Source organism: Mesorhizobium loti (genome assembly GCF_003148495.1).
Taxonomy (GTDB): domain Bacteria; phylum Pseudomonadota; class Alphaproteobacteria; order Rhizobiales; family Rhizobiaceae; genus Mesorhizobium; species Mesorhizobium loti.
On sequence record NZ_QGGH01000022.1, the window covers coordinates 1 to 57,671 of the forward strand.

General features: G+C 60.6%; 49 protein-coding genes and 1 pseudogene (1 of these 50 running past the window's edge). 33 read left to right on the forward strand and 17 right to left on the reverse strand.

Annotation, left to right across the window (positions count from 1 at the left end; all coding sequences use genetic code 11):
* From C8D77_RS34700 to C8D77_RS34750, 11 genes and pseudogenes are all read left to right on the forward strand, one after another.
* A pseudogene (locus tag C8D77_RS34700) lies at positions 1-264 on the forward strand (LysR substrate-binding domain-containing protein); the annotation flags it as partial.
* 273 nt (positions 265-537) lie between these two features.
* Positions 538-762 (forward strand): alkylphosphonate utilization protein, encoded by a 225-nt coding sequence (locus C8D77_RS34705; protein ID WP_109672078.1) that lies wholly within the window; start codon positions 538-540, stop codon positions 760-762.
* Between the two features lie 99 nt (positions 763-861).
* Positions 862-1,260, forward strand: a complete 399-nt coding sequence (locus C8D77_RS34710; RefSeq protein ID WP_109672080.1) for a hypothetical protein — start codon at positions 862-864, stop codon at positions 1,258-1,260.
* A 440-nt stretch (positions 1,261-1,700) separates the two neighbouring features.
* On the forward strand, positions 1,701-2,723 hold the full coding sequence (locus C8D77_RS34715; protein WP_109672083.1) for a LacI family DNA-binding transcriptional regulator: 1,023 nt from the start codon (positions 1,701-1,703) through the stop codon (positions 2,721-2,723).
* 190 nt (positions 2,724-2,913) lie between these two features.
* Positions 2,914-3,927, forward strand: coding sequence for an SIS domain-containing protein (locus C8D77_RS34720; protein WP_109672086.1), 1,014 nt, complete (start codon positions 2,914-2,916; stop codon positions 3,925-3,927).
* Positions 3,928-3,956: 29 nt separating this feature from the next.
* The gene (locus C8D77_RS34725; RefSeq protein WP_109672089.1) at positions 3,957-5,279 is read left to right on the forward strand and encodes an ABC transporter substrate-binding protein; all 1,323 of its coding nucleotides are present in this window, start codon (positions 3,957-3,959) and stop codon (positions 5,277-5,279) included.
* Positions 5,280-5,287: 8 nt separating this feature from the next.
* Positions 5,288-6,250 carry a carbohydrate ABC transporter permease gene (locus C8D77_RS34730; RefSeq protein WP_109672092.1) on the forward strand — a complete coding sequence of 321 codons (963 nt, stop codon included), beginning with the start codon at positions 5,288-5,290 and terminating at the stop codon, positions 6,248-6,250.
* Between the two features lie 32 nt (positions 6,251-6,282).
* Positions 6,283-7,107, forward strand: a complete 825-nt coding sequence (locus C8D77_RS34735) for a carbohydrate ABC transporter permease (protein WP_245463031.1) — start codon at positions 6,283-6,285, stop codon at positions 7,105-7,107.
* A gap of 64 nt (positions 7,108-7,171) precedes the next feature.
* Positions 7,172-8,056 (forward strand): PfkB family carbohydrate kinase, encoded by an 885-nt coding sequence (locus tag C8D77_RS34740; protein WP_245468652.1) that lies wholly within the window; start codon positions 7,172-7,174, stop codon positions 8,054-8,056.
* Positions 8,057-8,058: 2 nt separating this feature from the next.
* Positions 8,059-9,477 carry an NAD(P)/FAD-dependent oxidoreductase gene (locus tag C8D77_RS34745; protein WP_109672100.1) on the forward strand — a complete coding sequence of 473 codons (1,419 nt, stop codon included), beginning with the start codon at positions 8,059-8,061 and terminating at the stop codon, positions 9,475-9,477.
* Positions 9,478-9,526: 49 nt separating this feature from the next.
* Positions 9,527-10,639, forward strand: coding sequence for an ABC transporter ATP-binding protein (locus C8D77_RS34750; RefSeq protein ID WP_109672102.1), 1,113 nt, complete (start codon positions 9,527-9,529; stop codon positions 10,637-10,639).
* Between the two features lie 175 nt (positions 10,640-10,814).
* Here C8D77_RS34750 and C8D77_RS34755 read toward each other — a convergent pair whose 3' ends face one another.
* From C8D77_RS34755 to C8D77_RS34770, 4 genes are read right to left on the reverse strand one after another with little or no spacing between them, the layout of a single operon-like run.
* On the reverse strand, positions 10,815-11,516 hold the full coding sequence (locus C8D77_RS34755; RefSeq protein WP_109672105.1) for an RraA family protein: 702 nt from the start codon (positions 11,514-11,516) through the stop codon (positions 10,815-10,817).
* Positions 11,513-12,631: a mannonate dehydratase gene (locus tag C8D77_RS34760; protein WP_109672107.1), complete on the reverse strand. Its 1,119-nt coding sequence runs from the start codon at positions 12,629-12,631 to the stop codon at positions 11,513-11,515. The genes C8D77_RS34755 and C8D77_RS34760 overlap by 4 nt, the downstream gene beginning before the upstream one ends.
* Positions 12,632-12,634: 3 nt before the next feature.
* The gene (locus C8D77_RS34765; RefSeq protein WP_109672110.1) at positions 12,635-13,420 is read right to left on the reverse strand and encodes an SDR family NAD(P)-dependent oxidoreductase; all 786 of its coding nucleotides are present in this window, start codon (positions 13,418-13,420) and stop codon (positions 12,635-12,637) included.
* The gene (locus C8D77_RS34770) at positions 13,413-14,195 is read right to left on the reverse strand and encodes a FadR/GntR family transcriptional regulator (RefSeq protein WP_109672112.1); all 783 of its coding nucleotides are present in this window, start codon (positions 14,193-14,195) and stop codon (positions 13,413-13,415) included. Before C8D77_RS34770 ends, C8D77_RS34765 begins: the two co-directional genes overlap by 8 nt.
* Positions 14,196-14,362: 167 nt before the next feature.
* Here C8D77_RS34770 and uxuA point away from each other — a divergent pair, with 167 nt between their 5' ends.
* The 13 genes from uxuA to C8D77_RS34835 all read left to right on the forward strand — a co-directional run bounded on the left by uxuA (position 14,363) and on the right by C8D77_RS34835 (position 28,870).
* On the forward strand, positions 14,363-15,547 hold the full coding sequence (uxuA, locus tag C8D77_RS34775) for a mannonate dehydratase (RefSeq protein ID WP_109672114.1): 1,185 nt from the start codon (positions 14,363-14,365) through the stop codon (positions 15,545-15,547).
* Positions 15,548-15,679: 132 nt separating this feature from the next.
* Entirely contained in the window at positions 15,680-16,831 is a 1,152-nt protein-coding gene (locus C8D77_RS34780) for an extracellular solute-binding protein (RefSeq protein WP_109672223.1), read from the forward strand.
* Positions 16,831-17,640, forward strand: coding sequence for an IclR family transcriptional regulator (locus C8D77_RS34785; protein WP_109672116.1), 810 nt, complete (start codon positions 16,831-16,833; stop codon positions 17,638-17,640). The genes C8D77_RS34780 and C8D77_RS34785 overlap by 1 nt, the downstream gene beginning before the upstream one ends.
* A gap of 68 nt (positions 17,641-17,708) precedes the next feature.
* Positions 17,709-18,740: a sugar ABC transporter substrate-binding protein gene (locus C8D77_RS34790; protein WP_109672119.1), complete on the forward strand. Its 1,032-nt coding sequence runs from the start codon at positions 17,709-17,711 to the stop codon at positions 18,738-18,740.
* Between the two features lie 120 nt (positions 18,741-18,860).
* On the forward strand, positions 18,861-19,844 hold the full coding sequence (locus tag C8D77_RS34795) for an ABC transporter permease (protein WP_109672121.1): 984 nt from the start codon (positions 18,861-18,863) through the stop codon (positions 19,842-19,844).
* The gene (locus tag C8D77_RS34800) at positions 19,834-21,366 is read left to right on the forward strand and encodes a sugar ABC transporter ATP-binding protein (RefSeq protein WP_109672123.1); all 1,533 of its coding nucleotides are present in this window, start codon (positions 19,834-19,836) and stop codon (positions 21,364-21,366) included. Before C8D77_RS34795 ends, C8D77_RS34800 begins: the two co-directional genes overlap by 11 nt.
* 63 nt (positions 21,367-21,429) lie before the next feature.
* Positions 21,430-22,425 carry an ABC transporter permease gene (locus C8D77_RS34805; RefSeq protein WP_109672125.1) on the forward strand — a complete coding sequence of 332 codons (996 nt, stop codon included), beginning with the start codon at positions 21,430-21,432 and terminating at the stop codon, positions 22,423-22,425.
* Between the two features lies 1 nt (position 22,426).
* Positions 22,427-23,212, forward strand: a complete 786-nt coding sequence (locus C8D77_RS34810; protein WP_109672127.1) for an SDR family NAD(P)-dependent oxidoreductase — start codon at positions 22,427-22,429, stop codon at positions 23,210-23,212.
* Positions 23,213-23,233: 21 nt separating this feature from the next.
* On the forward strand, positions 23,234-24,439 hold the full coding sequence (locus tag C8D77_RS34815; protein WP_109672129.1) for a CaiB/BaiF CoA transferase family protein: 1,206 nt from the start codon (positions 23,234-23,236) through the stop codon (positions 24,437-24,439).
* 2 nt (positions 24,440-24,441) lie between these two features.
* The gene (locus C8D77_RS34820) at positions 24,442-25,230 is read left to right on the forward strand and encodes an enoyl-CoA hydratase/isomerase family protein (RefSeq protein ID WP_109672131.1); all 789 of its coding nucleotides are present in this window, start codon (positions 24,442-24,444) and stop codon (positions 25,228-25,230) included.
* Positions 25,227-26,243 carry an aldose epimerase family protein gene (locus tag C8D77_RS34825; RefSeq protein WP_109672134.1) on the forward strand — a complete coding sequence of 339 codons (1,017 nt, stop codon included), beginning with the start codon at positions 25,227-25,229 and terminating at the stop codon, positions 26,241-26,243. Before C8D77_RS34820 ends, C8D77_RS34825 begins: the two co-directional genes overlap by 4 nt.
* A complete protein-coding gene (locus tag C8D77_RS34830) occupies positions 26,240-28,033 on the forward strand; it encodes a CoA-transferase (protein ID WP_109672137.1) in 1,794 nt (597 codons plus the stop codon). The genes C8D77_RS34825 and C8D77_RS34830 overlap by 4 nt, the downstream gene beginning before the upstream one ends.
* 3 nt (positions 28,034-28,036) lie before the next feature.
* Positions 28,037-28,870, forward strand: a complete 834-nt coding sequence (locus tag C8D77_RS34835) for an SMP-30/gluconolactonase/LRE family protein (RefSeq protein WP_109672139.1) — start codon at positions 28,037-28,039, stop codon at positions 28,868-28,870.
* Positions 28,871-29,779: 909 nt separating this feature from the next.
* Here C8D77_RS34835 and C8D77_RS37915 read toward each other — a convergent pair.
* Together C8D77_RS37915 and C8D77_RS37400 are read right to left on the reverse strand one after the other, a co-directional pair.
* A complete protein-coding gene (locus C8D77_RS37915) occupies positions 29,780-29,938 on the reverse strand; it encodes a hypothetical protein (protein WP_164548615.1) in 159 nt (52 codons plus the stop codon).
* A 161-nt stretch (positions 29,939-30,099) separates the two neighbouring features.
* The gene (locus tag C8D77_RS37400; protein ID WP_127263302.1) at positions 30,100-30,354 is read right to left on the reverse strand and encodes a hypothetical protein; all 255 of its coding nucleotides are present in this window, start codon (positions 30,352-30,354) and stop codon (positions 30,100-30,102) included.
* Between the two features lie 1,780 nt (positions 30,355-32,134).
* Here C8D77_RS37400 and C8D77_RS37920 point away from each other — a divergent pair.
* On the forward strand, positions 32,135-32,437 hold the full coding sequence (locus tag C8D77_RS37920) for a hypothetical protein (protein WP_206534618.1): 303 nt from the start codon (positions 32,135-32,137) through the stop codon (positions 32,435-32,437).
* A gap of 309 nt (positions 32,438-32,746) precedes the next feature.
* On the opposite strand, the gene C8D77_RS34855 is transcribed toward C8D77_RS37920, so the two are convergent.
* Both C8D77_RS34855 and C8D77_RS37925 read right to left on the reverse strand, forming a co-directional pair.
* Positions 32,747-34,753: a DUF4838 domain-containing protein gene (locus C8D77_RS34855; RefSeq protein ID WP_109672149.1), complete on the reverse strand. Its 2,007-nt coding sequence runs from the start codon at positions 34,751-34,753 to the stop codon at positions 32,747-32,749.
* Positions 34,754-35,619: 866 nt separating this feature from the next.
* Entirely contained in the window at positions 35,620-36,159 is a 540-nt protein-coding gene (locus C8D77_RS37925; RefSeq protein WP_170136908.1) for a hypothetical protein, read from the reverse strand.
* A gap of 565 nt (positions 36,160-36,724) precedes the next feature.
* On the opposite strand from C8D77_RS37925, the gene C8D77_RS34865 reads away from it, so the two are divergent.
* The 4 genes from C8D77_RS34865 (at position 36,725) to C8D77_RS34880 (ending at position 41,002) form a co-directional block, all read left to right on the forward strand.
* Positions 36,725-37,141 carry a Ros/MucR family transcriptional regulator gene (locus C8D77_RS34865; RefSeq protein ID WP_109672152.1) on the forward strand — a complete coding sequence of 139 codons (417 nt, stop codon included), beginning with the start codon at positions 36,725-36,727 and terminating at the stop codon, positions 37,139-37,141.
* A 375-nt stretch (positions 37,142-37,516) separates the two neighbouring features.
* A complete protein-coding gene (locus C8D77_RS34870) occupies positions 37,517-38,833 on the forward strand; it encodes a GMC oxidoreductase (protein WP_170136909.1) in 1,317 nt (438 codons plus the stop codon).
* A 502-nt stretch (positions 38,834-39,335) separates the two neighbouring features.
* Positions 39,336-40,109 carry a LuxR C-terminal-related transcriptional regulator gene (locus tag C8D77_RS34875; RefSeq protein WP_109672157.1) on the forward strand — a complete coding sequence of 258 codons (774 nt, stop codon included), beginning with the start codon at positions 39,336-39,338 and terminating at the stop codon, positions 40,107-40,109.
* Positions 40,110-40,237: 128 nt separating this feature from the next.
* Positions 40,238-41,002, forward strand: a complete 765-nt coding sequence (locus C8D77_RS34880; RefSeq protein ID WP_146211866.1) for a Crp/Fnr family transcriptional regulator — start codon at positions 40,238-40,240, stop codon at positions 41,000-41,002.
* A gap of 32 nt (positions 41,003-41,034) precedes the next feature.
* Here the strand turns inward: C8D77_RS34880 and C8D77_RS34885 are convergent, their stop codons facing one another.
* A complete protein-coding gene (locus C8D77_RS34885) occupies positions 41,035-42,219 on the reverse strand; it encodes an acyltransferase family protein (RefSeq protein ID WP_109672163.1) in 1,185 nt (394 codons plus the stop codon).
* Between the two features lie 462 nt (positions 42,220-42,681).
* Between C8D77_RS34885 and C8D77_RS34890 the strand changes: the two genes are divergently transcribed.
* The gene (locus C8D77_RS34890; protein WP_170136910.1) at positions 42,682-44,652 is read left to right on the forward strand and encodes an acyltransferase family protein; all 1,971 of its coding nucleotides are present in this window, start codon (positions 42,682-42,684) and stop codon (positions 44,650-44,652) included.
* Positions 44,653-44,666: 14 nt separating this feature from the next.
* On the opposite strand, the gene C8D77_RS34895 is transcribed toward C8D77_RS34890, so the two are convergent.
* The 7 genes from C8D77_RS34895 to C8D77_RS34925 are packed head-to-tail and all read right to left on the reverse strand — an operon-like array spanning position 44,667 to position 51,606.
* A complete protein-coding gene (locus C8D77_RS34895; RefSeq protein WP_109672168.1) occupies positions 44,667-45,770 on the reverse strand; it encodes a NeuD/PglB/VioB family sugar acetyltransferase in 1,104 nt (367 codons plus the stop codon).
* A 6-nt stretch (positions 45,771-45,776) separates the two neighbouring features.
* The gene (locus C8D77_RS34900; protein ID WP_109672171.1) at positions 45,777-46,709 is read right to left on the reverse strand and encodes an alpha-ketoacid dehydrogenase subunit beta; all 933 of its coding nucleotides are present in this window, start codon (positions 46,707-46,709) and stop codon (positions 45,777-45,779) included.
* A 3-nt stretch (positions 46,710-46,712) separates the two neighbouring features.
* The gene (locus C8D77_RS34905; protein ID WP_109672173.1) at positions 46,713-47,720 is read right to left on the reverse strand and encodes a thiamine pyrophosphate-dependent dehydrogenase E1 component subunit alpha; all 1,008 of its coding nucleotides are present in this window, start codon (positions 47,718-47,720) and stop codon (positions 46,713-46,715) included.
* Positions 47,720-48,895, reverse strand: coding sequence for a DegT/DnrJ/EryC1/StrS family aminotransferase (locus C8D77_RS34910; protein WP_109672176.1), 1,176 nt, complete (start codon positions 48,893-48,895; stop codon positions 47,720-47,722). The genes C8D77_RS34905 and C8D77_RS34910 overlap by 1 nt, the downstream gene beginning before the upstream one ends.
* Positions 48,896-48,914: 19 nt before the next feature.
* Positions 48,915-49,592: a PIG-L deacetylase family protein gene (locus C8D77_RS34915; RefSeq protein WP_109672179.1), complete on the reverse strand. Its 678-nt coding sequence runs from the start codon at positions 49,590-49,592 to the stop codon at positions 48,915-48,917.
* The gene (locus C8D77_RS34920; protein ID WP_109672181.1) at positions 49,589-50,251 is read right to left on the reverse strand and encodes a sugar transferase; all 663 of its coding nucleotides are present in this window, start codon (positions 50,249-50,251) and stop codon (positions 49,589-49,591) included. Before C8D77_RS34920 ends, C8D77_RS34915 begins: the two co-directional genes overlap by 4 nt.
* A complete protein-coding gene (locus C8D77_RS34925) occupies positions 50,248-51,606 on the reverse strand; it encodes a polysaccharide biosynthesis/export family protein (RefSeq protein WP_109672183.1) in 1,359 nt (452 codons plus the stop codon). The genes C8D77_RS34920 and C8D77_RS34925 overlap by 4 nt, the downstream gene beginning before the upstream one ends.
* A 219-nt stretch (positions 51,607-51,825) precedes the next feature.
* Between C8D77_RS34925 and C8D77_RS34930 the strand changes: the two genes are divergently transcribed.
* Together C8D77_RS34930 and C8D77_RS34935 are read left to right on the forward strand one after the other, a co-directional pair.
* A complete protein-coding gene (locus C8D77_RS34930; RefSeq protein ID WP_281277074.1) occupies positions 51,826-52,977 on the forward strand; it encodes a glycosyltransferase in 1,152 nt (383 codons plus the stop codon).
* 66 nt (positions 52,978-53,043) lie between these two features.
* Positions 53,044-54,174 carry a glycosyltransferase family 4 protein gene (locus C8D77_RS34935; RefSeq protein WP_109672188.1) on the forward strand — a complete coding sequence of 377 codons (1,131 nt, stop codon included), beginning with the start codon at positions 53,044-53,046 and terminating at the stop codon, positions 54,172-54,174.
* Between the two features lie 21 nt (positions 54,175-54,195).
* Here C8D77_RS34935 and C8D77_RS34940 read toward each other — a convergent pair whose 3' ends face one another.
* On the reverse strand, positions 54,196-56,487 hold the full coding sequence (locus C8D77_RS34940) for a GumC family protein (RefSeq protein WP_109672190.1): 2,292 nt from the start codon (positions 56,485-56,487) through the stop codon (positions 54,196-54,198).
* Between the two features lie 251 nt (positions 56,488-56,738).
* Here C8D77_RS34940 and C8D77_RS34945 point away from each other — a divergent pair, with 251 nt between their 5' ends.
* On the forward strand, positions 56,739-57,671 hold the 5' portion of the coding sequence (locus C8D77_RS34945) for an O-antigen ligase family protein (RefSeq protein ID WP_109672193.1). The gene runs 417 nt beyond the window's last position; only the first 933 of its 1,350 coding nucleotides appear in the window; it begins with the start codon at positions 56,739-56,741; its stop codon lies off the right edge, out of view.

Below are 57,671 nucleotides of genomic sequence, written 5' to 3' on the forward strand. Positions count from 1 at the left end.
TTCAGGACCACGGACGGCGAGGCGCAGATCGTTGCTGTACGGCAAGGGCTCGGGATGACGACACTGCCGTGCTTCATTGGCGATGCCGACCCCCTACTGGTGAGGGTGCCGGGCACCGAGCTGCACATGTACGGAACGCTCTGGCTTCTCACGCAGGGGGAGACACGCAAGACGAAGCGCGTGCGGCTCTTCACGGAGTTCGTATCCCGTAGGCTCGCCGCGCACGCGCCGCTTCTCGCGGGGCTGTCCATATCGCGCGACTGACGCCCGGCAGGTCGCAGGCGACGCTTGCCGTAATCCGGTCGGAAGCCGAGCTGCGATCGCTTGAAACGGCGTCGTTCAATCCGCGGATGTTGCGCCGTGCGCCAATGAGGAGAAATAGGCATCGCCTGAAAACTCCTCTGCAGGATACTCATGATCCGCAGGCGGCAACCACCGAATCCTCTTCATGGTGCTCCTGAAACGAAAAAGGCCACCTCGCTTTGGAATTCTTACGTCATCTGGTAGTGGTGCTCCCAAATCGCCGGGAGATGGGCAATGCCAGACAATGAAATCGTGCGCGACAGCAACGGCGCTCAATTGAATGACGGCGATTCCGTCACGTTGATCAAAGACCTGAAGGTCAAGGGCACCTCGGAGACGATCAAGCGCGGCACGATGGTCAAGGGTATCCGCCTCAATGGAAATCCCGGGGAGATCGAGGCCAACACCAAGCAGGTGAAGGGCCTCGTGCTTAAAACCGAGTTCGTGAAGAAGGCGTGACCCCCCAAGGGGCGGGCCATCTCCAAAGGTGGGCCGTTTTGTGTGGATAGTTATCCATGACCTATTGGTCCCGCACGGCCTGCCGGGCACTCTCACGGCATGCAGGCGGAGTATGTTGAGCTGGTCTTACTGGAGCAGTCGCTCGCCAACACAGACGGCATGTATCGGCCGTTTTCGGATCGATTGGGTGACATTGCGGAGAAAACTGGCGGATTTGTCTTGTTCGATGTTCGCGTAGAGAGCGACATTCGAATTCAGAGAATGGCGGCCATCGGGTTTGGTGTAGACGGCACCGTCGCAATCATGATGGATAAGAACGGACAGCTTATTTCCGCGCCGATAAACGGAGACAACGCCCCCCTGGTTGCCGAACTAACCGCCTGGACTTCGCTGCCGATGGCCGAGCAGGTTTGTGTTGGTTACGGCGGGGCGGCAGCGAAGCTGCTTGCGGCGCTTCGTAAATCGGGCCGACCCGACCTAGTGAACCATGCATGTTAATGAAAAGGCCGCCTCGATGGGCGGCCAGCGTTGGATTCGAGGTCCAAAGCGGCGACATAGCCTTTCACCAACCGGATGCAAACCGCTGTCGCCTTTCGCAAGCACCTCCTCGGCCCGTCGCGTGGCATCGTCTGACAAGCCGTGCTCGGCGGCCCGTCTCGCAGCCAGCGACGTCGCATTGAACATGAATTCACTGCCGTATGCTGCCGGTGCGAGGCCATTGACGGGCCGCACAAGATGTAAGTGCCTTCACGGATCAAGTTTCCACGCTAGCCAAACAGGCGCTTTTCTCAAGCAAGGTGGCAAGAAATTGCGCAAGCTGTGTTGGCAGTTTGAGAATCGGCCGATATGCCGCACAACAATGCCGGCAGGACGAGCCGAAAATCGAGCCGAGAATGATGATCTGACGCAATGTCCAGGTCGCAGAAGGACAGTTACCCGTGACGCAGAAAGGAATCACACTAAAAGACGTTGCCGCAGCGGCTAAGGTGTCGCGCGCCACGGCCGCGCGGGCGCTCAACAGCTATGGTTACGTTGGCGACGAGACAGCGCTCCGCGTGCTTGAGGCAGCCGAAAGGCTGGGCTATCGGGCCAACCTCGTCGCGCAGGCGCTGCGCAGCGGACAGCTGCCGATCGTAGGCTTCGTGCCTGGCGACATCCAGAATCCGTTCTTCGCCCGAATCGCGCACGACATAGAGGTCGAGCTGCGCAAGCACCGCCACAATCTTCTGATCGCCAGCAGCGAGGAGAACGTCGAGCAGGAAAAGGAGTTGCTGGAGAGCCTGCGCTCGCTGAGCATCCGCGGCTTCATTCTGGCGCCGACATCGGCGACCGACAACCAGCACATCGTGCAGCTGGCGCACGAAGGCGCACCGGTCGTGCTGATCGATCGCGTCGTCAAGGAACTGCAATGCGATAGCGTCGTCGTCGACAATGAAGGCGGCGCGCGCGAAGCGGTCGATTACCTCGTTTCCAATGGACACGACCGTATCGGCCTGTTGCGCGATGACTCACGCATCTTCACCGCGCAGGAACGCCTCGCAGGCTATCAGAATTCATTGCAGTCGCATGGCATAGCGCTCGACGAATCGCTGATCAGCGTCGCGCGTTCGACCGTCGAGCATGCTGTCGACGCTACCATCCGCCTGTTCAGCCGCCGCAACCGTCCGACCGCCCTGTTCACGGTGGACAGCCTGATGACCCAGGGCGCGCTTCTCGGCCTGCGCTCAATGGGGCTTTCGATCCCGCACGACGTGTCGCTGGTCGGCTTCGACGACTTCAATCTCGCCACCTTCACCGATCCGCAGATCACGGTCGTGGCCCAGCCTATCTCCGAGATCGGTCCGCTTGCCGCCAGGTTTCTGCTTGAACGGTTAGCCGGCAAGAAGATCGCGCCGCGTCATATCCGGTTCCCGACGCGCCTGATTGTCCGTGGCTCGGTTGCACATCTCCGCGGGCGCTGACCGGGACCAGAATCTTTCAGCTTCGACAAATTTCATCGCGAAGGGACTTGCCAATCGCGAAAGTTCGTGCCCATTATCGCGATGTGAGATCGATCTCACATCGCGATTGATCGAAGACTGGTTAGACGGCGCATCGACGCTTGCGCCCAGGCAGAGGCTCTGCCGTATCCGAAATGCAAGGAAGAATTACATGCTGAACTTTGACAAGGACCGCTTCATAAGGATCCAGAGCGGTGCCGTTTCCATCGCCGGCGAGGCACGTTCGCTCATGCGCGCGCTGCTTTCGGAAGGCGTCGAGCGGCTGTTTTTCATGGGCACCGGCGGTGTGCAGCTTCTGACCCTACCCGCGATCGATCTGGCGCAGCGCTACTCCACCTTTCCGGTGAGCGCTGCATATCCGGCCCAGGTCGTTCTCGATCCGCCGGCCGGTCTCGATAACAAGGCCGTGGTCGTGATTCCCTCGCTGTCGGGCACGACAAAGGAAGGCGTCGAGCTCATGGCTTTCCTGAAGAAGCGGGGCGTTCGCACGATCTCGCTCACCGGCCATTCGGACACGCCGATCGCGCAGGAAGCCGACCATAACTTCACGAACTTCGCCGAGGACGATACCTCCTCGGAGTCGTTCTACCTGCAGACGCTGCTGATCGTGCTGGCACTGCTGGCCGAGCGCGGCGAGTATGACGGGTTCGACGCGGCTGTCGCGGAACTCCAGCTTCTTCCCGGCTTGCTTGCCGATGCGAAAGCCGCCTTCGAGGACAAGGCCGCCGAGCTGGCCGCTACCATCAAGGACGAGACCTATCACATCTTCACCGGCGCCGGCTCGGTGTGGCCCGAGGCCAACTACTACGGCATGTGCATCTTGGAAGAGATGCAGTGGATCCGCACCCGCCCGGTGCATGCGGCAGACTTCTTCCACGGCACGCTCGAACTGGTCGAGCCGGGCGTCAGTGTCTTCGTGTTCAAGGGCGAAGATGCGCTTCGCCCGCTGGCCGACCGGGTCGAGAACTTCGCCAGGCGCTACACCGACTGCGTCCGCACACTGGATGCCGCCTCGGTCAAATTGCCGGGCATCTCGGCTCAGGTGCGTAGCATGATCTCGCCGGTGCTGCTCGCCACCTTGCTTGAGCGGCTGAGCGCGCATCTCGAGGTGCTGCGCAACCACCCGCTGACGACCCGTCGCTACTACAAACGCGTTGAATACTGATCCCCTCTCAACCTCTGAAGGAGCTGCTTATGAAACGTTCGCTGCAAGTCGTGGCGGTCACAGTGGCCGCGGTATCATCATTGGGGCTGTCGATGTACGGCAGTTCTGCTGCTTCGCCGGCTGTCGCGGCCGATCCCAACGCCAAGGTCGAATACAGCGGCACGCTGTCGATCCTGACCAAGTTCGGGCTGCAGCAGCTGTCGCCCTATTTCGTCAATCTGGCGCAGGAATACGAGAAGCTCCATCCGGGCGTTAAGGTCGAACTCATCCAGGAAAGTGACGACAGCGTAAAAGGTAAGACGAAGACGCTGGTCGCTTCGAACTCGCTGCCCGATGTCTACTTCTCCTGGACGGGCAGCTGGGCTGGCAACTTCGTCCGCGGCAATCGCGCCGTCGACCTGAGCAAGGTCATCGGCCCCGATACCGACTGGGGCAAGACGCTTTCTCCGGCGGCCGTCAAAGCGTTCCAGTACAATGGCAAGCTCTACGGCATCCCGCTTTATCAGGATGCCAAGTTCATGGGCTACAACAAGCAGATATTTGCCAAGCTCGGATTGAAGGCGCCAGCCAATTTCGAGGAACTGCTGACGAGCTGCGATGCCATTCGCAAATCCGGCGCGACGCCGATCTCGCTGGGCAACAAGGAAGCGTGGCCGGCAATCCACTTTGCGGGCCAATTGCTCGCCTACAATGTGCCGCAGCCAACGCTGGAACGCGACTTCGATCCGGCCACGGCCGAATACACCGATCCGGGCTATGTCGCGGCGCTCAAGCAGTTCAGCCAGCTTGTCGAACGCTGCACCGACGGCGCCGGCGTCAATGGCACGTCCTATGCCTCGGCTCTCCAGGCCTTCACCAACGCTCAGTCGGCCATGTACTATCAGGAGATCATTGAGTTCGATCAGGCTGCCACATCGGACTCGGCGCTGAAGCCTGCCGATTTCGGCTTTTTCAAACTGCCCGTGCCCGATGGCGCCAAGGGTGATCCCAAGTCGATCGAGGGCGCACCAGAGGGCTACATGATCAATGCGGCGTCGAAAAACATCCCGCTGGCGATCGATTTCATGAAGTTCGTGACCTCGAAGGAAAACGCGCAGATCCTGTCCGCGCCGCCCTATGGTCAACCGAGCGCCACCATCGGCGGCGCCTCGGAATCGAACATGAGTGTATCGGTGGTCGACGGCCTCAAGGAGATCAATGCGGCTTCGTTCCTGATGCCTTGGCTCGATACGGCCAATCCACCGCGCGTCGCTGCTGTCTGGCTGTCCAGCCTGCAGGCGCTGGCGGGTGGCTCGATGACGCCTGAGCAAGTGATGGACGAGGTGCGCAAGGCCGCCTCCGCAGCCAAATAAAGCAGACAATGGCCAGGACATCGGACACAATCGGAAGCGGCGCCGCGGTACGCGGCGCCGCCAGGCCGCAAAGGCCAAAAAGCTTACAGACCCGCTTCGGCAATCTGTTGTCGTTCCGATGGGCCGCGATCGCGCTGATCCTCATCGGCTGGTTCGTCTACTATCCGATCGTCGACAACTTCATCGTCAGCACCACCGACCAGGATATCTATACCGGCGAGGTCACCAATGTGGGCCTCGCCAATTACGACCGGCTTCTGCATGACCCGGTCGTGCTACTCGCGCTCTGGAACAACTGCCTGTACGCCATCATCTCCGTCGTCTTTCAGGTCTTCGGCGCGTTTCTGCTGGCGGCGATCATCGAGGACCTGAAGAGCGAACGCTGGCGCCGCTTATGGCGCGCCGTGTACTTCGTGCCCTCCGCCATCTCGATCACAGTGACCGGCCTGCTGTTCTATTTCATCTACCAGCCGCAGATCGGCTTGCTGGATGCGGCGCTCAGTCGCGTTGGTCTCAGCCAGCTCGTCCTGCCCTGGCTCGGCAACGAGCACACGGCCATCTATGCCATCATTGCCATGAGCCAATGGCAGGGTTTTGGCTACTCGACGCTGCTGTTTGCCATCGCCATTCAGAAAATCCCGCGCGACCTCTACGACGCCGCCACGATGGACGGCGCCGGTCCGCTTCGCCGCCTGTGGAGCATCACCTTTCCGCTGACGCGGGAAATGACTGGGCTGATGATCATCGTCACCATCACCGGCGCGTTCCAGGTGTTCAACGAGGTCATGGTCATGACCGCGGGCGGGCCTAACAACAGCAGCCAGGTCCTGGGCACGTGGCTCTACCAGAAGGCCTTCATCGAGGACAATTTCGGCTATGGCGCCGCGATTGCCGCCGTCATCTTCGTATTGACCATGCTCACCGGTGCAGCCCAGCTCTGGTACACGAAACGTCGCCGGGTGCAGCTATGAGCGCGGCTGCTGCAGTTGGGCGGGCTCGGCGCGTGAATGTTTGGTCGGTCATCGCCAGGACGTTCCTATATTCCTTCCTCGTCTGCCTCGGCGTCGTCGTCATCTATCCACTGATCTGGATGGCGCTCAGCGGCTTCAAGGACAATGCGCAGATCTTCGGCGATCCCTTCGCCCTGCCTGCCCATTGGTCGTGGAACAACTATGTCCAGGCGTGGAACCAGGGGGTTCGCGGCTATGTCACAGTCTCTGTCCTTGTGACCGTCGCCTCGGCCCTATGCACGGTGCTGATCAGCGCCTGGACCGCTTTCGGCTTGACCCGGACCAGGATGCCGGCAAAGCCGTTGGTTATCGCCATCGTGCTGGGCGGATTGATGCTCAGTCCCACCGTGGCGATCATTCCGCTGGTGAAGATGCTGCAGGCGCTCGGCCTCTACAACACCTACTGGGCGCTGATCATTCTCTACACGGCTTTCCGTGTGCCGTTCACCACCTTTCTGATCCGCGCCTACATGCTGGATCTGCCGGGCGATATCGATGAGGCGGCGACGATGGACGGCGCCAGCGAAGGCCAGATCTTCTGGCGCATCACCCTGCCGCTGTGCCGGCCGATCATCATCTCGTGCGTCATCCTGCACGTTCTGTTTGCCTGGAACGAATATCTGTTCGCCATGATCTTCACCAGCGGCAGCGACGTGCAGACGTTGCCCGTTGGCCTGACGTCCATCATGGCAACGCACGGGACCAACTATGCTGTGGTCTTCGCCGCCATGACGATCTCTGCCCTGCCCATCGTCATCGTGTTCTTTGCCGCGCAGCGCTACTTCATTCGTGGCCTGTCCGAAGGCATCGGCAAGTAGCAATTCCCTGAAAGGACCCCTTCATGCCGCAGCTTGCTTTCCATCAGCTGATCGGAGCCGACATTTGCCTTCTGACCTTCCGGGTGCCGGCATGACGCAGCCAAAGCTCGTCGCCGTCGGGGACAATTGCCTCGACACCTATCTCACCAGCGGCCTGCTCACCGTCGGTGGCAATGCGCTGAATGTTGCAGCGCAGTGGCGGCGCAACGGCTGGACGGCACGCTATTTCGGCGCCGTCGGCGAGGACCCCGAGGGTGACGTGGTGCTTGCCGAACTGGCAGGTGTCGGCCTGTCGCCGGACGATGTCGAACGGCGCCCCGGCGACACCGCCGTCACCTTGCTCCGCGACGAATCCGGGGATCGGAAGTTCCTGCACGAATCGTTCGGGGTCGGTGAAAACTACATGCCGGCGCCGGAGCATTATGCAGTTATCGCCGGAGCTGACTGGGTGCATCTCGGCACCAACGCCAACAAGGACCTTGTCCGACGATTGGTGGCAGACCATGTGCCGTTCAGCATCGACGTATCGACGACGCATCTGGCGCTGCCGCTCGACGGTGTGCCACTGCTGTTTGCCTCAGGGCCTGACGAGGTCGATAAGCCGGTCGAGCCGTTGCTCACCGCACTCAGGGCCGCCGGCGCCCGGCAGGTTGTCGTCACTTGCGGACGCCGCGGCTCCTATTTCGATGACGGCAAGGGTGTCGTGCATGCGCCGGCCACACTGGTCGACGTGGTCGACACATGCGGTGCCGGCGACAGTTTCATCGCGACATTCCTGACCGCGCTCCGCTTCGAAGGCCGGGGGCCAGCCGAAGCGCTGCACACAGCTTCAGTAGCGGCGGCGCAGACCTGTACGCATCTCGGCGGATTTCCCCAGAAGCCCCGTCCCATACCAGAATGGCTGCCGGCCAAATACGCCAGCTTCATCACCGACGCGCAGGGAGCCTGACCGTGACGACACTTCGTCTGCGACAGCCGGCAGCAGCGCTTCCGTCCGACCGGTCGTTCTGGCTGCAGGATATCGGCGCCGGCGCGGTGACTGATCCATTGCAGGGCAATGAGCGCGCCGATGTGGTGATCGTCGGCGGCGGCTACACCGGCCTGTGGACGGCGCTGCGTATCCGTGAGCTTGCTCCCGAAACGCGGGTCGTTGTCCTTGAAGCGGACCTTTGTGGTTCAGGCGCCTCGGGGCGCAATGGTGGTCAGGTCCACTCGTGGTTCGCCGAGCTCGACCAGATCAGCACGGTCGTCGGCCTCGAAGAGGCGCGACAACTCTGTGCCGACACGGTGGCGTCGATTGCGGAGTTGAAGGCGCTGCAGCAAAACGGCACGATCGACATGGATCTGCGGCTGGACGGATGGCTGTGGACAGCGAGCTCGATTGCCCAGGAAGGCGCGTGGGAGCACGCCGTTGCCATGACGGCGGCGGTGGGAGAGAACCGTTTCAAGCCGCTGACGGCCGAGGACATCGAACGCCGCACCGGTTCATCCGCATCCTATGCCGGTGTCGTCGAGACCAATGCCGGTACGGTCCATCCGGCCAAACTGGCGATCGGATTGCGCAACCTGGCATTGGCGCGCGGCGTGATCATCCATGAGCGCAGCCCGGTTCTCGACTTCGAGCCAGGCAGGACATGCAAGGTGCGCACGGCGCGGGGCATGGTGCAGGCCGAGAAGGTCGTGCTCGCAGCCAATGCATGGCTCTCGGCGCTGCCGGAGCTGCGCCGCCATCTCTACGTCGTCGACAGCCAGGTGATCGCTACTGCCGCGGTGCCGGAATTGCTCGACATGATCGGTTGGCGCGACGGTACCTCGATCTGCGATTCCCAGAGCCAGGTTCTGTACTATCAGCGTACCCGCAAGGGCAGGGTCGTGTTCGGCCGGGGAAGCGGCAACGTGGCCTTCAGCGGGAACTTCGGCGCCAGCTTCAACCGCAGCCCGGAGCATGGCCGCGACAATGTGCGGGAGCTGCGTCGGGTCTATCCGGCGCTGCGTGATGTGCCGGTCGAGTATGACTGGGCAGGCCCCATCGACTGCGTGCCCGAGCACGTCCCGGTCTTCGATCACCTGCGTGGCCATCCCAACATCTTCTATGGCATGGGCTTCAACGGAACCGGCATCGCGCAGACGCCGATTGGCGGGCGAATCCTGGCCAGTCTGGTGCTGGAGCGCAAGGATCGCTGGAGCGCCAGCGGCCTGGTTGGCATCGAACGCCGGATGTCATTGCCGCCCGAACCGTTCCGTTACCTCGGCGCCAAGCTCGTCCGCAGCGCAGTCCGCCGCAAGAACGACGTCGAAATCCGCAACCGGAGGGCGGACAAGATCACCAATCTGCTGGCTGGGCTGAAGCCAGGCCACCGCAAGAAGTAGGCATTATGCCGAGCACCTTGCCCACCGTCATGCAATCGAGGAGAGCACAATGGCCGATCTGACACTCAGGCAGATCAGGAAGTCCTACGGCAGTGTCGACATTCTCCATGGCGTCAACCTCGACATAAAATCTGGCGAGTTCATAGTTTTCGTCGGGCCTTCGGGTTGCGGCAAGTCGACCTTGCTGCGGTCGATCGCCGGGCTGGAGGAAATCACCTCCGGTGACCTGTGCATCGATGGCGAGATAGTCAACGACGTGCCGCCGTCGAAGCGGGGCATCGCCATGGTGTTCCAGTCCTACGCACTCTATCCGCACATGACGGTCTACGAGAACATGGCCTTCGGCATGCGGATCGCCAAGGTCGGCAAGGCCGAGATCGACCAGCGGGTGAAGCAAGCGGCTGAAATCCTGCAACTGACCAAGTATCTCGATCGTCTGCCCAAGGCGATGTCGGGCGGCCAGCGCCAGCGCGTCGCCATCGGCCGCGCCATCGTGCGCAATCCCAAGGTCTTCCTCTTCGACGAGCCGCTGTCGAATCTCGACGCGGCGTTGCGCGTCGCCACCCGCATCGAGATCGCCAAGCTCAAGGAATCGATGCCCAACACGACCATGATCTACGTCACCCACGACCAGGTCGAGGCGATGACCTTGGCCGACCGTATCGTGGTGCTGAAGGACGGTCACGTCGAACAGGTCGGCACGCCGATGGATCTCTACAAAAGGCCCGGCAATCTGTTCGTTGCCCAATTCATCGGCTCACCGGCCATGAACATCGTGCCGGCCAGGATAGAGACCGCCGGTGCGACAACGGCGATCAGCCATATAGGCGCAAACAAGGTGACCGTGCCCCTGGCGACGCCAGCGTCCTCCAAGGGAACTGAGGTCAGCTTCGGCGTGCGACCGGAAGACCTGTTCGTCGTCACCGGGCCTGATTTTCTGTTCGAGGGGACAGTGGACTATGTCGAGCAACTCGGCGAGGTCCAGCTTGTCTATATCGACATCGGCCGCGCCGATCTGCCGCTGGTGACCAAGCTGCCTGGCAATGCCGCAGTCACCCGCGGAAGCGCGGTGAGGCTGTCAGCGCACCCGCAGGATCTGCACCTTTTCGATGGCGACGGCCGCTCACTCCGGCATCAGGAAGTAGCTCTCCTACTGGATTGATGACGGTCTCCGCACCATGCATCGCCTGAATGCCTGTGCGCATCGCGCCCACATTCTCAACACGTCAGGAAGCCACCGAATTTTGGAGACCGTCTGGCAAGGGTCGCGAGATCCAGTTTGGTCAACGGGATACAAACGGCGTCGACCGTCTTGCGCAGGTCGATCAACCGACGTGTCACATAATGCCGAAGGTCTTGTAGGCTTCCACCGCGCTCATGCCCTCGCGGATCGCGTTGGCGACAAGCCTTTCGCCACGTACTTTTTCGAGGGCCAGCCGAACGACGTCTTCCTCCACTTGCCGTGGAATAACGAGGACCCCTTCCTTATCACCGAACAGGAGCGTGCCCGGCTCGATCCGCACACCACCGATCTCGAGTGCGCAGCGATAGTCTATGACCTTGCCGCGCACGCCCTGGTCTTGTGCATAGTAACCGGTGCAGAAGCACGGGAATTCCAGCGCCTTGATGCCGTCGGTGTCGCGAGCAAAGCCGTCGACCAGCGCGCCATGCGCGCCGAGGATCTTAGCGCGGGTCGACATAAGCTCGCCCCAAAGCGCATAGCGCGGCGAAGCGCCACTGGCGACGTAGATTTCGCCGGGCTTCAGATCATCCAGCGCTTCGAACATCAGCCCGAACGGTTTGGTCATCAGCGGATTGCGGGTCGGTTCGTTGGACAGAAAGATGTCGGATTCGAGCACCGGCATGGCCCGACCGAGCAAGCGCGTCTTCTCGTCGACCGGCTTGAACACGGGCGGAAGGAACTGATGCTGCAGCCCCAGCGTATCCATTACGTCTCCGACCACCGCGACGAAGAGCTCTTTTTCGAATAAACGATACATTTCAGCGTCGTCGGCATAGAGGCGCGTCGATCTTGTCATGAGCCTTGCCTTTGGGTGCTCGTGGAATTGGCGGTGCGGGAAGGTCCCAGCGCTGCGGCGTTCTGAACCAGCGCACGCATATAGCCCAGGGCAAAAGCCTTTCCGGCGTGCCACGGTGCGTCGCAGGACATTTCCGGCGTATGATCGGGGATGATCACGCCGTCATAGTTTTCATCGCGAAGGATGCGGACGATCTCGGCCATGTCGATATCGCCGTCATCGACGAAGGTCTCGTGGTAGTTCGGCACCTTGCCGCGCACGTTGCGGAAGTGGATGTAGCCGATGCGCTGGCGTCGGGCGAAGCGCCGGACGTGCTCGTAAATGTCATCGGTATCAGGCATTTCCTGCAGCGAACCGAGACAGAGTTCCAGTCCATTGGACGGCGAGTCGACCATATCCATCAGCCGGTCGTATTTTTCCGGCCGGTTGACGAGCCGCGCAGCACCGCGCAGCGCCTCGGCCGGCGGATCGTCGGGGTGCGCCGCCATCACGACGTCGGCCTCTTCGGCCACCGGTACGATCTCGCGCAGGAAGACACCGAGCCGCTGCCAAAGCTCATCGGTGCTGACCTTCACCGGCTCGGCATTCGGCCGGCCGGCGCGGTAGCGCATGTTCCAGACAACGCCGTCGGGAACGGGCAGATCTGGATCAATGGCGGCAAGGTCCAGTCCTACCGACATGGCCTCACCGCGCGCGAACGGGCCACGCGACCAGCCCCAGACACCGGCAATCGAGAAGTTGTAGCCGATACATGGAATGCCGGCGCGCCCGGCATCGCGAACAAGGCGCTTCAACCCTTCTATTTGCGCCGGGCGATCGGGCCCGCCGAGCAGCACGTCGGACCAGAAGCGGGGTGAAAAATTCTCGATCGCCGCGATCTCCAGTCCATTGTCGCGCACGGTCTTCACCAAGCCAGCGAAGTCCTCGTAGCTCCAGAGTTCATCGGTGGAGCAGTCGCCCCAGCCTTCCGTTTCGCTGCCGGCCGACAGAGATGGGTCGCGACCGCGAAAATAGTTGGTGAGGTGGGCAACGATGTGGGTGGCGCCAGCCTGACGGGCGAAACGGAAATTGCCTGGTGTCAGCGACTCCCGGTAAAGGCCAAGACCGATCTTCATGATCTATTTCACGCCAATGCCGGCGGTCAGGCCGCCATCGATCTTGTAGTCGGCGCCGGTGCAGAAGCCGGCTTTCGACGAGCACAGGAAAGCAATGAGCTCCGCCACTTCCTCGGGTTCGCCGATGCGGCCAAGCGGATGGGCCGCGCCGAAACGCCTGTAGGCCTCATCGACATCGGCGTCGCTGCCATTGTCGCCGCGCGCTGCCTTCTCGAGGATCGGCGTGCGGATCGAGCCCGGACTGACCGAATTGACCCGGATGCCGGCCGCCGCGTAGTCGAGCGCCAGCGAGCGCGTCAGCGTGTGGATGGCGCCTTTGGTCGTGGCATAGGCGGCGACGTTTTGCTGGCAGGCGAAACCCTGCACCGAGGCGACATTGACGATGGCGCCGCCGCCTCGCTTGATCATTTCCGGGATGCCGAAATGCGCGGTCAGATAGATCGAGCCGATATTGACCGTCATCGCCCGGTTCCAGGTTTCCCAGTCGGTCGTCGTCGCGGTCCCGTATGGATGGATAGCCGCGGAATTGACGATGATATCGATGCCGCCGAACGTCGCAACGCCGGCCTCAACTGCGGTGCGCACCTGATCGGAGCCGGAGACATCCACTGTCTGCACCAGCGCTTTTGCTCCGGCTTTGACCAGGCTTTCCTGCATGGCGGCATTGGCCGCCCGGTCGATGCCGCAGGCGACAATCGCGGCGCCGCCTTGCGCCAGGCGCCTTGCGGTGGCGAGCGCGATGCCGGTCGTGCCGGTGATCAGCGCAACCTTGTTCTCAAAGTCAGACATGATGCAAATCCTTGGAAGATGTCGGGTCCGGTAACGCCGGCGAAGTGCGGGCGTTTTCGAGGTCGTCGGGGACGAAGCGCAGGCCGAAATCGAGATGCCGGCTCATCAGGTAGCTGTAGGCGATGCGGTCGCGCGCCCGCAAAGCCGCGATGATCTCGCCATGGGCGTGGCGCGTTTCGCTCAGCACCGGCCGGATGGATTTCCCGACGGTCATGATGTGCTGGATAACCGGCGACAGGAATTGATAAGTCTGCACCAGCATGCGGTTGCCGGCGAGCTTCATCAGCGCCATGTGGAAATCGAAATCGCGCTGCGCCGCTTCCTGGACATCCTTGCTGGTTTCGATAAGGCCGTTGACCTCGTCCAGGGCGTCGAGTTCGGCGGCGCTGGCATTGAGAATGATGTGGTCGCCGATGCTCACTTCGATGATGCGGCGAAACCCCTGGATATCGTTGAAGGACGTCCTCGAGATGTCCATCTGCGCGGCAAAGAAGTTCTGGATCGCGACATTCTGGCGATCGGCCAGCACCGCACCGACACGCGGCTTGGGGTCGATCAGGCCATAGGTGCGGATGGTGCGCAGCGCTTCGCGTATCGTATTGCGGCTGGTGCCAAACAGTTCGCAGAGCTCCCTTTCTGTAGGCAGGACGTCGCCGACGGACATGGCGCGATTGCGAATAAGGTCGAGAATCTGTCGCACGGTCTGGTCGACGGCCGAACTGCTGGGCCTAGCGTCTTCTGCCGCTCCCGCCGGGTCGTGATCAGCCTGCTCCAAGTGATTGCCTCCTGGTATTTGTTGGACCAAGATTAAAGCCGAGCAAATAAGAAATCAACCGAAAGCGCCTAAAAAAGTTGGAATGGCCCGATGAAAATCCAATTTTTGCTTGTTGACAGGTTTGTGGTCCAACAAATAAGATTGCCTTCTGACGTTTAGGAGGCTTCATGGAACAGTGTTGGCGCTGGTATGGACCGGGTGATCCGGTGACGCTTGAGCATGTCAGGCAGGCAGGTGCGACAGGCGTGGTGACGGCCTTGCACGATATCTATGACGGACGTGCCTGGCCGCTCGAGAGCATTCTGGAGCGCAAGCGGATCATCGAGGCCGCTGGCCTGACATGGTCGGTTGTCGAGAGCATCCCGGTCCATAACTCCTTCAAGATCGGCGCACCGGAACGCGAGCGCTATGCCGGCTTCTACCGCGACAGCATCCGCGCGCTCGCCAAGGCCGGCATTGCGACGATCTGCTACAATTTCATGCCGGTGGTCGACTGGACGCGCACCGATCTGGCCTATCGGCTGCCGACGACGGGTTATGCACTGCGTTTCGATGCGATCGATTTCGCGGCCTACGACCTGTTCGTGCTGAAGCGCAGCAATGCCGGGGCCAGCTACAGCGCCGCCCGCATCACTGATGCGGAAGCGCGGCTGAAGGGGTTGAGCAGCGAGGCGATCGACAGGATCGAGCGCAACCTGATCGCCGGCCTGCCGGCGACCGAGCGCAGCTACAACAGGGAAAGTTTTCGCGCGGCCCTGGCGGAATACGATGCGATCGGACCAAAGGAGTTGCGCGACAACCTTGCCTGGTTCCTGCGCGAGATCATTCCGGTGGCCGAAGAGGAAGGGGTGCGCATGTGCATCCATCCCGACGACCCGCCCTTCTCGCTCTATGGCCTGCCACGCATCGTTTCGACCGCCGAGGATGCGCGTTTCATCCTCAACGCCGTCGATAGCCCCGCCAATGGCCTGACATTCTGCACTGGCTCCTACGGGACACGCGCCGACAACGACATCGTCGCCATGGTCAAGGAATTTGCCGACCGCATCCATTTCGCTCATCTGCGCAACATCACCATCGAGGATGACGGCTCGTTTTATGAGGCTGAGCATCTCGAGGGCGGCACCGACATGGCGCATGTCATCCTGGCTCTGATGCAGGAAGAGACGCGCCGTCGCAGGGAAGGCCGCGCCGACTGGCGCATTCCGATGCGACCAGACCATGGCCATCTGCTCGCCGACGACATCGGCAAGACCAGGATCAATCCTGGCTATTCGCTGATCGGCCGGCTGAAAGGCCTCGCCGAGCTGCGTGGCATCATGCGCGCCGTGGAACGTTTCGATCTGGCTTGAAGCGCTGCTTTGGATCGCTGGGAGGTCATTTGCGCAGTTTGTGTAAGTGAAAATAGTTTGCACCAATGAAAATTAGTGCTATGTCGACGGCAAGGCTGGCTGTTGTCCGGCCGCCGGGAGGATTTGAAGAGCATGACGAAGCTACGCGGATTGGCGTGGGATCATAGGCGTTGTTGGGGTCCGCTTGACGCCAGCGTCGGACCCTATTGCGCAAACCATCCCGGTCTCGAGATCGAATGGGATCGCCGCAGCCTCTACGAATTTGGCGAAGGGGCGATCGACCGGGTTCTCGGCCAGTATGATCTCGTCGTCTTCGATCACCCGTTCATTGGCGAGATCGCCAGTGGCCGGCTCATGGTTCCTTTCGATGAGCATCTGACCGGCGAGCAGCGCCAGGTCTTCGAACGGGATACGGTTGGCAAGTCGTGGCAATCCTACGCCAGGGAGGGGCGCCAATGGGCACTCCCGATCGATGCCGCCTGTCAGGTGGCGTCTTTTCGACCGGATTTGATGGCCGCCTATGGCGATGCCCCGCGCTCCCATGGCGATGTTGTCGATCTCGGCCGCCGTACCCGCAAGGATGGAAAATGGCTCGGCCTGCCTCTGGTCCCGACGGATGCCATGTGCCTGCTGCTGACGCTTGGCGATCCGCAGGAAGAGGCCGACGATTTCATCAGCCGCGACAAGGTCGAACGAGCCATCGGCCAGCTGCGCGAGCTGTCGGACCTGTCGCATCCGGGCTCACGGCAGTGGAACCCCATCCGCTGCTACGACCACATGATTGCCAATGACGACGTCGTCTATGTCCCGTTCGCTTTCGGCTATGTGAACTATGCGTCACGCAGCGAAACACCGAAGCTGCGCTTCGCCGACGCGCCGACACGGGGTTCGGCCGGCGCGCTGCTTGGTGGCGCGGGCATCGGTGTCAGCGCCCAGTCGGGCAACGTGCAGGCGGCGATCGACTATGCCTTGTTTCTCTGCTCGCCAGACAACCAGCGTGGCCAGTATGTCAGCGCCGGCGGGCAGCCCGGCTCGCTATCGGCCTGGCAGGACAAGGCGGTCAATGCCACCTCGGGTGACTTCTTTGCCGATACGCTGAAGACGATACAGTCGTCTTATCTGCGCCCTACCCATGCCGGCTTCATAACATTTTTCCGCGAGACCGCGCCGCGTGTCGGGGCTGCCATCGCCGGCGAGCTGTCGATCACGGAACTGGCTGCCTGGATAAACCGGCGTTACCGCGAGACGCGGCCCTCGACGAAGTCGGTACGGAGCGTCGCGTGATGGCCACTGTCACCAGGGCATTTGATGACGGCGAAAACGGGCGCGGCGAATATCGCGCGCCGGCAGCTGAGAAGGCACTCGATATCCTGGAATTCATGGCCGCGCAGGGCGAGGCGCTGACCCAGACCGAAATTGCCAACGGCCTTGACCGCTCCATCCACGAAATCTACCGCATCCTTCTTTTGCTGGAAAAACGCGGCTTCATCTTGCGCACGCGCGGCGACCGTTTCCGTCTGTCGCTCAAGCTCTTCGAACTGGCCCATATGCATCCTCCCGTTAACCGGCTGGTGGAGTGCGCATTGCCGGTCATGCGGGAGCTTGCGGCCAATGCGGATCAAAGCTGCCATCTGGTGGTGCGGGAGGGCCAGAATGTCCTGGTCGTCCTGCAGATCGATTCGCCCTTGCCGATGCGCTATTCGGTGGCGCTGGGCTCGCATTTCCCCATCATGGAGACGAGTTCGGGCGCCGTGCTCCTGGCACACCAGAGCCCGGCTGATCGCGATGCCATCGTCGAGCGCATCGTCGCTGCCGGTGAAGGGCAGGGGTCGCGTGCCGAAATCGAGGTGCGGCTCGCAGAGGCGTTGGATCGTGGCTTCGAGATGCGCTCCTCTCTGGCCGTCGATGGCTGCATCAACATTTCTATGCCGGTTCGAGACCACACCGGCGCCGTGATCGCGGCACTGACGGTTCCCTTCTTGCCGCAGAAGGCCGCCCGCTTCGATCGCGAGACAGTGTTTGAGCGTACCATGGCTGCCGCCAACAAGGTTTCCGCAGCTCTCGGTGCGGGTGACGCCGCGACCTCACTTTGACTGCAACCCGGGACGGCGGGCCTACCGTTCTAAGACTGAACCGTACTGATGAAAATTGGGAGAAGAGTATGAACTGGTCTAAAACAATGCTGTTTGCCTCGGCGGCAGCCGTCGCCTTCGCCGCCGCCTCCGCCCAAGCGCAAAACATGCCGAAGAAGATCGGCTACGTCACCAACTACGCCACCCATGAGTGGTACCAGAATGTCATCAAGGGCATGAAGGCTCACGGCAAGGAACTCGGCATCGAGGTCGAGGTGCAGGACGCCAATCTCGACATATCCAAGCAGGTCGCCGCGGCCGAAGACTTCATCGCCAAGGGCGTTGATGTGCTGATTATCACCCCCGTGAATGAAGAAGGTGTGGTGCCGCTGCTGCGTCAAGCCAAAGCTGCCAACATCCCGGTGGTGCTTGAAGGCAACCCGGTCAAGGGCATGACGACCATGGTTGCCATCTGCGACTATGACACCGGCTATTTCTCCGGCGTCGAGGCCGGCAAATATGCCAAGGAAAAGCTGGGCGGCGTTGCCAAGGTGATGAATGTCGGGCTGCCGCTGCTTTCCGCCACGGTATTGCGCTCGCACGGCTTCATGGACGGACTGAAGACGATCATCCCTGACGCGGTCATGGTCCACGACCTTGACGGCGGCGGCAATCCGGACCGCGCGCTCGAAGTGTCGTCGGCGGCACTGGCAAAGAACGCCGACATCAACATCATCTACGGCATCAACGATTCATCGTCGCTCGGCGGCCTGCAGGCCTGGAAAGCGGCCGGCAAATCGCAGGATGGCCTGTTGACGGTCGGCACCGGTGGTGAGGGGCTTGCCTTCATCAACGCGATGCAGAACGAGCCTTCCTACAGGATCGAAGCCGCGATGTTCCCCGAGAAGGAAGGTTTCACCGCCATCGATGCCGCGGTGAAACTCTTCAACAACGAGGAAGTGCCTGAGCACATCGTCAGCCCGACCGCACCGATGAACGGCGAGGACTGGAAGAAGTTCTACGATTACGACGGCACTACCCGCACCATCAAATGGGATGCCGTCAACGCACTGCAGCCACCGGCAAAGTGCATGAAGACTTCGGCCGACCTGAAGAAGTAAGGCTGGTCGACATTGCCCTTCCCGCGTCGCGGGAAGGGCGGGCAGTCAGGTGCCGCTGGCGGCATGGACAAGGCGACGGGTTCCGGCGCCTGATGCAAAACGGCTCGGGAATGGACTGATATGAGCGAGCTTACACACGCTTCCGCGCCCAGGCGTTTTATCGGCGGCCAGCTTCTGGGCAGCAGCCAGCTCGTGCTGGGCGTCATCCTGGCGGTGCTGTGCATCGCCATCTCGATCGCGGCGCCACAGTTTTATTCGGAGGCCAACATCATCGCCATCCTGCGCCAATGCGCGCTGGTGTTGATCGTTGCCTCGGGCATGACGATGCTCATCATCACCGCCGAGGTCGATCTGTCGGTCGGCGCGTCGCTCGCCTTTGTCGGTTGCATCGGCATGGCCGTGCTCAATTCGACGCACAGCCTCGCGCTCGGCATGCTGGCGGCACTTGCCTTTGCCGGAGGGGTTGGCCTGTTCAACGGGCTGGTCGTCACCAGGCTGAGGGTGAACTCGCTGATCGCCACCATCGGCACGATGATGATGCTGCAGGGCGGCGTCTATCTGTTCACACGCGAAGCGGTGCAGAACCACAACCAACTGACCAGCTTCACCGATCTCGGCGCCGGCTATGTCGGCGCGGTGCCGGTGCCCGTCATCCTGGCAGCACTGATTTTCGCGGTCGCCTATGTGACGCTGCGCTTCACCACGCTTGGCCGCTACCTCTATGCGGTCGGGGCCAACGAAAAGGCGGTGAGGCTGTCCGGCGTGCGTTCGGAACGCCTCAAGCTGTTTGCCTTCATCGTCACTGGCCTGTGTGTAGGCGTCGCCGGCATGATCCTGTCGTCGCTGATGAATGCCGGCCAACCGACCGCCGGGCGCGGCTTCGAACTGACGGTGATCGCCGCCGTCATTCTCGGCGGCACCAGCCTGCTCGGCGGTCGGGGCTCGCTGTTCGGCACATTGCTCGGCGTGCTGGTGCTTAAGGTGATCGACAACGGTATCATCATTCTCGGTTGGAACCAGGACCTGCAGATGGTGGTCCCTGGCGTCGTCATCATCCTGGCAACCTATCTCGACATCATCCGGAACAGAGCCAATGTCCGTTGATTTCCTCCACCCTGGCGAAGGCGCGGCCATCGACACGAACGTGCCGGCGCTGGAACTGCGCGGCATCGACAAGCGCTTTCCGGGCGTCGTGGCGCTGGACAATGTCGACTTCACCCTGGAGCCAGGCAAGATCCACGCCTTGATGGGCGAGAACGGCGCCGGCAAGTCGACGCTGATCAAGATCATGGCCGGCGTCTACGGCAAGGATGCCGGCACCATCCGCATGTGTGGCCGCGAGGTCGACATCAAGTCGCCGCGCGACAGCCTGAAGGAGGGTATCAAGGTCGTGTTCCAGGAGATCGCGCTGATCTCCGAATTCACCGTCGCCGAGAACATCTTCCTTGAAGGCTATCCGACCGGCAAAGGCGGCTCGATCGACTGGAAGAAGATCCGCGCCGATTCAGCAGCACTTTTCGATCGCATCGGCTTCAACGTCGATCCGGCGGCGCGGACGGGGTCGCTGCCGGTCAGCCAGCAGCAGATGGTCGAGATCGCCCGTGCGCTCGCCCACGAAGCCCGCGTGGTGGTGATGGACGAGCCGACGTCCTCGCTGACGCCTAACGAGGTTTCGCTGCTGTTCACCGTCATCCGCCGACTGGCCGCGCTCGGCATCGCGGTGGTCTATGTCAGCCACAAGCTGGACGAGGTCTTCGAGATCGCCGATATGGTGACGGTGCTGCGCGACGGACGCCACATCTCGACCAAGCCGATCGGCGAGCACACCAACGACACGCTGATCCACGACATGATCGGTCGGCGCATCGACAATCTGTTTCCCCGCAAGCGCGGTGAGCCGGGCAGCAAGGTCGCCCTGTTCGTGGAAAAGCTCAGCACGGCGAGGAAGCTCAACGACGTGTCCTTCGAGGCACGCGCCGGCGAGGTTCTCGGCTTCTTCGGATTGATGGGTGCGGGCCGAACCGAGCTTGCCAAGGCAATCGTCGGTTACGACCCGATCACCTCCGGCATGATCGTCGTCGACGGTAGCCGCCTCGTGCCGCACGACACGCGTACCGGCGTCAAGCTTGGCATCGGCCTGCTTACCGAGGACCGCAAGAGTGAAGGGCTGATGGGCGAGCTGCCTGTCTACCAGAATGCCAGCCTCGCTTCGCTCGGCGCCTTCGCCCGCATGGGCTTCATCGACAAGGCGAAAGAACACCGAGCGGTGCAGGATTATGTCGACCGCTTCCGCATCAAGACCCCCAGCCTGTTCCAGCAGGTGAAGAACCTGTCCGGCGGCAATCAGCAGAAGGTGCTGATCTCGCGCTGGCTGATGCGCGGCCTGAAGGTGATCGTCGTCGACGAGCCGACCCGCGGCATCGATGTTGGCGCCAAGTCGGAAATATTCGCGCTGATCGACCGGCTCGCCGGCGAGGGGCTGGCGGTCGTTATGATGACGTCCGAGATGCCAGAGTTGCTCGGTCTTTCCGACCGGGTCGCGGTGATGTGCGAAGGCCGTTTGACCGCGATCATGTCGCGCGAAGAGGCCACCCAGGAGAAAATCCTCAATGCGGCGATCGGCTAAGACCATGACGCTTCGTGACATCGTTTCCTGCGATCCGGCCCGCCTCTTCGAAGGGAGCAAGCGATGAGCCTTGCAAGCACCGCTTCCGTGAAAGCCCCGCCATCCCTGCTGGCGCGGCTCTTCGCCCGCCAGGAACTGGCGCTGCTCGTGTGCCTCATCCTGGTGATCGTGTTCTTTTCCGTCACGGCGGAGAATTTCTTCTCCATGCGCAACATGACCAATGTGCTCGGGCAGGCCTCACTGGCGCTCACCGCCGGCATTGGCTGCGCCATCGTCTTCATTTCCGGCGAGGTTGACATCTCGATCGGATCGCTGCTCGCGACCATTGCCCTGCCGCTGATCATCATCATGAACGACACCAACTCGCTGCTGCTCGGTGTCAGCGGCGCGCTGCTGTTCGGTCTGATCATTGGTGCGGTGAACGGCTATCTCACCGCCTATGCCGGCATCAATTCGCTGATCGTGACGCTGGGCACCATGTTCATCATGCGGGGCGGCGTCTATCTCTACACCGGCCAGCGCGCGATCCCGGACGATGCGTCCCTCGACAGCTTCATCGCGCTGTCGGATGGCCGCTTGTTCAACATCATCCCGTATTCGGCGGTCATCGCGATCGTGCTGCTCGCGGCCTTCGCCTACATGATGCGGCATCGCCCGTTCGGACGGCAGATCTATGCCGTCGGCGGCAATCCGGAAGTGGCGCGGCTGGCGGGCTACGATGTGCGGCGCGTCAAGTTCATCTGCTTCATCATCAGCTCCCTGCTGGCGACGGTTGCCGGCATCATCTTGGCCGCCCGCGTCGGCTCGGCGCAGCATACGGCGGGTCTGAATTTCGAGTTCCAGGTCGTTGCCGCCACGGTGCTTGGCGGTGTCAGCCTCGCCGGCGGCATTGGCAGCCTGAGCGGCATGGCGCTCGGCGTGCTGATCTTGCAGTTCCTGTCCAACGGACTGCGCGGGCTCGGGCTGCCGACCGAATGGCAACTGGTCATCACCGGCATGATCATCATTGCCGCGGTCGCTTTCGACGAAGCAAAGCGCCGGCGTGCGATTGGAGGCTGACATGGCTCGTCTTGAAGGAAAAATCGCCGTCATTACCGGCGCCGCCGACGGCATCGGCCACGCGATCGCCGAGGCGATGGCAAGAGAGGGCGCGCACGTCTTCCTCGGCGACATCGCCGACAGGGCGGGGGAAGCGTTCGCTGCGGCGCTGCGCGCGGCCGGTTACCGTGCCGACTATGTGCATTGCGATGTGTCGCAGGAGGCCGACATATCCGGCCTTATCGACAGCGCCGTCAAAAAGACCGGACGCCTCGACGTGCTGGTCAACAACGCCGCCATCGCCATTGGCGGCATGCCGGTGCACGAGATGACCGACGAGCAGTGGCACCGGCTGATCGCCGTCAACCTGACCAGCGTGTTTCGCGGCTGCAAATACGCGCTGCCGCACATGATTGCGCAAAAAACCGGCTCGATCATCAACATGGCCTCGGCGCAGGGCCATATCGGCCTCGACGGCTGGACCGCCTATGCTGGCGCCAAGGGCGCGGTGATGGCAATGACGCGTCAGATGGCGGTCGAGTTCGGTCCGATGAACATCCGGGTCAATTCGATCTCGCCAGGCACCATCAACACGCCGATGAACGACAGGCTGATCAAGGAGATCGGCGGCAACCTCGCCAAGGCCTGGGTCAAGATGCATCCGCTCGGCCGCATCGGCGAGCCTTCCGAAGTGGCCGAAGCCGCAATCTATCTCGCCTCCGACGCCGCTGGCTTCACCACCGGCACCGACCTGCGCGTCGACGGCGGGCTGACCGCAGCACCCCGCTACGTGCCCGAACTGCTTTGACAACACGAAACGAGACATGAAATGAACAAGGCCCTCGAAGGCGTCCGCATCCTCGATTTCAGCCATCTGCTGCAAGGGCCGTTCGCCACCCAACTGCTCGGCGACATGGGCGCCGACGTCATCAAGGTCGAGCGCGCCGGCGCCGGCGACATGTTCCGCGGCATGACCTTCTTTGCCAAATGGGTGGGCGGCTCCGAGAGCCCGAATTTCCTCGCCTGGAACCGCAACAAACGTTCGATCGCGCTTAACCTGAAGAGCCGCAAGGTTCACGCCATCCTCATGGAGATGGCCAAGAGCGCTGACGTGGTGGTGCAGAATTTCCGCCCCGGCGTGCTGGCCAAGCTCGGCTACGGCTACGAGGACTTCAAGGCTGTCAATCCGCGCATCATCTACTGCTCGGGCTCCGGCTATGGCGAGGAAGGTCCTTATGTCGAGCGCCCCGGCCAGGACATGCTGATCCAGGGACTTGCAGGGCTGATTGCCAACACCGGTCGCGGCGACCAGGCCCCGGTTCCCGCCGGCGCCGGTCTCGCCGACCAGATCGGCGCCATGAACATGGTCTACGGCATCCTGTCGGCGCTCTACTATCGCGAGAAGACCGGCAAGGGCCAGAAGATCGAGGTCAATCTGCTGGCCGGTCTGCTGGCGCATCTCAATCAAGAGTATGTTGCCGTGCTCAATCTCGGCGAAGATTTCGTCCGGCCCAATTCCGGCATTGGCCATCCCGGTATGCAGGCGCCGTTCGGCATCTACGAGGCGAAGGACGGCGGCTACATATCGATCGCCATGAGCCCGTTCAAGACGCTCTACGAGGTGCTGGAGGCGCCGCAGCTTGCCGTCTATGACGACCTGAAAACCCTGTTCGACAAGCGCGACGAGGTGTTCGACAAGGTCAATGCCGAGACCAAGAAGTTCGCCACGCAGGATCTGTTGGCGCGGCTGCTGGCAGTCGACATCTGGTGCGCCGAAGTGAAGGATATCCGCCGCGCGGCGGAGGACCCGCAGGTCAAGCATATGGGGATGATCACCAGCTATGATCATCCGCGCGGCGGCAAGGTGCGGGTGGTGGCACCCGCGGTCAAGATGAGCGAGACGCCCGCAACCATCGAGCGGCCGGCGCCGCTGGTCGGCCAGCATGGCCGCGAGATCCTGGCCGAGTTCGGCCTGTCCAAGGACGAGATTGCCGCATTGGAAGCGTCCGGTGACATGACCGTGGACGCGGCCTGACGATGCGAGCCTATCAGACACTTACGGTCGAAACTTCGGGCCGCGTCGCGATCGTCACCTTCCGGCGCGCCGACCAGCTCAACGCCATGAACCGGGTGATGCAAAGTGAGATCACCGAGGCCTTCGAGGCATTGTCGGACGACTCGGGCGTCGGCGCGATCGTGGTGACCGGCGAGGGGCGCGGTTTCATGGCCGGTGCCGACATCAAGGAATATGCCGCCCAGACAGCATCCGAGTTCGATACTTTCCAGGCTGCCGGCACGCGCATGTACGCGGCGATCGAGAACAACCGCAAGCCGGTGATCGCGGCGGTCAACGGCTTCGCGCTGGGTGGTGGCATGGAACTGGTCTTATGCTGCGATATCGTTATCGCCAACCAGTTCGCGAAACTCGGCCTGCCCGAGATCAAGCTCGGGCTGATCCCGGGCGGTGGCGGCACCCAACGCAGCGTCGCCAAGCTCGGCCGCAACCGCGCCAACCTTCTGCTGATGACCGGCGCCATTGTGCCGGCCTCCGAATTCGTCGCTGCCGGCCTGATCAACGAGATCGTCGATGTTGATCGGCTGCTGCCGCGCGCGCTGGAACTTGCCGAAATGATCGCTGCCGAGCCCGCCGCCGCGATCGAGGGCCTGAAGATGCTGACCGCGCATGCTGTGTCCGGCAATCTGGCTGATGGTCTCTCCATGGAGCGCGATAGACTGGGTGACCTCTACCGCGGCGAGATCGGCCAGCAACGTGTCAAGGAATTCGCCGACAGGAGCACTGCGCGGCTGAAGAAGGCCGGGTCGTGAATGCCGGCGACGACCATCGCGAGCTGGGCTGGGCGCATGGCGCGCTGACCGTCCAGCGGCTTGGCGCGATGCTGGCGCCTGTCACGTTCTTGCTGGCGGATGGCCGGCAGATCTCGCCAATGCATATCGCACCCTGGGCGAACGAGCCGGAGGCGGAAGCGCTGCCGGGCATTCTGCGCCGGTTGCGCGGCGAATGGCCCTGCGTGCCCTTCGGCTATTCGGTGCCTGCGGAGGGATGGCCCGAGAGTTGGGCGCGCGTGATGGGTCCGCCTGAGCCTGGCGAAGAAATCCATGGCCATAGCTCCAATCATGACTGGACCTGGCGCGACAGTAAGAGCGGGTCATTGTCGCTGGTGCTCGACTATCCCCAGGGAAGCTCGGTCGAGCGCGTCGAGCGGACGGTGATACCCGATCCGTTGGCGCCGGCCATCGATATTGAATTCAAGATCGTCGTTCGTCGTGCCTGCCGCCTGCCGATCGGCCTGCACCCGGTGTTCCGGCTGCCGTTCGAGACAGGCGCCGCCACGCTGGAACTCGGTGGCTTCGACGAAGGCCGCACCTACCCGCACGATGTCGAACCCGGCACGGCGCTGTTTGCCAGGAACAAGACGTTTGCCGAACTGACCAGCGTGCCGTCGCGCGCCGGCGGCGTGGTTGACGTCTCGCGGCTGCCTCTGGCTGCCGACACGGAGGAACTGCTGCAGATCGAAGGCCTCGACGGCACGGCCGCGCTCACCAACCACGAGGACGGCTACAGGGTAGAGCTCTCGTGGCAAAAGGAGCATTTTCCAAGCCTTCTGCTCTGGTACTCCAATCGCGGCCGCAAGGCGGCACCGTGGAATGGGCGTCATGTCGCCATCGGCATCGAGCCGATCTGCTCGCCCTTCGGGCTCGGCCCGGCGACCGCGCTGGCCGACAATCCGATCGCGCAATCCGGCATTGCGACCGCGCTCGAATTCTCACTCGAAAAGCCTTTCGTGACCCGCTATCGCATCGAGGCGTCCGCGCTGTGACAGATCGTACGGCAACGTCTCTGGTCAAACCAAACCGGCCACACTTCACCGATGTCGAGGGACTGCGCGCGATGGTCGGCCAAGGCGACTCGTTCGGCGTCGGCGGCCACCATTTTGCCCGCCTGCCGATCGCATTGCTGCGCGCGATCGCCCGGTCCGGCATCAAGGACTTGCGTTATGTTTGCTGGGCCGGCGGCTTGCCGCTCGAACTGCTGCTCGAAGCGAATGCGGTGGCGGAAATAGACCTCTGCTTTTCCAGCCTCGACATTTTTGGCCTTCCGCCACGGTTCCGCGCCGCTGCCGAGAGCGGTGTACTACCGGTTCGCGATTGGACGGCACTGGCCATGATCCAGGCCCTGCGAGCGGCGCAGCAGAACCTGCCGTCAATGCCGTTCCAGTTGCCGGATGGATCCGACATGCTGGCGCGCGTGCCGGGTGCGAGCGGCGAGCCCGATCCGATTTCAGGGACCGCTACCGGATTCATCCCGCCGCTGCGGCTCGACACATTCGTCGTCCACGCTCAGCGCGCCGATGAAAACGGCAACGTCCAGATCATCGGGCCGCGTGCACTGGACTTCGCCATGGCGGGTGCTGCGCGGCAGGTGCTGGTCACGGTCGAGGAAATCGTCCCAGTTGGGGCGCTGCGGCAGGACGGGCGCCAGAGCATCCTCACTCGCAATCAGGTTTCGGCCATTGCAATGGCGCCGGGCGGCGCCTATCCGGCGTCCTGCCTGCCATTTTATGTCACGGACTATCAGAGATTGTCGGAAGCATTCGCGGTCAGGGAAACGCCTCTGGCGCACAATCTCCGCCTGCCGTTCGAAGGCGTGCCGGCTCCCGTTCGAGAAGCTGCGAAAGTCCGTGCTGAAACGGTTATCGCCATGCCCGCGATGGCGCCTGAGAAAAAGAACGCATCCGTCGACGAGATCATTGCCGCCCGCATCGCTGCCGAACTCGATAATGAGAGCTTTGCCAGCGCAGGCGCGGTGTCGCCGCTAGCCAACGTCGCCTACCGGCTGGCCAAGGCGACGCACGCGCCGGATATGATCATCGCGACGATGAGTTGCGGCCATCTCGACATTGAGCCGAGCCCGATGATCCTGTCGCTGATCGAAAGCCTCGATTGCGAGACGGCGGTGGCGCATGCCGGCGGCGACGACACCTACTCGACTTATTATCAGGCGGGCGCGGTGACGCATGAGATCGTCGGTGCCGCGCAAGTCGACCGGCGCGGCCGCGTCAACACCATCGCGCTACGCAAACCAAGCGGAGGCCTGATCCGGTTGCCCGGGCAGGGTGGCATGGCCGATGTCGCCAACATGCATCGCGACTACCTGCTCTACATTCCCCGCCATTCGGTCCAGTCATTGGTGGACGAGGTCGAGATTGTCAGTTCGGCTCGCGGGCTGTTGACGCCGGCCGAGCGCGAGCCGATGGGCTATCGCACCGGCAAGGCGCTGGTTTTCACCGATCTCTGCGTCTTTCGGCTCGATCAGACATCCAGGGAATTGACCGTCGTCGAAACCATGCCTGGCATCACGCACCAGCAGATCCGCGACGCCACAGGATTTGCGGTGACGTTCGATGCCGACTGCCAGCAGGTCCCGCTGCCTTCCAACGACACGCTCGCCATCCTGCGAAACCGCATCGACCCGCTCGGTCTGCGTCGTCTGGAATTTGTCAGCGCCAAGGAGCGTGGTGCGCTCATCGCCGAGATCCTTGCGGCCGACCGCGCCATGGTTGAACGCTGCATCGCCGAACAGCAGAGGCTGCAAATCGCAAGGAGCTGATCCATGGCAAAGCCGTTGCTCGACATGTCCGCCGCGCGCGTCTTTTTCGACGGCATCTTCACCAGCCCACGCGTCGCGCATCCGGAGGGCGTGGCCATCCACAGCGATGGGTCCATCTGGTGCGGCACTGAAACCGGCGATCTCTTGCGGCTGACCGCCGGTGGTAGCTCGGTCGAGCGCATTGGCGGCACGGATGGCTTTCTGCTGGGCATTGCCTTCGACAGCGCCGGCAACTGTTTTGCCTGCGACCTGAAGCATGCTGCGATCTTTCGTTGGGATGCCGCGACAGCGCGCATGGAGCACTTCGCGTCGTCTGGCATCCGTGTGCCGAACTATCCGATCGTCGACGAGGCGAGAGGCTGGCTCTACGTGTCCGACAGTGTCGGCGAGGACAATCGCTCCGGCATCTTCCGCTACGATCTCAAGACGGGCGAGGGCGGTCTGTGGTGCCAGGAGGCGATGTCGTTCGCCAATGGCATGGCCATGGCGCCGGACGGCAACGGCCTCTATGTCGTGGAGAGCAACGCGCCTTGCATCAGTTATGTACCGATCCGCACCGACGGCACGGCAGGGGCGCGCAAAGTTGTCGTCGAAGGCGTGCACAATGTTCCAGATGGCGTCGCCTTCGCGCCTGACGGCTCGCTGTTCATCTCATGCTACGAGCCAAGCCGGATCTATCGCTGGCGAAAAGACCGAGGTCTCGAAGTGCTGATCGAGGATCCAACGGCGACCACCCTGGCTCACCCCACCAACATCGCCTTCAAGGGCGACAAACTCTACACGGCAAATCTTGGCCGCTGGCACATTACGGAGATTGATTTGGCCGCAATTGCATAGCCGGCATCGACCGCCGCGCGGCCCGGCTCCCGCCAACGGTGGCGGCTAGAGGAGTTCACCGATTCACGTAGCAACGCTACCCTCGCCATCCAATGCCTCCAGCGTGGAAAAACTAATGCTTCCAAGAATAGGCGCTATTGCGCATCTCCACTGTCTTGGCGTTACGAGCTTGGCGCTCTGCCTCGATAGTAATTTTGAACGGCCGGCTCCAAGCTCTCTCTGTCGACGCGGCAGTGGGTCATGAAAGCCTCCCTTGGCTAACTGACTTTGAATGCCGATCGTATGAAAACGTTCCTGCACAGTATCAGGATGTTAGGTTCGACTGGGACGAATACTAGGTCGTTTCAGTGCAAACGACTCGCATGTGAGTGTACGAAAGCGTACAATACGTACGTCACCCGCCATTCTAGGCATACGGGTGCTTGGAAGCCAACTCAGGTGCTCCCGCCGCTAAGCGGAGGCTGAAATGGCAGCAGATCAATACAGGTTGACGGCCTTCGATTGCGAGGCCGTACGGAACGCCTTCAGAAAATCCGGCGTGGAAAGACGCATCTCGGGAAGAAATAGGCGCCAATACGCCAGACTTCTCGCGCTCGAACTCACCGAATTGGGTGAAATCGACCCCCACATTCTGAAGTGGATTGTAACGCGCGCGGCATGGAGTGACGGTCATGGGCACTTTTGTTGACCCTTCAAGGACGGTAGACCCGCCTCTTCAATCCTATATTCTTGGTAGCCTCGTACGGCGACGGCGGGGCGCCGTGGTGTCGACCAATGCGATTGTCGCGGAGATCAGATTCGCGCTTCCCGGGTGCCAGGTCGAGGATTCGCAGATGGCAAAGTTCATATCAGAGGCCGCCATGCTGCTCGGTCTGGTCCCGGTCTTCGACCCTGCGTGGAAGGGGGACGTCAGCCCTGGTGCGGACCAACGGCTCCCTTGGGTCCGCCGGCACAAAAAAGCCCGCGCCCGTGCGGCACCGGGCCTTGGTTCGCGTGACCAAAGCTAAAAGACTGTCGACGACGGGGAATGGCGATGATTTTTGAAGGCTTCTCATAGCTCTTCTTCATTGTGGCTCCTCGCTATCCCGTAAAAAGAGCCCGCCTGGGAAAAGGCGGGCTAGAGTTTGGAGCTGGGATCAACCAGCATAGGGCTAACGAGCGGGGGACGGGTTGGTTACGCTGGGAGGCGCGACCGTCTGCGAGGTGGCGCACCTTGTGGCAATGGCGTCTCAGTGCATCAGGTAAAACCGTTGACCCGTGTATTGAGCGCCCTCCACCCACAATGCGAGCGCAATGGCTGGCGAACGTCCCTTGACTTCAAAATTGCGGCCCCGATAGCTTCCTGCCGCAATCCATACTGTCTTTGAACGCTGGTAAATCGCGATGCCCCGTGCATTCGCCCAGGCGTAGAGTTCTGCACCATTTCGACCCTTTTCCCAGCCTGGGGCCGATGCTGTCTCTGTATAAGAAAGCTGCGTATCCATATTAGATTAGCCTCCCTAATCTTGATAACGTAAGCGCCGTCTCCAACATCACGGGATGAATGATCGGACTACTCCGTTTCGGTTATGTGTCGACCACTCCACGATCAGGTATCCGCCATAGACAAGAAGGTCCTTCGCCTTGGGTCAGGTGACGGGAGTGATCGCGTCTTGGTCCGATGTGGCTCTTGGCGCCAGCCGTATCGAGATGACCGGCAAGGCTGCCTGAGAGGGACGCTTAGCCGCCTGTCCCGGCCTCTGCGGCGGGAGCTTGGTGTTCCTCTCCGCACCACGCAGATTACGCTTATATTAGCACTCGCGCAACAAGGTTGGCTCTATGCAGGGAGGGTCAACAGACTGGATCTTGACCGTTTGGGCACGGACTCTATGTAGATTGAATTCTAGGATAATACGGGCATTTTTGTGCGATGAGCAGTTTCGAAAGCGGCAAAGTCGAGGTGGAGGTGGCGCCGTTCCGGCCGACTGACAATCGTCGCAAGCATTCCAGGAAAAGTGTGAAGCGGTTTTCCAGGGAAAAGGGCAAAGCACTTTCCCTTGGGAATTGCGTCAAGACAAACGGTTACATCGGCTCGCCGTTTCCGTGAAACGGTGGACTGCTCTAGGTCTTGCCGCGGCTTTATCTGGAACGAATGGCCGGTGGGGCTCGCTGCGTTGGACAGCTTTGCTTTGCGCCACACCGGCCATGCGGGTTGGATTGGGTGTCCCCGCGTTGATCAATTTATAGGCATATTAGCAATAGCGCAAATAAGACTGAAGTCCCATGGAAGTCCAATCGTGGGAATTGGTGGCGGCCAGCTATCTACAGGCAATAGGGGCTCAGCGACGCGGTCGCACGGGCTGTTTGGACGCGACGTCTGATGCGTAAAAGCAGGCATCTATGTCAAATGCAAAAGACAGCGGCCCAATATGAACATAGACCAGTATATCGCCTAGCGATGGCGAGCACCGTCGTCGGCAATTTTGGGAGCCAGCAGGCCAGAGCCAATGCATCGCGATCACGAAGAGATCTTTTATCGGGCGAATGCTCTTGGCGTCACGATCTTTCAACGTTCAAAAACGGTGTGGGTAGCCACCGGAAGCCACCGGGGTCGCCATTTTGAGGTCAAAGCGCGTTCTCCTGCGATCGTACTCGCATTGTGGATGGAAGCCGCTCAGTACACAGGTCAACGGATTTAGCGCCTCGCAATGACAGGCGCGCCTGGACAGCGATCGCATCTCAGGGATGTTGGAACTTGATCAACCTGCTGTCCTCAAAGTCCGTCCCGGCTCGTGCAGGAAAAATCGGGACGGGAAGTCGGAACCGGAATGTACCTTGCCCGAAGCGTCGAGCAACCGCGGAATCTACGCACGACAACATTGTCAGATGGTTAACAAATGGTTGCTTCTGAACTTTGGGATTTGTCAGGCTGGTGTCAAGAACGCAATGAACAGTCAGATCACACTGGCGATCGAACGCCCGACAATTCTAAATAGATATGCCAGTTTCTACTTGGCCACACAGCACGCTAAATGGCTCGCCGTTGCTGCCAATGCAGGCGACTGTTGTCGACTGCCGCATCGATTGGCAAGTTCTATGCAGATATCCAAGCAATAGCTAATGCTCCTGTTTTTGAAGGAGAGGTGAGTAAATTTTGATCGGAAATCGATTCAGAAATTATAAAACATGCCGACAGCCGTATCGTCAGACAAGACTCGATCTTCCGGAAAAAATAAACGACAAGATTCTCAGGGGCTGATTATCACCATGTTATGGAGGTCTATCATGATCATACGCGTTCTTACCGCAATTTCTCTTGCTGCATCTGTTGCCTCGGTCTCGACGACCAGCTTTGCTGAGTCTTCGACCAAAATTGTATCTGTGGAAGCAGGTAAGGCAGGTCGCGCTGCCGAACCCGGCAAGGCAGGTCGCGCTGCAGAACCCGGCAAGGCCGGCGGTGCTGGGGAAACCGGTGGCAAGGCTGGCGGTGCTGGCGAAACCGGCGGCAAGGCTGGCGGAGCCGGTGAGTCCGGAGGCAAGTCCGGCGGCACTGGAGAAGGTGGCAGCAAGGGTAGCAAGGGCAACTGATCGTCCTATCGATCCTGCCAGATCATTAAAGAGCGCACCTCGCCCGCGTATGCTGGCGGGTGCGTTCAACCTTTTCGAGCTTCCCACCCCGCATGCGGTCGGAAACGCAGGCTGATGCCTTCAAGGGGTGAGGTCGGGATCCTGTCAGGAAAAGTGGCGCAATCGAACGGCGATTGTCGTGCCGCGATTGCTGGAGGCTGGACGACCGCCGCAAGTCGAGCGTCTGCGGTCTTGCCAAAATGCAGCCGCTGGCTGGCGGCCCGGCGGCGAGAACTTCCCTTATGAGCCACTTCCATTCACCGGCGTGCATCACTCCGGATCGGGATCCGGCGATTGGCCTGCCGCGCCTGGAAGCGTCCAACTCGTGCTTTCGACCCACGCGCAGTGATTCAAGTTGGATATCCACATGCGTTCGTTCGCTCGTCGAAATGCCAACAGCGCCTGCAGTTCCACCCTGCCTCTCTCGTGTCTGGATTCTGGATTTCCGAGCGTAAGCTTGGCGGCGGCTAGAGAGCATAACTTCGCGTGCTGCAATCCCAATCGAAGGAATTGCACCCGCATGGACGCCTCCTGATCGCCGTTTGCAGAGGACGCTGCCCTGTCGAGCAATTCTTCGGCTGGTGCAAAACTCTCCTCTGGATAGATCGCATGCGCCGCTTTCGCCCAGCTTCGCCAACGCGACGCCCCAAGAGCCTCAAAGGTGTCATGCAGGCGGGCGCGCCCACCCGACGTATAGGCCTCCCAGAAATCAAAATATTTCCTCACGTCAGCCGCGGCCGGGCCGAAGGCTGAGTAGTATTCGGACAGGAGGGTGCTAGCGGGTACTTCGGGACGGATCTGCAAGCGCAGCAACAGGTAAAGATTTGGGCCCTGTGTCGCCCAATGGCCTGTCAGCGAATCGAAATCGGTCCCGACCATTCCGTTGTTCGCGGCGCTCTGAAATTCGTCGGCGAACTGGGTCGAAAATATGTGCGGCATACAATATCCGTCCAGAAAATAGTTCGCCCGCATGAAAAGCTTAGCTTGTGTGTCCGCCCAACCGCGCCACTGGGCCTTCATCCAGTCTTGCTCGTCGCCACTTCGAGGATAGAACCAGGATGATGGGCAAAATCCGATCATGATGTTCGGGCCCAATTTTACGCCCGATGTCGGAGCGGCGAAGTAGTTCATATAGGCGTAGCCCACGACAACCGCGTTTGAATTGTATTTCGCAGCGTTCTGCTGGATGGCTTGCCAGGAACGTGCATAACGGTCGGATACGAAAGGCTTGCTGGCAAGCTTCGACTTCGACGGGATGAATTTTCGATAGTTCGGCGGCTCGGGACCATCCAGCGCCTTGCACACATCGCATTCGCATTGGCCAGGGACGTCGTTCTCAACAGCGTTGACGAAGGTTGGAAGATGCCCCGGGCGATCGCCTCCATGCTGACGCCACTGCGAGACAATCTCTTCGTGCAGACCCGCATTGGAAATGCACATCGAGAAGCGCCCACCCAGCCGTGAGGGGCCTCGTTTGCCGTTGACCAGCTGGAACCATTCTGGATGCTCAGCGCCATACTGCCGCCACCAGTCGACGAAGGCATGGCCGTACTTCGCCGGGATTCGGCGACCCATGCGGTTGCGACGCAGAAATGCAGCCTGGGCGTTCATGTAGTCTTCAGCTGCTGCGGCGGTGAAGCCCATCTCGGGATGATCTTTGGCCCTCAAACCAGCACCCGTGCGCACTTGACGCTGCATGAATCGAGGCGTTACTACGCGATCTTGAAGAGGAACGACTACTGACTCTGCTTTTGGAACAAACGTTCCCAGTTCGCCCGGCCACAGCCACCGAACCGCAAAGTAGCGATCGAGAAGTTCGTAGACGCCGAAGAGCGTTCCCGCGGACGTGTTGACGTCAACAGGACTGCCGCTCGTGTCGTGCCCTGCGATACACAGGTGGCGGCCGACGGTGCGAAGCGCACACGACTCTGGCCCCAAGGCGTCGAAATCGACTCCGGCCTTTCGCGCAAACCGGGTATCGCCCAGAAAGATGTGGGTCTTGCCGAGCCCGGTCGACGTCACCTTGCTCTCGGTCACTGTGGCAGGTTGGAAGCCGGTGGCCTTTTCAATATGCCAGCTGAGTTCCACCGCAGCGTAGTGGACAGAGTCGTTGGGCGTATCGGGGGTGACCAGAGTGACGACGGGTCTGCCTTCCGCCACCAACGTTACACCATCGCCTGGCTGGTGGTACGCGTCAGCCGGCTTGCAAACGCCGAGCCAGTGCGACAGGCCTAACAGAGCTCCCTGCGCAAACGTCCTTCGCGACAGTGCAGGCATAACTAGACCCTACCTACGATCATCCAACTGGTGACTGCGCGAAGCGGCATGTGGAGTAGTGCAGGCATGGGCGCCATCCGAAGAAAATTACCCGCCGCAGGTTGGTACGGCGGGCGATCAAGCGTTGCATACCAAGCGAAGTGGCTGCCGTTGCACGCAGATCATCGGTGAATGGTATTGCCGCCGCTGTATTGATCCCAGATAGCCTTTGGACGTTTCCGCTAAACCTTTGGGCGGGGTGAGGGGACGTTCTTGTCCCTTGGTGGCTTGCTGTTTTTCGCGCCTTCCACGCTTGGTAGGATTCGACACGTACCCTCGTTCCGGGAGTTTGCTTGCGCCAAGCGGGGGACGAGATCGACAGTAGGGTGTTGGCAAAACCGGCATGGCAACCGATGGGCAAGTGTTAAAGTCGTCACATTCCGTGCAACTCTGGTCTGGCATTGTCGTTGTCATGTGCAGTTGCATGGCGACAGGGCTACAATTCATGGGGGGTAACGACCGGTGGCGAACTGTCGCCAGCTCTCTGGGCGTCACTGTTTATCAGCGCTCAAAGACAGTGTGGATCGTGGCCGGAAAATACAGAGGTCATGATTTTGAGGTGAAAGCTCGTTCGCCAAACATTGCGCTCGCTTTGTGGAAGGAGGCCGCGCGTTATACTGGTTCGGACTGGTGACAACCGACAGGACGGTATTTTGCGCATAGAACAGCGGCATGCTTCGTGAGAGATGTGCCGTGCCGGTCGGTGGCGGCGAAGGTGATATTTCCAACGACACAACCTCGACGATGGAGTTGGTTGTTGGACAAGCGGATGCCGGCAAGTGAATAGCTCACTTAACGGCATCCGACAGTCTCAGGCGTTTGTCAGTCTAGCCGGCGCCGCCGCTCTTGCCGCTTTCGCCTCCAGCCTTGCCGCCGCTTTCGCCAGCACCGCTGCCCTTGCCGCTTTCGCCGCCAGCTTTGCCGCCGGTCTCGCCAGCGCCGCCAGCTTTGCCGCCGGTCTCGCCAGCGCCGCCAGCCTTGCCGCCGGTCTCGCCAGCGCCGCCAGCCTTGCCGCCGGTCTCGCCAGCACCGCCAGCTTTGCCGCCGGCTTCGCCAGTGCCTCCAGCCTCGCCAGTGCCTCCAGCCTCGCTTGACGCAGTGCTAAGGGTAGCGCCACCGGTCTCGCCGGCGCCTCCAGCCTTGCCGCCGGTCTCGCCGGCGCCGCCAGCCTTGCCGCCGGTCTCACCGGCACCACCAGCGTTGCCGCCGGTCTCACCGGCACCACCAGCCTTGGCGCCGGTCTCACCGGACGAACTTACTAGGACGCCGGACTCTCCAGCGGCGCCGGCATAGGAAATCCCGACCGTGCCCAGAGCAAAGAATGCCCCCACCAGCAACTTCGCCGTCGTTGTAACTTTAGTGGTCATATCGTCTCCTGATATTCGAGCTCCCCCGCATAATTAATAATCGGATTCTCTGGGAAAGGTTATTCAAAATCACGTTTGCCTTGGACACATTTGATGACAGTGTGACACGAGATTACCGATGTATAAATAGGGGCTATCTTGAGTAATAAAAAATACAATGGTATCATGCGCCTAGAGTAATTTTGAAACAGTCGCCAAAAATTAGAAGTTAGGACTCCCCAATGGGGTGAAGCATATGCAGGATATTTAAGTGATATCGGGCAGGAGGTGCATCGAGTTCAGCGAATTTCAAGAAAACACCGAGCAAACGCAGCACGCGGACGCGAGGCCGACGAATGGGCGCACCTTGGCCATCACTATCGGTTACCACTTTTGGATGGATTCAGCGCCACCAAGGGCAATTGACAGAAGTGGCGCCTAGAGATGCCATTGAAGGGTTCCAAGCGCGGGGGAGATCAGGGGCGCGTGCTCCCGATTTGATGTTGGGCAGTTCGGCAGACGAGCGATCCAGACATGCTCCGCATTTGGCTACGGACGACAACCATCGTCAGCCGAGAGCGGATCCATGGCCCCTGACCCCGTCGATCACCTGGAATCAACTGTCAAGATTGTCTCGGCCTTTGTCAGCAGGAACCGAGCCTCACGTTCTGATCTGGTGGATCTGGTCCAGAATGTCGGCCGCACATTGCAGGCCCTCGCGGGAGGCACGGAAAAAACCAAACCGAAGCTTGTTCCCGCCGTACCAATCAGCAAATCGGTGACCCCGGATTTCATCATTAGCCTGGAGGATGGACGCAGGATGAAATCATTGAAGCGGTATCTGACCTCGATTGGAATGACACCGGCCGACTATCGCAAGAAATGGGGTTTGCCGCCCGACTACCCGTTGGTGGCGCCGAATTTCACCGCACTGCGTTCGCAAGCGGCAAAGAGGATCAGGCTTGGACAGCGGATCGCCAGTGATCAGACCTCACGAACCTGACCGCATTGCTCTGCGGCCATTCAACCTCAGTTCTCCCTTGCGCTGTTCGGGTGATGATTTTGCCGCGCCGGCCGCCTGCTCGCGATTCATGCCGCCATGATAGAGGATTGCGACAGCATTCCCCACGGTACGTGCCTGGAAGCAGATCTGTGCATTGTGGGGGCGGGCGCAGCCGGCTTGGCACTGGCTTCACAGTTTGAAGGAACGCGACATCGTGTATGCATCATCGAGAGCGGCGGGCTGACATACGAACACTGGCGCCAAAGACTTTCGCGCGGCCGCTCTGTGGGCAGACCCTACGAGGCGCTCGACCTTTGCCGTATCCGACAGTTTGGCGGCAGTACCGGCAGAACTGGTTGGGGCGGGTGGTGCAAGATGCTGGACCACGTCGATTTCGAGGCTCGGTCTTGGATCCCGATGAGCGGATGGCCCGTCGACCGTAACTCGCTTCTCCCCCACTATGAAACAGCGGCCGGTTTGTTGGGCATCGAGGACTTGCAAGCCGAATGGCCGGCCTCTGCAGTTCTGCCTATGAATGGGCCGCTCTTTTCAGAACGATGCTTTCTCAGTCCCATCCCGGATTTGGGGGCGACACTGCGCGCTAGGCTGCAAGCGGCGAAAAATGTGCAGGTTGTCCTGCACGCCACGGCCTTGCGGTTAGACACTGACACATCCGGAAGATGGGTTCGCTCCATCGAGGTGGCCAGTACGCCAGACAGGCGTTTCCGGATCGAAGCACGATCATTTGTGCTGGCCTGCGGCGGGATCGAAAACGCGCGCCTGCTCTTGGCTTCGAACCAACAGATGCCGAATGGGATAGGCAACCAGCATGACCTCGTTGGCCGCTATTTCATGGAGCATCCCCGCGTAAAATGGGGAAGCCTGCAGATCTGCCGTCCTGACGCCGCCATAGCCTTTCACGTGCCATCCGCTGAGGCTCGCAGGCCCTATCTGTCGCAGGCAAAACACTGTGACGTGACCGCTGCGTTCGGACTGGCGCTGCGCCCAGAGATTCGGGAAAGTGAACGCCTTCTCGGCTCCCGGACGTGGATCAAGCCGGGACCTTGCGCCAACGATTGGGATGGTTCCGAAGCGTTGCATTATCTTGCTTTTTGGCTGCGGAAGGGACGCCTGCATCGTGACCTTATCAAGAGTGGCCGCACCATCCTTCGCCATCCCGCAGGATCCATCGCGTCGGCTATCGACCGCATCGGGCGCTCACGCCGGTGGGCAGGGCACTTCCACTTTGATACCATCCTCGAACAGGAACCGGACCCGGAAAGCCGGGTCACGCTGGATACAAGGCTTGACGAATTCGGTCTCCCGCGCGTGAAGCTGGAATGGAGGGTGGGACCTCTCGTTCGGCGCACACTTCAGCGAGTGCAGACGATCGTCACCGACGAGATGCGGATGTTGGGGCACAGAAGCGATGTCCTGGCTTGCGCCCACGGGACCCCAGCCTACGGGGACGATATCCCATACCGATGGGTCAGGCACCACATGGGCACAACGAGGATGAGCAACGACCCGCGGACTGGCGTGGTCGATGCCACGTGCCAGGTGCACGGCCTCGCGAACCTTTTCGTCGCCGGGAGTTCCGTCTTTCCCACCGGGGGGAATGACATGCCCACCCTGACGATTGTTGCACTCGCCATTAAGTTGGGCGGGCACCTTCAGCAGTGGCTCGAGTAGGGATCAATTTCGCGTTCGCAGAGCCAAATTGACAGAGGCTGCGCGCGGAGGCGTCAGCCGTCTCTCGGCTCGTTGCTTGAAAATCGAATGCACGCGATTCCAAGGATAAACTTTCGTATCACAATGATACAACTGCAAGTTTACTTGATATACTTTGTAGGTGGATGCGAGCGTTTACAACTCTGAAACTCGCTTCGAGTGAGATACCTGCCTGCGGTTGGTTACAGACAGCATCGGGTGCAGCCCGGCACCCTTCTGGTTGATGGTACACCTTTTGGTGGAGCCGGCCACAACCTCACGACATCTGCCTTTCTCCGGTCTAATCCTATCAAAAATATGCGATTATATTCACGCTGTGCGTTTTGTCACACCGCCTCTGGAATCTGCAAGTTATTACTAATGCATTAAGGAGGTCATTAAGGAGGTGGGTTTTCGAGGGCGGATTCTCCGTTGGGGTGAATTCCGCTCGTGTTGAGTTGAACCTTTGGGTTGGGGATAAGCCATGACAATCCTGTCAAATACCGATCAGCCGGTCAAAATCGATCTGGCTGCCTATTCATCTGGTGCCAATGTCAATCATGTCGGACCTGCCCCCTTCCGGGGGGAGTTGGAGATCGCGATTATCGATGACAGGCCGCTGATGTGCGACTGCTTCGCCAGTAGCCTTGAGCTCATCGAGCCATCCTTTCGCATCCAGCGTTATCCGACCGTCGAAGCGTTCGACGCCGCCAGTCAAGAGGAGACCGAACGCGTTTCCACCGTCTTGCTCTGTGTCATGTGGTCGAACTCTCAAGCAGACTATCATCTTTCGCGGATTGCCCATCTCAAGGCGACGAGACCATCTCTGGGAATCGTGATGCTGTCGGATATCGAAAGCCTTGATGATATTCTCAAAGCAGTAGAAAGCGGCTCGCGCGGCTACATCCCAACGAGCGTCAGCTTGCAGGTTGCGGCAAAGGCGATTCAGCTTGTCGCCGCCGGTGGCACTTTCATACCGCCCAGTGTTCTCTTTAATTCGGGCCAGGCGATCAAGGACAGCCAACCAGCCAAGCAGCCGCAAGGCGACAATGTTTTCACGTCACGCCAGATGGCGGTGATCGAAGCGTTGCGTCGAGGCAAGGCCAACAAGGTGATCGCGTACGAGCTCAACATGTGCGAAAGCACAGTTAAGGTGCACATTCGCAATGTCATGAAAAAGCTTCGCGCGAGGAACCGGACCGAGGTAGCCTACATCCTTAACACAACGCCTTATGAGGGTGTGAGCATACGGAATTGAGGCATGGCTGCGCCTCGGTCAAGAAGTGATGAGTTTTTTGCCCGCGGCAACGATGCCGGTTGGCGTCAGCAGGCCCTCGATCTAGAGGGCCTGCGTACGACTCGACATTTTGCAGGGGGCAAGGAGAAGTGAAACAACCGTCCGATCGTTTTTCGGCTTCGCAGACGGAGAGGGAGGCCACTCCCGCAGCCGATAGAAACACGTCACAAAACCCGGATCTGAGCGATATCGAGCATTTCCACGCTGTTCGTCCTTCCACGCTGGCCGAGATGAACCGCCGCTGTCACTGGTTCCACCTTGAAGACGGTGATGTCTTGATCCCGGCCGGTGAAAGGGTCGATCGAGTCTTTTTTCTTTTGACGGGCGAGCTTCGCTTCCCTGTCTATACCCGTACAGGCAAGATAGTCTGGCTCCCGTCAGCCCACCAGGGATCCCTCGTCAATGGAGTGGCGTTAAGCGGTGATCTTCTTGTGGTGCCTTATTCGATTGAAGCCGCGGGACCATGCACCATCGCCTCCATCGGAAATCGGGCCTTCCTGGATATTGTCAAGAACGATCCCGAGGCGCTTCAGGCCATCGTCCAAATGTTGGTCGAACGCCAGCATGCGCTTGTCGAGCATATCGTCGAGCTCTCGACGCTCAGCGTTCGATCGCGCGTGCACAGCGAATTGCTGCGCTTATGTGTCGAACATATCGACAATGACGGTTCGGCTGTGATTTCTCCTATTCCCACGCATACGGATTTGGCCAATCGCATCGGCACGCATCGCGAAGCCGTAGCCCGCGAACTCAGCTACCTGCAGAGTGTCGGGATAGTGCTGCGCCGCGCAAAAGAGCTTTATGTGCCCGATTTGTCCCGGTTGACGGATTTGCTGTCCAAGTCTGACGATTAATCAGTTGTGCCATGGACTGCGCAGCGACGGCGTTACCCTCGCGGCCATGCGAATCGTTTGGTCCCTAAGCCAAGCCACGACCGGACTGCATTCGGCTGCGATGTCGAGCGGTAGATCTTCTGACGATAGACGAACTCATAGGGCCATAGCTCCAGGGTGCGGTTCGCGAAATGCGTGAGTATCCACGTGATCGCGCTCGCCACCACAACGAAGGCGCCCATCGAGACGACGACGTTGGCGGTGAAGAGGTGAGCGTGCGAAAAGATGGAGCGGGTCAGAAAATAGGTATAGGGGTGCACTAGGTACAGGCTGTAGCTGACCGTTCCGAAGTAGCGAAGAAGCCGATTGCCGAGAACCAGCGCCGTCAAGCTGTTTCGCGACACCGCAAGGCAGAAGTACAGCGCTGTCGCGGCGACCAGCACTGGCACTTCGGCATTCTGGAAATCGGACCAGTGATAATCGTAGTGGCCGCGGGCGGATAGAAGGACACAAGTTGCCAGGGCCGCGCTCTCGGCGAGCCGATGGTGACCAACACGCACCCATTCATATCGATCGAAGGCGAGTCGGATCAGCCCGCCCGCGACGAAATACAAGGCGATCGGGTATCTGGCGATAAAGAACGCTGCAAGCAGACTCAAAACGGCGATGCCGAGCTTGCTGGGGCGATGAATCGCGAGGAACACGAAGGCGCCGGTAAACACATAGAACCAGACCTCGAAGGTCAGGCTCCAGGCATTCGGCGTCAGCTGCTCTGTGTGGGTGAAAAGATTCAGGAACGTCAGTCCCGCGACAATTGCGGTGAAATTGTTGGTGTCGGGATAAAGGTTCGTTGCGGCGTTCAGCGCGACGTACAGCACGCTGAGAACGAAGAACAGCGGATAGACGCGCAGGAACCGTCGGGCAGCAAACTCACGCGGACTGTAGTGCAGCGCACTCGGAAGGATAACGAAGCCGCTGATGGCGAAGAAAAGGCACACCCCGAAGGTGCCGAAATTCCAGAAGGGGCCAATGGCAGCGACATAGGCCGAATTCGAGGCGTAGATGTGCTCCGCCGTGCCCCCTAGGAGATGCGCGAAGAACACCATCAGCGAAGCAACCCCGCGAAGCCCGTGCGCAGCCACATTGAATGACTTGTCGGAAGTTGGCTTCTCGGAGGCTTCGCGCAGAAAATGCTGCGCATCCGATGAATTCCGAGGATGGGGATGCACAACAGCCATTTGAGCCTCAAATTGGACCCCGCAGACCGCTACCCTACATCAATCCAGGTTTCGCACTGCTTGGGAATTCGAAGGACACCCCTGCCCAAAAGTAGTGGGCTGCCACAGAAACCTTCACCGGATGATCAAATAGCGGCCTGCGGCACCCGACGCCGACGCAGGCGTCATCCTCGTTGCTGGAGAGAGCCGAACCGCAACCCAGGCACCCTGATTGCCTCGAACAGTTGCGCGCGGGGGAAATTCTTCGATCTGCTCGCATCCTGCTGTTCCAGGCGCAATTTAGACTGCAAACCTAGTACGATTTAAGCCGCAGGCTACCCCTTATGGCGGGCGCACATCGGCGCAAGAGTGCCGTTATACAGGATCGGTATGTCACACTCTCAGGCTCATCCGCACAGCCTCGCTGCAGGCGTGATGTTGGACTGTCGAAAACCCTCGCGCCCAGCACCGCACCATACAGCATTGGCGACACCAACCTATCGACCCGACATCGATGGTTTGCGCGCCATCGCCGTCGTTTCGGTTGTGCTGTTCCACGCCGGTTTCACCATGTTCAGCGGCGGGTATGTCGGTGTCGACATTTTCTTTGTCATCTCCGGCTATCTGATCGCCCAAATGATCGCCAGGGATCTGCAAGCGGGCGAGTTCTCGGTCTGGCACTTCTATGAGCGGCGTATACGCCGCATTTTTCCCGCGTTGTTCGTCATGCTGGCAGTCTGTACGCTCGCATGCGCCTTCATCTTCTTGCCCGACGACTTCAGACGCTTCGGTCGCAACTCCGTCGCGACGGCTCTCTTCTCGTCCAACATCGGGTTTTGGCTGAAGACGGGCTATTTTGACGGGGAAACCTACGACCAGCCACTCATCCACACCTGGTCACTGGCGGTGGAAGAGCAGTTCTACATCCTGTTTCCTCTGTTTCTGGCGTCCATTTGGTGGTTGGGCCTTCGCAATGTCCGCTTTCTCCTGGCGAGCGCTGCAGGAATTTCGTTTCTCGCAACTGTAGCGGTGATGCAGTACGACGCTGCCGCCGCCTTTTACCTCACTCCGTTCAGGGCGTGGGAGTTGCTGTTGGGCAGCCTTCTGGCACTTGGAGTCTTCCCACGCCTCGCCAAGCGTTGGCAGTGCGAAATGGCGACGGCGGCCGGATTGCTGCTGATCACGATTGCCGTGCTGAGCTATTCCGATGTGACTTCATTCCCCGGCGTCGCGGCACTCCTTCCATGTGTTGGCGCTGCCCTTGTCATTCACGGAGGCAGTGACGCGAGTTGCTCGCTCACGCGGCTGATTTCAACGAAGCCATTCGTCGGTGTGGGGCTGATAAGCTATTCCCTGTATCTTTGGCATTGGCCCCTGATTGTCCTGGTTGGTTATCTGGCAATCAATGAGCTCGGTTCTCTTCAGTCAGCCGCTCTGGTGGCTGTCTCGTTCATGATGGCGCTCATATCCTGGCGATACATCGAGCTCCCGGCGCGGGCAGCCCGCCGGTTACCGGTCCTGGCTGGGGGCGCTTTGGCCATCGTCGCCGTGGCGATCACCGGCGCAGTCATCTACCTTGATAACGGCTGGCCGACGCGCTTTTCCAAAGATGTGAATGTGTTGTCCAGCTATGCTTTGTCTGCCAACCCTGAAGCGGATGAATGCGCGAACGTGTCGCTTCAGCTCGCTGCAAATTCCCCCTGTACGATAGGCTCATCCGCAAATGCCCGGATCTTTCTATGGGGAGATTCTCACGCGGGGGCGATGTTCGGTGCGATGTCCGACCTGGCCGCACACGGCGCCAGCACGGTCTATGGCGCGACCCCCCGCTGTCCTCCTCTCCTGGGCGTCGGAACGGACCAAAATTGCATCCGAGGAAATGATCTGCGGCTTAGGTACGCACTCAGCCGTCCCGAGCTGAAGACGGTCATAATCGCTGCCAGATGGTCTCTCTACCTCGAGGGGCGCGCGATCGAACTTGGACCAGCAGAACGAAACGGCAATCTGCCGCAGTTGCAGGATCGGGATGGCGTTCAATTCGACCGATTCTCCACCGAGGCGCGCCACGCGTTCGAAACATCTCTAAGGAGAACCGTGGGTCGGCTGCTGCAGGCCGGGAAAAAGGTGGTCATCGTCTATCCTGTCCCGGAGGTGGGTTATGACGTCCCCTCTACGGCTGCCCGGCTCGTTGCGCAGGGCCATGACCTGTCCAGCTTCAATATGCCCGAGGGCCTCTATCGGGAACGACAGCAGATCGCATTTGGCATCTTGAACAGGCTCGGCCGGCATGTCGGCCTCATTCGCATATATCCGACACAGGCACTTTGTCCGCACAATCGGTGCGTTGCCATGATGGATGGCAAACCGCTGTATTTTGACAGCCATCACCTTAGCATTCCGGGTTCCATGACGCTCGTGCCGTTGCTCGCAAGAGCTCTTCGACAAGGCGTCTGATACCGCGATGGGATCTAGCGGAGATGTCGGCGGCCCTGAGCGTCAACGATGGTATCGTCTCCGACATTCGCGGTGATGTGCGCGCCATTGTGGATCAGGCAGCCGGAGCCGATCTGGACGCCCAGCAGCACCGTAGCGCCCATTCCCACGACAGTCATGGTCCCGACGCTCACCGCGCCGGCGAGGATGGCGCCCGGAGTCAGGTGCGCATTGTCCTGCACGATGCTGTCGTGGCAGACGATACTCCCCTGATTGACGATGACGTTGTTGCCGATCGTACAGCGCGGACCGATGCTGGCGCCGGCCAGGATATGGCAGCCATGCCCGATCCTGGTCGCCCTGGAGACGATCGCGGATGGATGGATCACAGGCGGCAGAACGAAGCCCATGGCCGAGGCGCGTTCAAACATTGCTCGCCTCGTCTCGCTTGACTGGGCTCCGCCGATGCCGATGAAGGCGTACCGCGTGCCTTCGGCAAGCAGACGCTCCAGGCTCTCTTCCGTACCGATCACCGAAATGCCGCCGCAGACCTGGTGGCCAACGGGCAGAGCCTGATCGGTACAACCGAGGATGTCGTATCCGGACCCATCGAGAGCATCGATCAAACAGGCGGCGTGGCCGCCGCCGCCGATGATAACAGCCCGCCGCATGGACGCGGATGGGACGACGGACTGCGCTCCGTCCGATCCTGCGGCTATGGCCCCGGATCGGCGGCTGGCCGCCGCGCGCACCTCGGCTTCGCCGATGCGGCCGTTGGAGGGACTGACATCCGCCAGGTCGACCCCGAGTTCGGACGCGGCCTTGCGGGCCTTGGCCGTAATCGCGATCTCGTTGACCGCGATGTCGGCCGGGCTGGCCATTCCGGATGCGGCGTCCGCATTTTCGTTGACGATTTCGCACAGTGTTGAGCCGACAGCGACGAAATCGCCGACGTTGACGTCGAGCCGGCCGATAACCCCTGCCTGGGGGGCCTCAACCTCGACGGCAGCCTTCGTGGTCTCAACGACAAAGAGAATAGCTCCTTGCTCTACGCTCTCACCCTGCACGACCCTGATCTCGATCAACTGAAGATTGTCCTCGTTGGCGTTAACCCGCGGGGCTTCGACAAGCACACTCATGAAAGCTTAGCCCTTCTTGAACAGATCGATGCAGGCCGCCTGGATGGCGTCCACGCCTGGCAGCAGATCATCCTCCCATTCGCGGCTCGAGGGAATGGGGTGGTCCGGTCCGGCCAATGCGCTGAAGTGCCTGACCCGACCGATCAGAGCGCGAGCGCATTCGGACGCGAAGCCCCAGCCGGGAGAGCCTTCCTCCACGGCGACAACGCGGCTGCAGCGGCCGACCTGGCTTAGGACATCCTCGCAAGGAAAGGGCGACAGCTGTTCAACGGCCACCACGGTGGTCGCAATTTCCTCCTCTTCGACGAGCTTTTTTGCGGCGGCAACCGCGTGCTCGACGCAACCCCCATATGTCAGGATCACGATGTCTGCATCCGGCGGGCGTGGAAGGGCGGCTGCGCCGAAAACAGGCCTCGAATACATGACCTTGTTTTCGATAATCAGGTGAGGGGACCGAGACGCGAGGGCCCGATGCAGAAGCGCACCCGGATCCGCATACTCGTGCGTTGCAGACACCGTGAGGCCTGGCACGCCGCAAAAATGCTTTTCCAGACTTTGCGAGTGCGTCGGCCCGTAGCCGCGCCGTCCACCCATGGGCGCGCGAATAATGATGGGCACCTCAACCTGATCGTTGTACATCCAGCGAAACTTGGCTGCGTGGTTGATGATCTGGTCGGCAGCAAGGGCGATGAAATCTCCGAACATGAGTTCGACGATAACAGGCCTGCCCTTGAGGGCCATGCCCGTCGCCATGCCTACAATGCCGCCCTCGCTGATCGGTGTGGTCCAGACACGATCCTGATAGGCCGTGGACAGGCCCTTGGTGACTTTGAAGGCACCGCCATAGGGATCGAGGACGTCCTCACCCATGACCACCAGCTGGAGATCGGCTTCCATAAGATCGTGTAGCGCGCGATTGATCGATTCGACGACGCGCATGGGTCAGCCTCTCGCCATGGCAGCCGCAGCTGCCGATTCGACTGCGCGGTCCACGGTAGATCGACAAAAGGCGTCGATCTCCTCGAAATCCGCGACGCGCTGGCGCATCGGGGGGATCGGATCCCGGGCTCGAGCCTGCTCAAGCCGCAAGGCCGGCCGGGTGTCATCTCCCTTGCTGTGGGGACCAATCCGTTCGGTCCGCAAATAGAGCCAGCACGGGCGGCCCTCGGCGCGGACATAGCCCACAGCCTCTTGGGCAAGCTCACATATTTCGACTGGATCATTGCCGTCATAAGCGAACGTGCGGATGCCGAAAGGTTCAGCTCTGGCGATGATCGACCCGGAAACGGTGAGATTCTTTGGGGTGGTTTGGGCGATTTCGTTGTCCTCGACCACAAAAAGCACGGGGGCACCGAAAACCGAAGCGAGGTTCAAGCTCTCGTAAACGGCTCCCTCTCCCATCGTGCCGTCGCCAAGGAAAACCACTGCCACGGCGCCTTCATCCTTTCGTGCCAGCGCGCAGCCAACCGCCACGGGTGCTATGCCTCCCTGGATCCCATTCGAGTGGAAGTTGCGGAAACACAAATGCTGACTGCCGCCGCGTCCTCCGCAAATACCGGTTACACGCCCCATGATCTCGGCGATCAGGCCTTCGACTTCACCCGAGTAGGCAATGAAATGACCGTGGCAGCGGTGGTTGCTCCAGACAATGTCGCGATCCCGGTCAAGAGCGTTGATCACCCCCACCGCATTGGCTTCCTGTCCAATGGATGTGTGCGTCGTGCCGAACAGGAGACCTTGGGAAAAAAGCTCGAGCAGGCGCTCCTCGACGAGCCGGATGAGGATCATCTGCTGATAGAGTCGGGCCACAGTCGGCAATTCGAACCCGAGCAGCGTCCTTTCTGCTTGAGGGAGGGTAAGGTTCTGTAGTGCTGAAGGCGGCACCAATTTCAGCTCTCCAAAAGAAGACGCTGGAATGTCTCCATCTTTCCGGATCGCAAGCTCGTTCATCAAGCCGCCTCGAGCTGGCGCGAAGCCGCAACAAGGATGGAGCGCGTCGTCGACGCTGCCGCCGTAGTCTCCTCGATCGTCCAGGACGGGTCGACCAGGAACGCGATGCTCGTTTCACCCATCTGCCGCGCGACTGGCAGTCGTTCGGGCGGCGCTACGCCGGCATCCGCGAAGGCATGCTCCAGATAAATCTCGGAGCAGCTACCCGAGAAGCATGGAACGCCGGCCGCATTGACGGCCGCAATCAGCTCGTCCCGCGACCATCCCGAAGACAACATCTCCGGCTTGATATAGAAATAGCATCGGTACCAGGCATGCCTGTGAGCCGGATCGAGCTGGGGCGTGTGTAGCATCGGCAAATCGGCAAGCGTCCTTATCCAGATGTTGGCGTTGCGCTCGCGTTGGCGAACCCAGTCTGGCAGACGTTCGAGCTGCCGCAAACCAAGCACGGCCTGGATGGACGTCATGCGCCAGTTCGTGCCGACGCTGTCGTGCAACCAGCGGAACCCGGTCGGCCGATGAGGGGCAAAGACCACATTGTAGTTCTTGCCGTGGTCCTTCAGGCTCCATGCGGCGAGCCACAATTTCCTGTCGTCCATGGTGACAAGTCCGCCCTCGCCGCCGGTCGTGATGATCTTGTCCTGGCAGAACGAAAACGCCGCAATATCACCGAAGGAGCCGATCGGTCGTCCGTTGTATTCGGCTCCATGCGCCTGAGCGCAATCCTCGATGACCTTGATGCCAGTGCGCTTTGCAAGCTCCATGATCGGCGCCATGTCGCACGGCCATCCGGCGATATGGACGACAATGACCGCCCTTGTTCGCGCTGTTATCTTCGGCGCGATCGTTTCAGCGGAAAGATTGCCCGATGTCGGGTCGACATCCGCGAAGACAGGTGTTGCGCCCGCGAACATGACGCAAGCGGCCGATGCGACGAAACTGCGGGGCGTTACGATGACCTCGTCGCCGGCGCCGATATGGAGGATCTTCATTGCAAGATCGAGCGCGAGGGAACCATTGGCCAGCGCCACCGCATGGCGTCGGCCGAGGCTGCGCGCGTAGGCTCGTTCGAATGTCTTCACATGGTCGCCGGTCCAGGCGTTCACCCGGCCAGACCGCAGAACATCCACAACGTCGGCTATCTGTTCTTCATCGTAAATCGGCCAGCGTTTCATCTTGGAGCACTCCTAGAATTCACATGACATTTCTCAGAAGGACAAAGGCCTCGGCCGCCCTCAGATGGACAGCCGTGCCCCTGACAATCGCCAGCGCCCGTAATGTTTCGATCGAACGCTCGTGCGGGAAATTCTTCATCTGCGAACCGAACATCGACGCAGCTTCGAGTTTGCGGTCGAGTGTCGATTCGATGTCTATGAAGACATTCGGCACGAAGGTCGGCGTGACATAGGGTGCATTCCAGTTCGTTTCCGACACCGTCTCGTAGGCCATGATCGTCCGTGGGTAGTGAGCCTGGGTGGGACGAGCCGCGACCAGCGACGACAGGAAGATCAGTTGGTGATCCATATGCACATCGCCGACGAAGGGGATCAGCAGCGTGTCCGGCTTGACCTCCTGCAGCAGAGCCTGCAACGCCGCGTTGACGGTCGAGTGTGGTGTCTGGGCGATCTGCGCCGCAGGCAGATCAAGCCAATGCGTCTGTCGTACGCCCAAACAGGCATGGGCCGTTTTTGCCTCACAGCGAACCCGTTGCGTCATCTCTTCCGTGAAGGCAGGCGGGCAGCCTCGCGTAACCACTGCAACATGGGCTTCCCCGCCTTCGGCAGCGATCCGGGCTATCGTGCCGCCACACCCCAGGACCTCATCGTCAGGATGCGGCGCGATCACCAGGATTCGACCAAGGGCTGGGCTCATGACCGAACCGTCCCGGCGGGCATCGCCTTCAGAGCGTGATCGACATGGCGGCGGTCAACATGTTCGCCCAACAGTGCCACCAGGACGGTCAGAACCAGTATCTGCAGATCAAGCCACAGGCTGCGGTTGCGCACATACCAGAGGTCAAGCGCCAGCTTTTCATTGTTGGTGAGGCGAGTGTTGCCGTTCACCTGTGCCCAGCCGGACAGGCCGGGCCGGACCGTACTGCGAATGCGCCCCAACTCGCCGAACTCGGCGACGGTGGCCGGAAGCAACGGGCGCGGTCCTATGAACGCCATATCGCCTGTGGCTATGGAGAGAAGTTGAGGCAGTTCATCGATACGGATGGCGCGCATCAACCGAGTGGCAGATGTCTCACGCAAAGCGTCAGGGAGCAGCGCGCCATCTGCATCTCGCCTCTCGTGCATCGTTCGAAACTTGCAGATGACAAAGGGACGAGTTCCCAGCCCGCTGCGAGTCTGCCGGAAGAATAGCGGACGGCCCACACTCAGCCAGACAACCGCGGCAGCCACGATCCATAGCGGCAGGCTGAGAACCAAAAGCACTACCGATGCGATCCTGCTGGGCATCGCCCGGCCGAGCGGCACTCGCGCAGCCCGATCGGCGGGCCGGGCTATCGGATTGCTCAAGCCGATCATTGGGACGGACCGGCCTGGATGGGAGGGGTAGCCGCCAAGGTTGCGACTGGACGGTTTGCCATGTTCAAGGCGTCGTCCACACGGTTTATCGACACCAGGATCGTGTCTCCGGCCGCGACCGGATCGTCGAGGGTGACAACCTTTGTGGTGGTCTGGCCATTTGCCTTGCGGCGGATCTGGTACGTGAACGCGATGGTGTTGTTGGTGCGTGGCTGGTCCAAGGCCAGCGAACTCAATAGCAGGATCTGTTCCTCGGTGGACTCGCGAACCGTGATCAGGCGCTCGATCTCGGAGTTGTGGGTTTGGAGCTCCGTCAGCGCCGTATGGGTCCAGGTCAGGGTGGCATCGTCCAGGTCGCGCTGTAGCTGGCTCAATTCCCGACGCGTCGTCGATGCCTGATTGTAGATTTCGAGCAGATGCGACTGTTGCGTGGTCGTCTCGCGCTCGGCGTTCGACAGGTCTGTAATTGTGACGAGACCTTTTTTGTTGAGCGCCCTGATGCGATCGAGATCAGTTTGCGCCGAAGCGATCACCGTCTTCTGGATTTCCGAAAGCTGTTGAATATTGGCGAGGGCGACGTTCACTTCGTCGATCCCCGCCGTGAGCTGCTTGCGACGTGTGGTCAGCGCGTGTTGGTCTGTTTCAAGTAGACGCTGGTCCGTAGGAAGCAACGTTGCGATCAAACTGGGAGTCAGGAGGCCTTTGACCTTTGGTGGCAGGTCCTGTTCCGAAATCTTGTCGTTGTTTGCCAACTGGGCCTTGATGCGCGCAGCAGCGATTGCTTCCTTGGCGATCTGGACCACGCTTTCGTCAAGAGTTCCGCGCAACCGGGCGCGCGTCACGACGCGGTCCTCGGCAGTGGCTCCGCCAGTCGATTGGCCGCCGGCAAGCGCCACTGCCTGCTCGACAGTCAGTGCTGGTTGATATGGAAACGAGCCCGGCGCCTTGACGTCCCCAAGGACGAAAATTGGACGGAAGCTGACCACCGCCAAGGCTATATGCGGGTCATTGAAGAACTCGCGATCGATGAACGCCTTACGGATATGGTTCAAGGCGTCGGGGACCGTCAGGCCGCCAACCTCGAAGCTGCCGATCAGCGGAATGTTGACTGCGCCATCACTGGCTACCGTCAGCTGTTCGGCAGGGAGCGAATCGTCGATGAAGTCGAACGACACCACATCGCCGACCGAGAGCTTGTAGTCATCGTTCGCCGCGGCCCAGGCAGCACTATGGCAAGCCAGGATCGTTGCAATCGCGGTAACCGCAATCCCTGCAGTCCCTAACGCCTTCACAAGGATACCGACCCAGGCGCCTATCGATCGCCCGCTCCGCGCCGCATTGCAACAAGACGCCATGGAAGCCCACCACAGTAATTTCCTGTGAAGACCCTAGCGACACCTGCGCGAGGACCATGAGTCATACCTTTGGTGGAGCAGTGATAACCTTCGGTCTCGTGCCCACCCAATTTGGCTAACTGGATGTCGGCCGCAACCAACGTATGGTGCGGCTGGATACTGTCGGCCGATTGAACGCTTCCTCGTGACGGAGCGCCGCAGGCAGCTGGGAAGCTTTGCGTGCACACAAGTGTTCTACACACAATCACCAGTCTCGACGTTGGCGGCGCCCAGGTCATGCTCGCCCGCTTTCTTGGCCGGGTCGACCAAAACCGCTTCTCGTCTTCGGTTCTATCGCTGCTTTCACCCGGGCCGTTGGCCGCACAGGTGGAGCATACAAAATCGGGGCTCGTGTCGCTCAGCATGACGGAACGACCGCGGCCGCGCGATGTCGTTCGGCTGACGCGATCAGTAAGCAGGGCCGCCCCTGATCTTCTTCATGGATGGATGTATCACGGCAACCTCGCGGCAACGCTCGGCTCGGTGCTGGGGCTCAATTTCTCGCCGGTAATCTGGAGCATCCATCACACAGTTCGCGATCTCGCCGACGAGAAGCCGTTAACGCGCCATCTGATCCGGCTCTCTGCCCGTCTGTCGGGTCGCGCCAGCGCGATTTCATATTGCTCACGCGTGGCCGCCGACGATCACGAGCGTCTGGGCTTTGATCCGCGTCGGAGGGTGGTTATCCCGAATGGCACGGACTGTGATCAATTCTCTCCCTCGGCCGATGCCGGTTCGAAATTGCGCCGCCTGTTTGGCTTGCCGGCCGAACGGCTGATCATCGGCCACGTGGCCCGGTTTCATCCCATGAAGGACCAGATCAGCCTGGTCCGGGCCATCAGCCGTGTCCTGGCGCAGGGGTACGATGTTCAGGGCGTGTTTATCGGGGAGGGGCATGTCGACGGCCCGGTGCGGGTTGCTGCCCGCGAGCTCGGCATAGACGACCGGATTACAACGCCGGGCATCCGCAGTGACGTTGCCGACCTCATGCCGGGCTTCGATGTCTACGCGCTTTGCTCAGCCTGGGGCGAGGCCTTTTCCCTTGCCGTCGGCGAGGCGATGGCAAGTGGCGTACCGGCGGTGGTCACGGCAGTCGGCGACTCCGGCTGGCTGGTCGGTGACAGCGGAGTGGTCGTCCTACCGGGGGATAGTGATGCACTGGCCGCCGGGCTGATCAGCCTTGTCCGCCTTGAGCCGGCCGAGCGCCGCGCTCTGGGCCAACAGGCGCGTCGCCGGGTCATGGAGAACTTCTCGCTGTCGCTTTACGTCGATAGGCACCTGGAACTCTACGGAACGGCTCTGGGCCGTCGTCGCCATATCTCGGTCCGATAGGAGCGACTGGTGGTTGTTACGCATGCGAATGGAAGAGATCATTTTCCTGCTGCCGGGGATGGTGCGATGCGCCGCAAGCGGATCGTCGTCATCGCCAGTCTGACGCGTTCGCTCGTCAATTTTCGCCTCGAATTGTTGAAAGCCATGGTCGCCGCCGGGCACGAGGTCATCACACTCGCCCCCGATAATGACGAACAAGCCATCGCCAGGCTGGGTGCTATTGGCGTGAGCTTCCAACAGATTCCAATGGCCAGGACAGGCACCAATCCGCTGGCAGATCTGCAAACGCTCAAGGCGCTTTACAGGCTAATGCGCCGCCTGGCTCCGGACATCGTCCTGCCGTACACGATGAAGCCTATCATCTATGGTGGACTGGCGGCCCGGCTCGCAGGAGTACCTCGGCGGTTTGCACTCTTTACAGGGTTCGGCTTCATATTCAGCGGCAGCGTCACCGGATTGCGCGCAACTGTTCTGCGCCGGTTGAGCATTGCTCTCTACCGCTCGGCCTTGATCGGTTGCGAAGCTGTTTTCGCCTACAACGAAGCCGACGCTTCCGACATCCGACTCCATAGGATGGTTTCTGCGAAAACGCCGGTGATCAAGGTTGCAGGTTCCGGGGTCGATCTGACGCTGTTTGCCGCCAGCCGTCCACCGCCGGGGCCGCCCGTCTTCCTTCTGATTGCCCGCTTGCTTCGTGAAAAGGGGATTGCCGAGTTTGCCGCCGCCGCTCGCATCCTGAAGACCAAGCACCTTGCCGCGCGTTTCCAGATTCTCGGGCCATTTGATCCCAGTCCTCTCTCCATCTCGAAAGCCGAAATGGACCAGTGGACCAAGGAAGGAGCCGTGGAGTATCTCGGCGAAACGCACGATGTCAGCCCCTATCTGACCGCATCGACGGTGTTTGTACTGCCTTCCTACTATCGCGAGGGCATTCCTCGCAGCGCGCTGGAGGCCCTGTCGACAGGGCGGCCGATAATTACGACCAACGCACCTGGCTGCCAAGAAACCGTCATCGACGGGGAGAACGGTTTCCAGGTCAATCCGCGAGATGTAGATGCTCTGGCCTCGGCGCAGCGCGCCTTTCTTGAAGATGAGGAGCTCGCCGTGAAAATGGGCGCCAACTCAAGAAAGCTCGCGGAAGAACGCTTCGACGTTCACAAGGTAAACCATACCCTGCTCGAGGCGATGGGACTATAGCCGGTCGGGCCTTCACGACAGTCAAACGGGGAAATAGCGCCGGATCTGCTGCCGTCTCAGATAGGCTTTCCGGAACGCACCATGAGCCTGTTGGAAAGGGTCCACCCGGTTGAACACCCAGCCGATCGATGGGCCGCCGGTGAACCGCAGACGCTCGACGACCTGGGAGAGAGCCTCTTGCGTTGTGCTGTCGCACGCGGCCACGACCACGACAGTGTCCACAGAGGCAGCAATCCTGACTGCGTCCTCCAGAACGAGCATAGGCGGTGCGTCGATGATCACCACGTCGTACTCCAGCCGGAACGCTTCCAGTAATTTGGCAAGCTGGCTGGAGTTGAGGAATTCCGGCGAGGTCTGGTCGTCGGTACGCGGCGCCATCACATCGAGCTGCGGAATTTCAGGCAGGGTTTGGACGATTTCCGCCAGACCGCAATCTCCACGCAAATAGTCATCGAGTGTCTTGCTGGCGGAGCCGAGCCCCATGGAGGTGTGGAGGTGGCGGGTTCGCAAATCCAGATCGATCAGCGCAGTCAAGGCGCCATCCATTCCAGCGGCCATGGCAAGGCCCATCGCTGTCGTTGTCTTGCCTTCCTGGGGCAGGCCGGAAGTGACCAGAACAACATGTTTGACCCGCCCGCCGTTCATCCTGGTGCAGGCACTGTAAAGCGATCGGAAAGCGTCGGAAAAAGCCGACCGTGGTTTTGACAACAGGGTTTCGAGAGGGGGCAGGGCGGGACGCAGGAACTTCCGGGGCAATAGCGGGATCGACGCCAGCAGGGGAACGCGGATCAGCTTCGATACCCGTCGCGAATCCCGTACCCGCCCATCCATGCTTTCAAGTGTCAGCACAAGAATAAAGGCCAGAACAAGCGACGCTGCGAAACCGCCTGCCAGCATCAAGCGAAGCTTGGGAAAGGTAGGGGACGTCGGGATCTCCGCTGTGGAGACGGTTCGCACGCCGGGCTCGACCGCGTCGGAAAACGGGTCGAGACTGCCAAGCTTGCCGGACACAAGGTCGTTGAGTTTTTGCTCGGTCAACAGGTCGTTGTTCAGTTCACGCAACTTGGCTTCAGCCAGGCTCCTTTGACGCAGCTCTTCGTTGGAAGCCTGCAGGCTCTTGGTGAGCTGGTCCACCCGGCCTTCGTCGACGCGCACCTCATTTTCCAGGATTGCGATCGTCCGCAGCATCTCTTGAGAAATCATCGCACGGACGGCGGCAATTTTTGCATCGGCCTCTTGCACCAAAGGATGATTTCGACCGTAGTTGCCGGCAAGTTGCGCGCGATCCCTCGTTGCCGCCGCTTCGTCGTTGCGCAGGGTCGTCAGGAAGTCGGATGAGAGCAAGGGATCGACGCCGGCCCCTGTGTCGCCGTTCTTGGCCGCAAGCCTGACCTGGGCGAGGCGCGCCTGCGCTTGCGTGTACTCACCTCTGGCGGTGCTGAGCTGATCGTTGGCCTGCTGGATCGAGGCGCGCAGCAGATCATCGCGCGGATCGCTGGAAACGCCGTGTTCGCTCGCATATTTGGCGATCTGGCCTTCTATCGCAGCAATCCGCGACGCAAGCTCGGTCGATTGCTGTCGCAAAAAGCCGACGGCGTCCTTGATGTCCTGCCGCTTGTTGTCACGAGACCATTCCACAAACAGCCTAGCCGTCGCATTGGCCACATTGGCTGCCTTCACTGCGTCATCGTTGACAAACGAGATTGTCATCGCCGCGCTATCGCCGGAGCGCTGGAGTGACAGGCTTGCCAGATAGGAGGTAATTGCGCGGTCCTGCTGAACAGCCTTGTCCGGGAGAGACGTATCCTGCGCGTTGGCGCCGGTGACAACAGCGAGCATCTTTTTCGGTATCGAGACAATCAAGCCGACCGCTTGTGACAGCACTCCGGTTCCGGAAGTCCCACTGGCGGCTGGCGGTAGATAGGTGTTGAAGTCCGAATCCTCGATCAGGTCCAGCCTGTCGACGACCAGGCCGGCAAATACGCGAGAGGTGATCAGATCCTGTTCGGTGTCCATTCGCGACTTGTCGGGCTGTTGGTTGGGCTGCGTCTGCGTGCTGCTGTCAAGCGGGTTGGCATCGCCGGTTTCGACAACGATCATGGAATTAGCCGTATACGTCTTGGGAAGTTCGAGGGCGGCGACAAGCGCAAGTGCGGTGACACCAATGATGATCGCGATGATCAATCGGAGGCGTCTACGGAACAGATCGTAGAGCTCACGAACGCCGAATGATCGTTCCTCCAACGGCTCGGGCGAATCCTGAAGGGATGGTCCCAGTCGGTTCCACACACTGTTTTCGTCTATCAAGCTCACAGATCGCGCCCCTTAGATTTGTCTTTGTCGGTCTCGCCAGGTCTTCCAAAGCGGAGTTTCGAGACAACCCAAGCGACAAGTTTCTAACATGGATGCGCGGATGCCAGCGCGTTCAAGAGGCTTAGCCGCGGCAACGCTATTATCCGAAAGGATAGCGTGATTGGCCGGGCGCCCATCTTGGCAGATACACCGAACTGCCTGTCGATGAGGGCTGGTGAAAAGAAACTCTCAAGTAGATTTCAGGAGTGAGGATGAATCACGCCGGGGTTCCTCGCGGGTACTGGCCAAAGCCCGACCGCAGGCCGGTTGCTGCGTCGTTGTCAATGGCGACCGGAAGAGTTGAATTCTGGCTGGCCATGGCCTCCGTCTTTCTCACTCCCTTCAACATCCTCCGTTTCAACGCATTCTATTTTACCGCCAGCGATGCCTTCGCTCTCGCGGCTGTTTTTGCGGTTGTACTCGGAAAATCCTTTCCGCTTGCCCCCCTGGCAGCCGGGACGTTTCTGTGGAACACCGGGATCGCGCTGTTGTGTGGCATGCTGCTGCTAAGCAGCATGCTCGTCGGAGATCCCCAGCGAGGCTTCGTCATCTCGGCGCAATATCTATACGCCTACTTCCTCCTGACCTTCATGCTCATGTCGCGCCCCTGGGCCGAAACCGTTCTCTTGATAAAAGCGTTTATCAGTTCGATCGGCTTGATGTGCCTGCAGGGCATAGTGGTGATCAACGTCCTCAAGGAGGGACATGGCTCGATCTACGTCAGCGGCAATGGCCGTTTTGTCGGATGGGTCGAACGCGAAAACGAGTGCGCGTCGCTGATTGCGCTCGCGGTTCCCCTGTTGTTGTGGCTGGTGGTCTCGGGATGCGCGCGGCCTCGCTGGGCCTGGATCGGAGTGCCGCTCTTTGCCTATGGCATTGTTCTGACTGGATCCAATACCGGCCTGATTGGCCTCGTCTTCGCGCTCACCGTCTTCGTTGTCATGACGGGCTCGTGGCGCCGGATCATCTTGTTGACGGTGTCGTCACTCGCCACGTTCTTTATCGCCGTCACATGGGGCAGCGACTTCCTGCCGCCCATCTTCCAGCGCCGCGTGCTGAACGCATTGCAGAATGGCGACATTGATGAGGCTGGTACATTTGCGGACCGTATGCGGCTTATCAAGGAGGCCATTGGAAAAGCGGAC

Excerpts from the sequence above, each read along its gene's own strand:
- C8D77_RS34705 (WP_109672078.1), top strand. The coding sequence starts at position 538 with ATGCCAGACAATGAAATCGTGCGCGACAGCAACGGCGCTCAATTGAAT.
- C8D77_RS34710 (WP_109672080.1), top strand. The coding sequence starts at position 862 with ATGCAGGCGGAGTATGTTGAGCTGGTCTTACTGGAGCAGTCGCTCGCC.
- C8D77_RS34720 (WP_109672086.1), top strand. The coding sequence starts at position 2,914 with ATGCTGAACTTTGACAAGGACCGCTTCATAAGGATCCAGAGCGGTGCC.
- C8D77_RS34725 (WP_109672089.1), top strand. The coding sequence starts at position 3,957 with ATGAAACGTTCGCTGCAAGTCGTGGCGGTCACAGTGGCCGCGGTATCA.
- C8D77_RS34730 (WP_109672092.1), top strand. The coding sequence starts at position 5,288 with ATGGCCAGGACATCGGACACAATCGGAAGCGGCGCCGCGGTACGCGGC.
- C8D77_RS34750 (WP_109672102.1), top strand. The coding sequence starts at position 9,527 with ATGGCCGATCTGACACTCAGGCAGATCAGGAAGTCCTACGGCAGTGTC.
- C8D77_RS34755 (WP_109672105.1), bottom strand. The coding sequence starts at position 11,516 with ATGACAAGATCGACGCGCCTCTATGCCGACGACGCTGAAATGTATCGT.
- C8D77_RS34760 (WP_109672107.1), bottom strand. The coding sequence starts at position 12,631 with ATGAAGATCGGTCTTGGCCTTTACCGGGAGTCGCTGACACCAGGCAAT.
- C8D77_RS34765 (WP_109672110.1), bottom strand. The coding sequence starts at position 13,420 with ATGTCTGACTTTGAGAACAAGGTTGCGCTGATCACCGGCACGACCGGC.
- uxuA (WP_109672114.1), top strand. The coding sequence starts at position 14,363 with ATGGAACAGTGTTGGCGCTGGTATGGACCGGGTGATCCGGTGACGCTT.
- C8D77_RS34780 (WP_109672223.1), top strand. The coding sequence starts at position 15,680 with ATGACGAAGCTACGCGGATTGGCGTGGGATCATAGGCGTTGTTGGGGT.
- C8D77_RS34785 (WP_109672116.1), top strand. The coding sequence starts at position 16,831 with ATGGCCACTGTCACCAGGGCATTTGATGACGGCGAAAACGGGCGCGGC.
- C8D77_RS34790 (WP_109672119.1), top strand. The coding sequence starts at position 17,709 with ATGAACTGGTCTAAAACAATGCTGTTTGCCTCGGCGGCAGCCGTCGCC.
- C8D77_RS34795 (WP_109672121.1), top strand. The coding sequence starts at position 18,861 with ATGAGCGAGCTTACACACGCTTCCGCGCCCAGGCGTTTTATCGGCGGC.
- C8D77_RS34800 (WP_109672123.1), top strand. The coding sequence starts at position 19,834 with ATGTCCGTTGATTTCCTCCACCCTGGCGAAGGCGCGGCCATCGACACG.
- C8D77_RS34805 (WP_109672125.1), top strand. The coding sequence starts at position 21,430 with ATGAGCCTTGCAAGCACCGCTTCCGTGAAAGCCCCGCCATCCCTGCTG.
- C8D77_RS34810 (WP_109672127.1), top strand. The coding sequence starts at position 22,427 with ATGGCTCGTCTTGAAGGAAAAATCGCCGTCATTACCGGCGCCGCCGAC.
- C8D77_RS34815 (WP_109672129.1), top strand. The coding sequence starts at position 23,234 with ATGAACAAGGCCCTCGAAGGCGTCCGCATCCTCGATTTCAGCCATCTG.
- C8D77_RS34820 (WP_109672131.1), top strand. The coding sequence starts at position 24,442 with ATGCGAGCCTATCAGACACTTACGGTCGAAACTTCGGGCCGCGTCGCG.
- C8D77_RS34835 (WP_109672139.1), top strand. The coding sequence starts at position 28,037 with ATGGCAAAGCCGTTGCTCGACATGTCCGCCGCGCGCGTCTTTTTCGAC.
- C8D77_RS37915 (WP_164548615.1), bottom strand. The coding sequence starts at position 29,938 with ATGAAGAAGAGCTATGAGAAGCCTTCAAAAATCATCGCCATTCCCCGT.
- C8D77_RS37400 (WP_127263302.1), bottom strand. The coding sequence starts at position 30,354 with ATGGATACGCAGCTTTCTTATACAGAGACAGCATCGGCCCCAGGCTGG.
- C8D77_RS37920 (WP_206534618.1), top strand. The coding sequence starts at position 32,135 with ATGATCATACGCGTTCTTACCGCAATTTCTCTTGCTGCATCTGTTGCC.
- C8D77_RS34855 (WP_109672149.1), bottom strand. The coding sequence starts at position 34,753 with ATGCCTGCACTGTCGCGAAGGACGTTTGCGCAGGGAGCTCTGTTAGGC.
- C8D77_RS37925 (WP_170136908.1), bottom strand. The coding sequence starts at position 36,159 with ATGACCACTAAAGTTACAACGACGGCGAAGTTGCTGGTGGGGGCATTC.
- C8D77_RS34865 (WP_109672152.1), top strand. The coding sequence starts at position 36,725 with ATGGCCCCTGACCCCGTCGATCACCTGGAATCAACTGTCAAGATTGTC.
- C8D77_RS34870 (WP_170136909.1), top strand. The coding sequence starts at position 37,517 with ATGCTGGACCACGTCGATTTCGAGGCTCGGTCTTGGATCCCGATGAGC.
- C8D77_RS34875 (WP_109672157.1), top strand. The coding sequence starts at position 39,336 with ATGACAATCCTGTCAAATACCGATCAGCCGGTCAAAATCGATCTGGCT.
- C8D77_RS34885 (WP_109672163.1), bottom strand. The coding sequence starts at position 42,219 with ATGGCTGTTGTGCATCCCCATCCTCGGAATTCATCGGATGCGCAGCAT.
- C8D77_RS34895 (WP_109672168.1), bottom strand. The coding sequence starts at position 45,770 with ATGAGTGTGCTTGTCGAAGCCCCGCGGGTTAACGCCAACGAGGACAAT.
- C8D77_RS34900 (WP_109672171.1), bottom strand. The coding sequence starts at position 46,709 with ATGCGCGTCGTCGAATCGATCAATCGCGCGCTACACGATCTTATGGAA.
- C8D77_RS34905 (WP_109672173.1), bottom strand. The coding sequence starts at position 47,720 with ATGAACGAGCTTGCGATCCGGAAAGATGGAGACATTCCAGCGTCTTCT.
- C8D77_RS34910 (WP_109672176.1), bottom strand. The coding sequence starts at position 48,895 with ATGAAACGCTGGCCGATTTACGATGAAGAACAGATAGCCGACGTTGTG.
- C8D77_RS34915 (WP_109672179.1), bottom strand. The coding sequence starts at position 49,592 with ATGAGCCCAGCCCTTGGTCGAATCCTGGTGATCGCGCCGCATCCTGAC.
- C8D77_RS34920 (WP_109672181.1), bottom strand. The coding sequence starts at position 50,251 with ATGATCGGCTTGAGCAATCCGATAGCCCGGCCCGCCGATCGGGCTGCG.
- C8D77_RS34925 (WP_109672183.1), bottom strand. The coding sequence starts at position 51,606 with ATGGCGTCTTGTTGCAATGCGGCGCGGAGCGGGCGATCGATAGGCGCC.
- C8D77_RS34935 (WP_109672188.1), top strand. The coding sequence starts at position 53,044 with ATGCGCCGCAAGCGGATCGTCGTCATCGCCAGTCTGACGCGTTCGCTC.